Origin of the sequence: Amycolatopsis acidiphila, from assembly GCF_021391495.1 — a bacterium.
Lineage (GTDB): Bacteria > Actinomycetota > Actinomycetes > Mycobacteriales > Pseudonocardiaceae > Amycolatopsis_E > Amycolatopsis_E acidiphila.
Window position 1 is genome coordinate 5,858,516 of sequence record NZ_CP090063.1, and the last position, 57,671, is coordinate 5,916,186.

Annotated in this window: 52 protein-coding genes and 2 pseudogenes (2 of these 54 running past the window's edge); 28 read left to right on the plus strand and 26 right to left on the minus strand. The window is 69.1% G+C overall.

All coding sequences use genetic code 11. The features are described from left to right. The 3 genes in view from LWP59_RS28765 to LWP59_RS28775 are tightly spaced (each overlapping or abutting the next) and all read left to right on the plus strand, a layout consistent with a single transcriptional unit that may run on beyond the window. A protein-coding gene (locus LWP59_RS28765; protein WP_144643701.1) for a sodium:solute symporter crosses the window boundary here: on the plus strand, positions 1-199 show its final stretch. Its footprint begins 1,232 nt before the window's first position; 199 of the gene's 1,431 nt are visible here — the last part of the coding sequence; its start codon lies off the left edge, out of view; the stop codon is at positions 197-199. Continuing rightward, a complete protein-coding gene (speB, locus tag LWP59_RS28770) occupies positions 196-1,197 on the plus strand; it encodes an agmatinase (RefSeq protein ID WP_144643700.1) in 1,002 nt (333 codons plus the stop codon). The genes LWP59_RS28765 and speB overlap by 4 nt, the downstream gene beginning before the upstream one ends. After that, complete coding sequence (locus LWP59_RS28775; RefSeq protein WP_144643699.1) at positions 1,194-2,789, plus strand: thiamine pyrophosphate-binding protein; 1,596 nt, start codon at positions 1,194-1,196, stop codon at positions 2,787-2,789. The genes speB and LWP59_RS28775 overlap by 4 nt, the downstream gene beginning before the upstream one ends. A 5-nt stretch (positions 2,790-2,794) precedes the next feature. Here the strand turns inward: LWP59_RS28775 and LWP59_RS28780 are convergent, their stop codons facing one another. Beyond that, on the minus strand, positions 2,795-4,300 hold the full coding sequence (locus LWP59_RS28780; RefSeq protein ID WP_144643698.1) for a penicillin-binding transpeptidase domain-containing protein: 1,506 nt from the start codon (positions 4,298-4,300) through the stop codon (positions 2,795-2,797). Between the two features lie 128 nt (positions 4,301-4,428). Between LWP59_RS28780 and LWP59_RS28785 the strand changes: the two genes are divergently transcribed. Next, entirely contained in the window at positions 4,429-6,030 is a 1,602-nt protein-coding gene (locus LWP59_RS28785; protein WP_144643697.1) for a purine-cytosine permease family protein, read from the plus strand. 171 nt (positions 6,031-6,201) lie between these two features. Here the strand turns inward: LWP59_RS28785 and dxs are convergent, their stop codons facing one another. Next, complete coding sequence (dxs, locus tag LWP59_RS28790; protein ID WP_144643718.1) at positions 6,202-8,100, minus strand: 1-deoxy-D-xylulose-5-phosphate synthase; 1,899 nt, start codon at positions 8,098-8,100, stop codon at positions 6,202-6,204. Between the two features lie 279 nt (positions 8,101-8,379). Here dxs and LWP59_RS28795 point away from each other — a divergent pair, with 279 nt between their 5' ends. Next, positions 8,380-9,858 carry an aldehyde dehydrogenase family protein gene (locus tag LWP59_RS28795; protein WP_144643696.1) on the plus strand — a complete coding sequence of 493 codons (1,479 nt, stop codon included), beginning with the start codon at positions 8,380-8,382 and terminating at the stop codon, positions 9,856-9,858. 59 nt (positions 9,859-9,917) lie between these two features. Beyond that, positions 9,918-10,267: pseudogene (locus tag LWP59_RS40815) on the plus strand (choline oxidase); the annotation flags it as partial. Here the strand turns inward: LWP59_RS40815 and LWP59_RS28805 are convergent. Genes LWP59_RS28805 through LWP59_RS28815 form a run of 3 tightly spaced genes read right to left on the minus strand, consistent with a single transcriptional unit; the run spans position 10,228 to position 14,637 of the window. Next, a complete protein-coding gene (locus LWP59_RS28805; protein WP_144643717.1) occupies positions 10,228-11,406 on the minus strand; it encodes a DUF2786 domain-containing protein in 1,179 nt (392 codons plus the stop codon). The pseudogene LWP59_RS40815 and the gene LWP59_RS28805 overlap by 40 nt on opposite strands. After that, positions 11,384-12,616, minus strand: coding sequence for a class I SAM-dependent RNA methyltransferase (locus LWP59_RS28810; protein WP_191334818.1), 1,233 nt, complete (start codon positions 12,614-12,616; stop codon positions 11,384-11,386). The genes LWP59_RS28805 and LWP59_RS28810 overlap by 23 nt, the downstream gene beginning before the upstream one ends. Then, on the minus strand, positions 12,613-14,637 hold the full coding sequence (locus LWP59_RS28815; protein WP_144644951.1) for an APC family permease: 2,025 nt from the start codon (positions 14,635-14,637) through the stop codon (positions 12,613-12,615). The genes LWP59_RS28810 and LWP59_RS28815 overlap by 4 nt, the downstream gene beginning before the upstream one ends. Positions 14,638-14,875: 238 nt before the next feature. Between LWP59_RS28815 and LWP59_RS28820 the strand changes: the two genes are divergently transcribed. Together LWP59_RS28820 and LWP59_RS28825 are read left to right on the plus strand one after the other, a co-directional pair. Beyond that, a complete protein-coding gene (locus LWP59_RS28820) occupies positions 14,876-15,541 on the plus strand; it encodes a potassium channel family protein (protein ID WP_144644949.1) in 666 nt (221 codons plus the stop codon). Beyond that, a complete protein-coding gene (locus tag LWP59_RS28825; RefSeq protein ID WP_144644947.1) occupies positions 15,541-16,197 on the plus strand; it encodes a potassium channel family protein in 657 nt (218 codons plus the stop codon). The genes LWP59_RS28820 and LWP59_RS28825 overlap by 1 nt, the downstream gene beginning before the upstream one ends. 13 nt (positions 16,198-16,210) lie before the next feature. Here the strand turns inward: LWP59_RS28825 and LWP59_RS28830 are convergent, their stop codons facing one another. Further along, complete coding sequence (locus tag LWP59_RS28830; protein ID WP_144644945.1) at positions 16,211-16,930, minus strand: DUF3159 domain-containing protein; 720 nt, start codon at positions 16,928-16,930, stop codon at positions 16,211-16,213. A 15-nt stretch (positions 16,931-16,945) separates the two neighbouring features. Further along, positions 16,946-17,323 carry an OB-fold nucleic acid binding domain-containing protein gene (locus tag LWP59_RS28835; protein WP_144644943.1) on the minus strand — a complete coding sequence of 126 codons (378 nt, stop codon included), beginning with the start codon at positions 17,321-17,323 and terminating at the stop codon, positions 16,946-16,948. 114 nt (positions 17,324-17,437) lie between these two features. Here LWP59_RS28835 and LWP59_RS28840 point away from each other — a divergent pair, with 114 nt between their 5' ends. Next, positions 17,438-18,190 carry an alpha/beta fold hydrolase gene (locus LWP59_RS28840; protein ID WP_144644941.1) on the plus strand — a complete coding sequence of 251 codons (753 nt, stop codon included), beginning with the start codon at positions 17,438-17,440 and terminating at the stop codon, positions 18,188-18,190. On the opposite strand, the gene LWP59_RS28845 is transcribed toward LWP59_RS28840, so the two are convergent. Beyond that, positions 18,178-18,837, minus strand: a complete 660-nt coding sequence (locus LWP59_RS28845) for a DUF3710 domain-containing protein (RefSeq protein ID WP_144644939.1) — start codon at positions 18,835-18,837, stop codon at positions 18,178-18,180. The genes LWP59_RS28840 and LWP59_RS28845 overlap by 13 nt on opposite strands. Continuing rightward, positions 18,837-19,319: a dUTP diphosphatase gene (gene dut / locus LWP59_RS28850; protein ID WP_144644937.1), complete on the minus strand. Its 483-nt coding sequence runs from the start codon at positions 19,317-19,319 to the stop codon at positions 18,837-18,839. The genes LWP59_RS28845 and dut overlap by 1 nt, the downstream gene beginning before the upstream one ends. Before the next feature lie 24 nt (positions 19,320-19,343). Here dut and LWP59_RS28855 point away from each other — a divergent pair, with 24 nt between their 5' ends. Beyond that, complete coding sequence (locus LWP59_RS28855) at positions 19,344-19,841, plus strand: DUF3093 domain-containing protein (protein WP_144644934.1); 498 nt, start codon at positions 19,344-19,346, stop codon at positions 19,839-19,841. A 15-nt stretch (positions 19,842-19,856) separates the two neighbouring features. On the opposite strand, the gene LWP59_RS28860 is transcribed toward LWP59_RS28855, so the two are convergent. Further along, entirely contained in the window at positions 19,857-20,165 is a 309-nt protein-coding gene (locus LWP59_RS28860; RefSeq protein WP_144644933.1) for a DUF4193 domain-containing protein, read from the minus strand. Between the two features lie 396 nt (positions 20,166-20,561). Between LWP59_RS28860 and cei the strand changes: the two genes are divergently transcribed. Next, a complete protein-coding gene (gene cei, locus LWP59_RS28865) occupies positions 20,562-21,239 on the plus strand; it encodes an envelope integrity protein Cei (protein WP_144644931.1) in 678 nt (225 codons plus the stop codon). A 25-nt stretch (positions 21,240-21,264) separates the two neighbouring features. On the opposite strand, the gene LWP59_RS28870 is transcribed toward cei, so the two are convergent. Then, positions 21,265-22,086, minus strand: coding sequence for an inositol monophosphatase family protein (locus tag LWP59_RS28870; protein WP_186383592.1), 822 nt, complete (start codon positions 22,084-22,086; stop codon positions 21,265-21,267). Between the two features lie 72 nt (positions 22,087-22,158). Here LWP59_RS28870 and ppgK point away from each other — a divergent pair, with 72 nt between their 5' ends. From ppgK to LWP59_RS28885, 3 genes are all read left to right on the plus strand, one after another. Continuing rightward, positions 22,159-22,920 (plus strand): polyphosphate--glucose phosphotransferase, encoded by a 762-nt coding sequence (gene ppgK / locus LWP59_RS28875; protein ID WP_144644929.1) that lies wholly within the window; start codon positions 22,159-22,161, stop codon positions 22,918-22,920. Positions 22,921-23,108: 188 nt separating this feature from the next. Next, the gene (locus LWP59_RS28880) at positions 23,109-24,488 is read left to right on the plus strand and encodes an RNA polymerase sigma factor (RefSeq protein WP_144644927.1); all 1,380 of its coding nucleotides are present in this window, start codon (positions 23,109-23,111) and stop codon (positions 24,486-24,488) included. A 106-nt stretch (positions 24,489-24,594) separates the two neighbouring features. Then, positions 24,595-26,058, plus strand: a complete 1,464-nt coding sequence (locus LWP59_RS28885) for an amino acid permease (RefSeq protein ID WP_144644925.1) — start codon at positions 24,595-24,597, stop codon at positions 26,056-26,058. On the opposite strand, the gene LWP59_RS28890 is transcribed toward LWP59_RS28885, so the two are convergent. Both LWP59_RS28890 and LWP59_RS28895 read right to left on the minus strand, forming a co-directional pair. Then, a complete protein-coding gene (locus LWP59_RS28890; RefSeq protein ID WP_144644923.1) occupies positions 26,021-26,794 on the minus strand; it encodes a DUF6885 family protein in 774 nt (257 codons plus the stop codon). The two genes, LWP59_RS28885 and LWP59_RS28890, sit on opposite strands and share 38 nt — an antisense overlap. Beyond that, complete coding sequence (locus LWP59_RS28895) at positions 26,795-28,129, minus strand: type I glutamate--ammonia ligase (RefSeq protein ID WP_144644921.1); 1,335 nt, start codon at positions 28,127-28,129, stop codon at positions 26,795-26,797. Positions 28,130-28,536: 407 nt separating this feature from the next. Between LWP59_RS28895 and LWP59_RS28900 the strand changes: the two genes are divergently transcribed. Next, positions 28,537-28,716 carry a DUF7455 domain-containing protein gene (locus LWP59_RS28900; RefSeq protein ID WP_144644919.1) on the plus strand — a complete coding sequence of 60 codons (180 nt, stop codon included), beginning with the start codon at positions 28,537-28,539 and terminating at the stop codon, positions 28,714-28,716. 254 nt (positions 28,717-28,970) lie between these two features. Here the strand turns inward: LWP59_RS28900 and LWP59_RS28905 are convergent, their stop codons facing one another. Beyond that, positions 28,971-30,734, minus strand: a complete 1,764-nt coding sequence (locus LWP59_RS28905; RefSeq protein WP_144644917.1) for a DEAD/DEAH box helicase — start codon at positions 30,732-30,734, stop codon at positions 28,971-28,973. 206 nt (positions 30,735-30,940) lie between these two features. On the opposite strand from LWP59_RS28905, the gene LWP59_RS28910 reads away from it, so the two are divergent. Further along, positions 30,941-32,077: a YihY/virulence factor BrkB family protein gene (locus tag LWP59_RS28910; RefSeq protein ID WP_191334817.1), complete on the plus strand. Its 1,137-nt coding sequence runs from the start codon at positions 30,941-30,943 to the stop codon at positions 32,075-32,077. A gap of 49 nt (positions 32,078-32,126) precedes the next feature. Here LWP59_RS28910 and LWP59_RS28915 read toward each other — a convergent pair whose 3' ends face one another. Continuing rightward, on the minus strand, positions 32,127-32,381 hold the full coding sequence (locus LWP59_RS28915; RefSeq protein WP_144637749.1) for a DUF3039 domain-containing protein: 255 nt from the start codon (positions 32,379-32,381) through the stop codon (positions 32,127-32,129). A 77-nt stretch (positions 32,382-32,458) separates the two neighbouring features. Between LWP59_RS28915 and LWP59_RS28920 the strand changes: the two are divergent. The 4 genes and pseudogenes from LWP59_RS28920 to LWP59_RS28935 form a co-directional block, all read left to right on the plus strand. Beyond that, positions 32,459-32,542: pseudogene (locus LWP59_RS28920) on the plus strand (tautomerase family protein); the annotation flags it as partial. A 190-nt stretch (positions 32,543-32,732) separates the two neighbouring features. Continuing rightward, positions 32,733-32,843: a tautomerase family protein gene (locus LWP59_RS28925; RefSeq protein WP_233922005.1), complete on the plus strand. Its 111-nt coding sequence runs from the start codon at positions 32,733-32,735 to the stop codon at positions 32,841-32,843. A 44-nt stretch (positions 32,844-32,887) separates the two neighbouring features. Beyond that, on the plus strand, positions 32,888-33,790 hold the full coding sequence (locus tag LWP59_RS28930; protein ID WP_144637747.1) for a pseudouridine-5'-phosphate glycosidase: 903 nt from the start codon (positions 32,888-32,890) through the stop codon (positions 33,788-33,790). Then, entirely contained in the window at positions 33,787-34,668 is an 882-nt protein-coding gene (locus LWP59_RS28935; RefSeq protein ID WP_186383209.1) for a carbohydrate kinase family protein, read from the plus strand. The genes LWP59_RS28930 and LWP59_RS28935 overlap by 4 nt, the downstream gene beginning before the upstream one ends. On the opposite strand, the gene LWP59_RS28940 is transcribed toward LWP59_RS28935, so the two are convergent. From LWP59_RS28940 to LWP59_RS28955, 4 genes are read right to left on the minus strand one after another with little or no spacing between them, the layout of a single operon-like run. Beyond that, a complete protein-coding gene (locus LWP59_RS28940; protein ID WP_144637746.1) occupies positions 34,665-35,012 on the minus strand; it encodes a DUF3099 domain-containing protein in 348 nt (115 codons plus the stop codon). The two genes, LWP59_RS28935 and LWP59_RS28940, sit on opposite strands and share 4 nt — an antisense overlap. Before the next feature lie 41 nt (positions 35,013-35,053). Further along, a complete protein-coding gene (locus tag LWP59_RS28945; protein ID WP_144637744.1) occupies positions 35,054-36,163 on the minus strand; it encodes a M20 family metallopeptidase in 1,110 nt (369 codons plus the stop codon). Between the two features lie 48 nt (positions 36,164-36,211). After that, positions 36,212-36,721, minus strand: coding sequence for a DinB family protein (locus tag LWP59_RS28950; protein WP_144637742.1), 510 nt, complete (start codon positions 36,719-36,721; stop codon positions 36,212-36,214). Then, the gene (locus tag LWP59_RS28955) at positions 36,718-37,986 is read right to left on the minus strand and encodes an amidohydrolase (protein WP_144637740.1); all 1,269 of its coding nucleotides are present in this window, start codon (positions 37,984-37,986) and stop codon (positions 36,718-36,720) included. The genes LWP59_RS28950 and LWP59_RS28955 overlap by 4 nt, the downstream gene beginning before the upstream one ends. A gap of 38 nt (positions 37,987-38,024) precedes the next feature. Here LWP59_RS28955 and LWP59_RS28960 point away from each other — a divergent pair, with 38 nt between their 5' ends. The 4 genes from LWP59_RS28960 to LWP59_RS28975 all read left to right on the plus strand — a co-directional run bounded on the left by LWP59_RS28960 (position 38,025) and on the right by LWP59_RS28975 (position 43,303). Next, entirely contained in the window at positions 38,025-39,545 is a 1,521-nt protein-coding gene (locus LWP59_RS28960) for a DUF7782 domain-containing protein (RefSeq protein WP_144637738.1), read from the plus strand. 88 nt (positions 39,546-39,633) lie between these two features. Further along, positions 39,634-40,059 carry a D-aminoacyl-tRNA deacylase gene (gene dtd / locus LWP59_RS28965; RefSeq protein WP_144637736.1) on the plus strand — a complete coding sequence of 142 codons (426 nt, stop codon included), beginning with the start codon at positions 39,634-39,636 and terminating at the stop codon, positions 40,057-40,059. A gap of 221 nt (positions 40,060-40,280) precedes the next feature. Then, positions 40,281-41,324 (plus strand): sigma-70 family RNA polymerase sigma factor, encoded by a 1,044-nt coding sequence (locus LWP59_RS28970; protein ID WP_144637734.1) that lies wholly within the window; start codon positions 40,281-40,283, stop codon positions 41,322-41,324. A gap of 302 nt (positions 41,325-41,626) precedes the next feature. Next, positions 41,627-43,303 carry a fumarate hydratase gene (locus tag LWP59_RS28975; protein ID WP_144637732.1) on the plus strand — a complete coding sequence of 559 codons (1,677 nt, stop codon included), beginning with the start codon at positions 41,627-41,629 and terminating at the stop codon, positions 43,301-43,303. On the opposite strand, the gene LWP59_RS28980 is transcribed toward LWP59_RS28975, so the two are convergent. The 4 genes from LWP59_RS28980 to LWP59_RS28995 all read right to left on the minus strand — a co-directional run bounded on the left by LWP59_RS28980 (position 43,287) and on the right by LWP59_RS28995 (position 47,032). Next, complete coding sequence (locus LWP59_RS28980) at positions 43,287-43,733, minus strand: SRPBCC family protein (RefSeq protein ID WP_144637730.1); 447 nt, start codon at positions 43,731-43,733, stop codon at positions 43,287-43,289. The genes LWP59_RS28975 and LWP59_RS28980 overlap by 17 nt on opposite strands. Before the next feature lie 17 nt (positions 43,734-43,750). Then, a complete protein-coding gene (locus LWP59_RS28985; RefSeq protein ID WP_144637728.1) occupies positions 43,751-44,221 on the minus strand; it encodes a hypothetical protein in 471 nt (156 codons plus the stop codon). A gap of 106 nt (positions 44,222-44,327) precedes the next feature. Then, the gene (locus LWP59_RS28990) at positions 44,328-45,428 is read right to left on the minus strand and encodes an NAD(P)H-dependent flavin oxidoreductase (protein WP_144637726.1); all 1,101 of its coding nucleotides are present in this window, start codon (positions 45,426-45,428) and stop codon (positions 44,328-44,330) included. A gap of 8 nt (positions 45,429-45,436) precedes the next feature. Next, complete coding sequence (locus LWP59_RS28995; protein ID WP_144637724.1) at positions 45,437-47,032, minus strand: acyl-CoA synthetase; 1,596 nt, start codon at positions 47,030-47,032, stop codon at positions 45,437-45,439. 53 nt (positions 47,033-47,085) lie between these two features. Here LWP59_RS28995 and LWP59_RS29000 point away from each other — a divergent pair, with 53 nt between their 5' ends. Further along, a complete protein-coding gene (locus LWP59_RS29000) occupies positions 47,086-47,874 on the plus strand; it encodes a crotonase/enoyl-CoA hydratase family protein (RefSeq protein WP_144637722.1) in 789 nt (262 codons plus the stop codon). Between the two features lie 190 nt (positions 47,875-48,064). Here LWP59_RS29000 and LWP59_RS29005 read toward each other — a convergent pair whose 3' ends face one another. Then, complete coding sequence (locus LWP59_RS29005) at positions 48,065-49,282, minus strand: polysaccharide pyruvyl transferase family protein (protein WP_144637720.1); 1,218 nt, start codon at positions 49,280-49,282, stop codon at positions 48,065-48,067. 107 nt (positions 49,283-49,389) lie between these two features. Then, on the minus strand, positions 49,390-51,609 hold the full coding sequence (locus tag LWP59_RS29010; RefSeq protein ID WP_222425521.1) for an FAD-dependent oxidoreductase: 2,220 nt from the start codon (positions 51,607-51,609) through the stop codon (positions 49,390-49,392). Positions 51,610-52,757: 1,148 nt separating this feature from the next. On the opposite strand from LWP59_RS29010, the gene LWP59_RS29015 reads away from it, so the two are divergent. The 3 genes from LWP59_RS29015 (at position 52,758) to LWP59_RS29025 (ending at position 56,943) form a co-directional block, all read left to right on the plus strand. Beyond that, positions 52,758-53,090 (plus strand): hypothetical protein, encoded by a 333-nt coding sequence (locus LWP59_RS29015; protein WP_144637716.1) that lies wholly within the window; start codon positions 52,758-52,760, stop codon positions 53,088-53,090. Positions 53,091-53,646: 556 nt separating this feature from the next. Next, positions 53,647-54,942: a glycosyltransferase gene (locus tag LWP59_RS29020; protein WP_144637714.1), complete on the plus strand. Its 1,296-nt coding sequence runs from the start codon at positions 53,647-53,649 to the stop codon at positions 54,940-54,942. 162 nt (positions 54,943-55,104) lie between these two features. Next, complete coding sequence (locus LWP59_RS29025) at positions 55,105-56,943, plus strand: glycoside hydrolase family 2 protein (protein WP_222425520.1); 1,839 nt, start codon at positions 55,105-55,107, stop codon at positions 56,941-56,943. Positions 56,944-57,097: 154 nt separating this feature from the next. Here LWP59_RS29025 and LWP59_RS29030 read toward each other — a convergent pair whose 3' ends face one another. Next, positions 57,098-57,671, minus strand: the final stretch of a protein-coding gene (locus LWP59_RS29030; RefSeq protein ID WP_144637710.1) for an acyl-CoA synthetase. It continues 995 nt past the right edge of the window; only the last 574 of its 1,569 coding nucleotides appear in the window; its start codon lies off the right edge, out of view; its stop codon occupies positions 57,098-57,100.

Here is a 57,671-nt window from a genome sequence, read left to right on the forward strand (position 1 = left end):
CGCGGTCGTGGTGATCGTCTTCATGATCACCGACGGGCTCGAGGCCAACGAGCCCATCTACTACGGACTGGGCGCGAGCCTGGTCGTCTACGTCGGCGTCAGCCTGCTCACGCCCCGCACGTCCGCGGCGGTGCTGGCGCAGTGGACGGAACGGCTGAGCGGGAAGCAGGCCGTGGAACGCGAAGGAGTGCACGCATGACCAGCTCGAGGACCGGACGCGGCGAGGGCGATCCCGGGAGCAGGACCGACCCGGCGCGGGAGTCCCGCCCGGTACCGCCGGTCGATTCCTCGCAGGTCCCCCGTTTCGCCGGGTTCGCCACCTTCGCCCGGCTGCCGCGGCTGGACCAGGTCGAGCGCGCCGACGTCGCGGTGGTCGGCGTCCCCTTCGACGCCGGCGTGTCCTACCGCCCCGGCGCCCGCTTCGGACCGGCCGCGGTGCGCGAAGCCAGCCGTCTGCTGCGCCCCTACCATCCGGGGCTGGACGTGTCGCCGTTCGAAGCCGCGCAGGTGGCCGACGCCGGGGACATCGCGGTGAACCCGTTCGACATCGGGGCCGCCATCGAAACCCTGCAGGCGGACGCGGAAGCGCTTTCCGCCGGCGGCACGAAGCTGGTCACCGTCGGCGGGGACCACACCATCGCGCTGCCTCTGCTGCGGGCGGCGGCGAAGAAGCACGGACCGGTGGCGCTGCTGCACTTCGACGCGCACCTGGACACCTGGGACACCTACTTCGGCGAGCCCTACACGCACGGCACGCCGTTCCGCCGGGCGGTCGAGGAAGGCATCCTCGACACCAGCGCCCTGTGTCACGTCGGCACGCGCGGCCCGCTCTACGGCAAGGCGGATCTCGACGACGACCAGAAGCTGGGCTTCGGCATCATCACCTCGGCCGACGTGCTGCGGCGTGGGATCGACGAGACCATCGACGCACTACGCCAGCGGATCGGGAACCGGCCGCTGTACGTGTCGGTGGACATCGACGTGCTCGACCCCGCGCACGCGCCCGGCACGGGCACCCCGGAGGCCGGCGGCATGACCAGCCGCGAGCTGCTGGAGATCCTGCGCGGGCTGCGCACCTGCGACCTCGTCGGCGCGGACGTGGTCGAGCTGGCCCCGGCCTACGACCACGCCGAGATCACCGCGATCGCCGCGTCGCACGTGGCCTACGACCTCGTCAGCCTGTTGTGCCTGAGGTGACCCGCATCGGCGGCGACCTGGTCGTCGAAACGCTGCGCGCCCTGGGCGCGCACACCGTGTTCGGCCTGCCGGGACAGCACGCGCTGGGCCTGTTCGACGCGCTGCGGCGATCGGAGCTGCGGCTGGTGAGCGCGCGGGTGGAGAACAACCTCGCCTTCGCGGCCGACGGGCACGCGCGGGTGAGCGGCGAGGTCACCCCGTTCGTCTGCTCGACAGGGCCGGGCGCGCTGCTGACGCTGGCGTCGCTGCAGGAGGCGCGGGAGTCGTCGGTGCCGGTGCTCGGGATCTCCAGCCAGGTCCCGGTCGCCGGCCTCGGCGGCGGGCGGCACGGCTACCTGCACGAGCTGCCCGACCAGCAGGCGAGCTTCCGGGAGGTGGTGAAGTCGGTGCACGTCGCCCGCACGGCGAGCCAGATCCCGGGTGCGCTGCGGGACGCGTGGGTGTCGGCGTCCACCGTCCCTTGTGGACCAGTCTGGGTCGAGATCCCGCAGGACGTGTTGCTGGCTCCGGTGTCCCTGCCGCCGATCACCGCCCTGACCGTCCCGTCGCGGCCGCTGGAACCCCTGCCGGACCTGATCGCCGAAGCCTCGCGGCAGCTGGCGGACGCGTCGAACCCGGTGATCCTCGCGGGAGGTGGTGTGGTCCGTGCCGGCGCGCAGGAGGAGCTGCTGGCACTGGCGGAGTCGTTGCGTGCGCCGGTGTTGTCGACCTTCGGCGGCAAGGGCGCGTTCCCGTGGGAACACTCGCTGTCCGGGCAGTCGTGGCTGGAGGACTGGCACTGCACGGAGTTCCTCGCCGACGCCGACGTCCTGCTCGTCCTCGGGTCGGGGCTGGGTGAGCTGTCGAGCAACTACCACCGGTTCTGCCCGCGCGGGCGGGTCATCCAGATCGAGGCGGACGCCGGCAAGCTCGAAAGCAACCATGCGGCGCTGGGTATCCACGCCGACGTGAAGCTCGCGCTCGCCGCGCTGTCCGTGCCGCGGCGGGAGCCGGACGGCAGGGCGGAGACCGCGGTGGCCGGGCTCCTGTCGCGGGTCCGCGATCGCCTGGCCGGACAGGACCTCGGCCGAGAACAGCAGCTGCTGGCCAACGTCCGCGCCGCGGTGCCCGAAGACATGCCGACGTTCTGGGACATGACGATCCTGGGTTACTGGGCCTGGTCGGCCTGGCCCGGCGCGCTGCACAGCGCTCAGGGCGCCGGAGGCCTCGGCTTCGCCTTCCCGGCCGCCCTCGGCGCGTCGGTGCACGGCCCGGCGCTGGCGGTGTCCGGCGACGGCGGCGCGATGTACGGCCTCGCCGAACTGGCCACCGCGGTGCAGCACCGGCTGGACGTCACGTGGCTCATCGTCGACGACGGTGGTTACGGCATCCTGCGCGAATATCTGACCGGCGCATTCGGCGAGACCACCGCGACCGAGCTGGCACGGCCGGACTTCGTCGCACTGGCACACTCCTTCGGCGTCCCCGCCATCCGGTCCACAGTGGACGACATGCAGGCGGACCTGGCCAAAGCACTCGCCACCCCAGGCCCCGCTGTCGTCGTCCTGCCCACCACACTACGGATGTTCGCCCCGACGCACCTGGAGCACTGAGGACCTCACCCCACTGCGGCGTTGATCATCGCGCGGCCGACCGGGCCCGCCACCTGCGCGCCCACCGTCGCCAGGTCCAGATGGCCGCCCGAGGTCACCACGACCGCCACGGCGATCTGCGGGTTCGTCGCGGGCGCGAACGCCACGTACCAGCCGTACGGCTGCACGTTCTTCGGATCCGGGCCGTGCTCCGCGGTGCCCGTCTTCGAGGCGATCGTGATGGCCGGGTTCTTGCCCGCCATGCCGGAATGGCTCTCCGACGCCTCCATCATCTGCGTCAGCGTGGCAGCCACGTCCGGCGAGATCACTTCCGAGTTGAGCGTCTGCGGCGTGAACCCCTCGATGTCCGACAGATCGGGCGCCTGCAGCGCCTTCACCAGCTGCGGCCGCATCTCCTTGCCCCCGTTGGCGATCGTCGCCGCGATCATCGCGTCCTGCAGCGGCGTCTCCTGCACGTCGAGCTGCCCGATCCCGCTCTGGTACAGCCCGGCCGCCCCGTTCGGGATGTTCAGGCAGTTCCCGCCGGAGCTCGGCCCGACACACGAGGAGACGACCCCGAGCGGCACCGTGAGATCGCTGCTGCCGAAGCCGAACTTCGCCGCCTGGGCCGAAAGCCCCGACGCGCCGACCTGACCCGCCAGCGTGGCGAACGCCGTGTTGCACGAGTAGGCCAGCGCGGTCTTCATCGACACCTGCCCGTCGACCGACTGCGGGCAGGTCTCCCCGTCGAAGTTCTCCAGGGTCGTGCTCGTGCCCGGCAACGTGATCCGCGGCGCGGCCGGCAGGTTGGGCGTGTTCTCGTCGTCCACGCCGGCCGACAAGGCGGCCGCCGACACCACCAGCTTGAACGTCGAACCCGGCGCATAGGCCTGCGAAACCGCCTGGTTGATCAACGGGCTGGTGACCGATTGGGGGTCGTAGCCGTTGTACGCGGACTGCGCCGCCGCGGTGTCGTGGGTCGCGAGCTTGTTCGGGTCGTAGGACGGCACGCTGACCATGCCGAGGATCTGGCCCGTGGACGGCTGGATGGCGACCGCCGCGCCCGTGAACCCGTCCCGCACCATCGTGTCGTACGCGGCGGCCTGCACCTTGGGATCGATGGTCAGCTGGACGTCGCCACCTGCCGTGGCACCGGAGGTGAGGTCGGTGAGCCGCCGCAGCTCCAGCCGGGGGTCGCTGCCGTTGAGGACCTCGTTCTCCGCGTACTCCAGCCCGTGCGCGCCGGAGGTCACCGAGTAGTAGCCGGTGACCGGCGCGTACAACGGTCCGTTCGCGTACGTGCGCAGGTACTTCAGCTTGTCGCTGGTCGGCGCCGAGGAGGCCAGGACCGTGCCGTCCGCCGCGGTGACCAGACCCCGCCGGACGGAATACTGGTCGTAGAGCCGGCGGAGGTTGAACGGGTTGTTCGCGTACCCGTCGGCGTTGATCCCCTGAATGTAGGAGTCGTTGGCGAGCAACAGAACCACGAGGGTCATCATCAGGATGCCGACTCGGCGGATCGCTCTGTTCACAATGGACCAGTATGCGCCCGCACGCGTGTGGTCCCGGTACACCGGGCAAGAAGGGCGTAATACGGCGAAACCTCCCCGTCACACAATGGCACGTGCGCGGAAACACGGTCACCCTATGGTCGCTCCCCGTGACGGTCGAAGAAGCTCCCGCGAAAGCTCGTCAGGCCAAGGAAACCCTCGAGGACTACACCCTCCGGTTCGCGCCCCGCGGCTACCGCCGGTGGACCCCCGCCGTGGTCGGCGCCTCCGCGCTCGGCGGGATCGCCTACATGGCGGACTTCTCCATCGGCGCCGGGATCGGGCTCACGCACGGGACGGTGAACGCGCTGCTGGCGATCGTGGTGGCCGCGGTCATCATCTTCGTCAGCGGGTTCCCGCTCGCCTACTACGGCGCCCGGTACAACATCGATCTCGACCTGATCACCCGCGGCTCCGGGTTCGGCTACTACGGGTCGGTGGTCACCAGCGTCATCTTCGCGAGCTTCACGTTCATCTTCTTCGCCACCGAGGGCTCGATCATGGCGCAGGGGCTGAGGTACGCGCTGAACCTGCCGCTGTGGCTGGGCTACCTGCTGTCCACTTTGGTCATCATCCCGCTGGTGGTGTACGGGATGAAAGCGCTGGCGAAGCTGCAGAGCTGGACGAACCCGCTGTGGATCGTGCTGATGGTCGCGCCGTTGGTGTTCCTGATCGTCAAGGACCCGGGCTCGGTGCGGCGGTGGCTGTCCTACGGCTCGGAATCGGGCGTGAGCACGGCGGCGGTGATGCTCGGCGCGGGCGTGTGCCTGTCGCTGATGGGGCAGATCGGCGAGCAGATCGACTACCTGCGCTTCATGCCGCCCCGCACGGCCGGGAACCGGCGCGCCTGGTGGACCTCGGTGGTGCTCGCCGGCCCGGGCTGGGTGTTCTTCGGCGCGGTCAAGCAGGCGATCGGCGTGTTCATGGCGGTCTACATCCTCGGCGCGGTCGGCTCGGCCGCCGCCGCCGAGCCGATCGAGCAGTTCACCGGGGTGTTCACGCAGCTCATGCCCGGCTGGCTCGTGGTGCCGCTCGCGCTGGTGCTGGTCGTGCTGAGCCAGGTGAAGATCAACGTCACCAATGCCTACTCCGGCTCGCTGGCCTGGACGAACTCCTTCACCCGGGTGACGAAGCGCTATCCCGGCCGGCTGGTTTTCGTCCTGGTCAACCTCTCGTTCTCGCTGATCCTGATGGAAGCGAACATGTTCAGCTTCCTCAACAACGTGCTGAGCTTCTACTCCAACTGCGCGATCGCGTGGGTGGTCACGGTGGCCACCGACATCGCGGTGAACAAGTACCTGCTCAAGCTCTCGCCCAAGCTGCCCGAGTTCCGGCGCGGCATGCTGTACGCGGTGAACCCGGTCGGCGTGGTGTCGTTCCTGGCTTCGTCGCTGCTGTCCATCGGCGTCTACTTCGGACTGTTCGGGGCCGCGCTGAAGCCGTACTCGCCGCTGGTCGCCGTGGGCGTCGCCGTGGTGGCGACCCCGCTGATGGCGATCGCCACCCGCGGCCGGTTCTACCTGCGCCGCACCGACGACGGCGTACCCGAGCCGCGCCTGGACGCCGAGGGCAACCCGAGCGCGACGTTGTACGACTGCGTGGCCTGCGGTGAACCGTTCGAACGCCCCGACGTGCTGGCGAGCGCGACCGGCGGGACGATCTGCTCGCTGTGCGTGGCCACCGACCGCCCGGCGACGCACGTCCTGCCCTGACGCTTGCGGCGCTGCGCGTCAGGAACGCGGCCTCCTGACGCCGTGCCGCCCGGTCTCGGCGAACGCGTCCGGCATCGCCCGGCCCATCGGGTCCAGCCGGGTACCGCCGCACGTACTCGCCGGCGACGGCGTCACAGGAGTCGCGGATCGCGGCCAGCTACGCCGGTTCGGTCACTCCGCGGGTTCGGGCTGCGGGTCGAGCACCAGGTTCGCGGCCCACTCGGTGACCCGCCGGGCCACGTCCTGCGCCGTCAGGCCAACCCTGGCCAGCACCTCCTCGCGCGAGCCGTGCTCGTGGAACTGTTGCGGCACAGCCAGGTCACGCAGCGGGACGTCGCACTCGGCGTCCCGCAGCACGGCCGCCAGCGCCGAGCCGAAGCCGCCGTGGCGGCCGCTGTCCTCGACCGTCACCACGAGCCGGTGCGTCTTGGCCAGCGCCACCAGGTCCCCCGGCACCGGCACGACCCACCGCGGGTCCACGACCGTCACGCCGATGCCCTGGTCCGCGAGCCGCTCCGCGGCCTGCAGGCCCAGCTGCGCGAACGCGCCGACGGCGACCAGCAGCACGTCCGCACCGTCCGCCGGCTTGCGCAGCACGTCCACCGTGCCCACGCGCTCGACCGCCGGGACCGAGTCGGGCACGCTGCCCTTGGAGAACCGCAGCGCGGTCGGCCCGTCGGACACCGCGACGGCCTCGCGCAGCTCCTCGCGCACCGACCGGGCGTCACGCGGGGCGGCGACCCGGATGCCCGGCACCATGCCCAGCAGCGACAGGTCCCACATACCGTGATGGCTCGGGCCGTCCGGCCCGGTGATGCCGGCGCGGTCGAGCACGAGGGTGACCGGCTGGCGGTGCAGCGCCACGTCCATCAGCAACTGGTCGAACGCGCGGTTGAGGAACGTCGAATAGACCGCGACCACCGGGTGCAGCCCGCCCATCGCCAGGCCCGCGGCCGAGGTCACCGCGTGCTGCTCGGCGATGCCGACGTCGTACCACCGGTCTGGGAAGCGCTCGGCGAACTTGTCCAGACCGGTCGAGCGCAGCATCGCCGCGGTGATCGCGACGACGTCCTCGCGCTCGTCGCCGATCTTCGCCAGCTCGTCGGCGAACACCGAGGTCCAGCTGCGGCCCTTGGGCTTGGGCAGGCCGGTCTCCGGGTCGATCGGGTCGGTCTGGTGCATCTGGTCGGCCTCGTGGTTCACCGCGGGCGGGTAGCCATGCCCCTTCTCGGTGACCGCGTGCACGACGACGGGGCCGCCGAACGCCTTCGCCGCCTGGAACGCCTTCTCCAGCGCCACCAGGTCGTGCCCGTCCACCGGGCCCAGGTACTTCAGGCCGAGGTCGGAGAACATCATCTGGGGGCTCAGCGCGTCCTTGATACCGGCCTTCGCCGCGTGCAGCGCCGCGTAGATCGGGCGGCCCACGACCGGCGTGTGCAGCAGCAGCTCCTTGCCGCCGTCGAGCATGCGCTCGTAGCCCGGCTGCAGCCGCAGCGACGCGAGGTGCTCGGCGAATCCGCCGATGGTCGGCGAGTAGGACCGGCCGTTGTCGTTGACCACGATCACCACGGGGCGGCCCGGCTCGGCGGCGATGTTGTTGAGCGCCTCCCAGCACATCCCGCCGGTCAGCGCGCCGTCACCGACCACGGCCACGGTGTGCCTGCCGCCGCCGGCCAGCTCGAACGCCTTCGACAGACCGTCCACATAGGACAGGGCCGTCGAGGCGTGGCTGTTCTCGACGAAGTCGTGCTCGCTCTCGGCGCGGATCGGGTAGCCCGCGACGCCCCCGGTCTGCCGCAGCAGGTCGAAGCCCTCGTGCCGGCCCGTGACGATCTTGTGGACATAGCTCTGGTGCCCGACGTCGAACACGATCGCGTCCCGCGGCGAGTCGAACACGCGGTGCAGCGCCATCGTCAGCTCGACCACGCCCAGATTCGGGCCGAGGTGCCCGCCGGCACGGCGGACCCGGTCGATCAGGAAGTCGCGGATCTCGCTGGCCAGCTGCTCCAACTGGCCCTGCCCCATGCGCTTGAGGTCGGCCGGACCATGCACGGACTCCAGCAACGTCACTTTCCACCTCACGTTTCGATCCCTCGACCGTCCGCCCAGTCTACGGAGGAACAAGCTCCCCGCCGCGCCGCGCGCCCGGCGTCACACCAACTGCACGTCCGAACCAGCTACGAGGTTGGCCCGTCCGTGCGCCGGGTCTCACTTGGTCTTGCCACCCTACTCTCCTCGTCCGACCACGGACGGTGAGAACGTGGTCCGGGTTACCAGCCGGCCGGCCGCCCGGGATGCCCCGCGTAGGATCCGAACCGGTCAAGAAGGGCGCCTCACCCGGGAGGGTCGATGAAAGACTTTTTCCTCGCCGGCGAATGGGTCGCCCCGGGCAAGGGCGGTACCAGGGAGATCCGCTGCCCGGCCGACGGCTCGCTGGTGGGCGTGGTCGGCGAGGGCAGCCGGGAGGACACCGAAGCCGCCATCGCCGCCGCTCGCCGGGCCTTCGACAGCGGGGCGTGGCCGTCCACACCGGCCGGGCAGCGCGGCGACTTCCTGTTGCGCGTGGCGGAACTGCTCGAGCGTGACAAGGACGCCTACGCCCGCGCGGAGTCGCTGGACACGGGCAAACGCCTGGTGGAGAGCGAATACGACATGGCCGACATAGCGGCCTGCTTCCGCTATTTCGGCAAGCTCGCCGGGCAGGACGCGGGCCGTGTGGTCGATGCCGGCAGCCCCGACGCGTTCAGCCGGATCGTCCACGAGCCCGTCGGCGTCTGCGGGCTGATCACGCCGTGGAACTACCCGCTGTTGCAGACGGCGTGGAAGGTGGCGCCCGCGCTCGCGGCCGGGAACACGTTCGTGCTCAAGCCCAGCGAGCTGACCCCGCACACCGCGATCCTGCTGATGCGCACGCTCACCGAGGCCGGGTTGCCCGCCGGGGTGGCGAACCTCGTGCTCGGCGCGGGCCCGGCGGTGGGCGCGCCGCTGTCCGAGCATCCGGACGTGGACCTGGTGTCGTTCACCGGCGGCCTGGCCACCGGCCGGGTCGTCGCGGCGAACGCGGCGGCCGCGGTGAAGAAGGTGGCGCTCGAGCTGGGTGGCAAGAACCCGAACGTGATCTTCGCCGACGCGGACTTCGAGACCGCCGTGGACTACACGCTCACCGCGGTGTTCCTGCACTCCGGGCAGGTGTGCTCGGCGGGGGCGCGCCTGGTTGTCCAGGAGGAGCTGCACGACCGGCTCGTCGACGAGGTCGTGCGCCGCGCCGAGGGGATCCGGCTCGGCGGCCCGTTCGACCCCGACGCCGAGACGGGCCCGCTGATCTCGGCGGCGCACCTGGCGAAGGTCGAGAAGTACGTGGAGACCGCGCTCGCCGAGGGTGCCGTGCTGCGCACCGGCGGCAGGCGGCCCGACGACGAGAAGCTCGCCGGCGGCCACTTCTACCTGCCGACCGTGCTCGACGACGTCCGGCAGGGGAGCTTCGCGGTGACCGAGGAGTCGTTCGGGCCGGTGCTGACCGTGGAGACCTTCACCGACGAGGACGACGCGATCCGCATCGCCAACGACACGCACTACGGCCTCGCGGGCGCGGTGTTCACCTCGGACGCGTCCCGGGCGCAGCGCGTGGCGAACAGGCTGCGGCACGGGACGGTGTGGATCAACGACTACCACCCGTACCTGCCGCAGGCCGAGTGGGGCGGGTTCAAGCAGTCCGGCTTCGGCCGCGAGCTCGGCCCGACCGGCCTCGGCGAGTACCAGGAGGCGAAGCACATCTACCAGAACCTGCGGCCCGCGCCGTCGGGCTGGTTCGGCGGCGGGGGGGCGTGACCGGCGGGTGCTGATCGGCGGCGGGCACGGCGGTGGCCGGCGGCGGAACCGCAGGCACGGTGGTCGCCGCACGGCGGTCCGCGGCGGGCACGGCGGGCGCGGTGGTGGCCGCACGGTTGTCGGAGGACCCATCGGTCTCGGTGTGCGTGCTCGAAGCCGGTCCGTCCGATGTGGACGATCCCGCGATACTGGAGCTGGTGCTCGTCACACAACTCGTGCATCGCGTTCTGGCCCGGCGGAGGATCTGGACGAGTGGGCGTCGCTCGGCCTGCCCGGCTGGTCGGACGCCGGGCAGGACCCAGCGCCATCAGACAGGCCGCCGACCAACCACAGAGCGGGCCTCACTTCACGACAAGCCCCCGGAAGAACTCAAACCGGCAACCGCCTCCTCTCAACGGTCAGCTTGGCCTGGTCCGCCGCCGCGCGGCCGGCCTGCCAGCCATCGCCGTTGGTGATCGAGTGGGTGCGGCGGCCCACCTTCGGGAAGAGGTCGGCGAACAGGACGTCCACCTCCCGGCTGCGCCGGGCCAGCACCGGCAGCAGACGCTCGTCACCCACCTCCGCCGACACGGCCGAATCCGCCGACGCCAGCCGCTCGCCGATGCGGCCCGCGTACGCGAGCAGGAAAGCGTGCCGGAACGAGCGGGTGCGCGACTGCCCACCCCGGCCGACCCGCCGCCCGGCCGCGAGCATCGCCTCGGTGGCCTGGACCAGCAACGAGGTCGCGAGCAGCTCGACGATGTCCAGGTCCACCTCGTGCCCCACCACGGCCAGGAAACCCAGCTTCTCGTACGACACGGCCCGGCACCGGTTCGCCGAAGCCACCGCCGTCACCAGCGCCGACTTCGCCCCGACATACGGCTCGTCCAGCCAGAACCGCCGCGCCGCCCCGCCCGGCCGCGCGGGCGAGACCAGCGCCTGCTCGAACGAGTACCTGCTCATCAGCTCCTGCGCCTTCGCCGACAGCGCCTCGGCCTCCTCCGGGAACTGCGTCGACTCCGCCTTCGCCAGCAACGCCCGCACCCGCGCCAGCATCTTCTCGTCCACACCTTCACGCGACGGCGACGGCAACGGCAGCTCCGGCAACGCGGGCAACGTCGCGAGCACCGCCAGCGCCCCCACCGCCCGCGAAAGCGCATGCGCCGGCGCGCAACCACGCCGCCGCGCCCACTGGCTCAGCCGCGGCTCCCCGCCCTGCCACCACACCGCCGCGCCGATCTGGTCGAGCTGGTCGATCCAGCGCGGATGGACCGTCGCAGCCGGTCTGCGGTCCAGCTCGGCCGCGATCGCATCCGCCGCCAGCGTCGCCGCCTCGGCGTCGGCACGCCGCGTCGTGATGCGATGGACGTCGTAGGGCTGCCACCCCTGGCGCAACAACCGCGCGACGACCTCCAGCAGCACGAGATCCGCCGCCGTGTCGACGAGCCGGCCCCGCCCGGCGAACGCCGGACCCGTCAGCTCACGCACCACCGGGTCGCGCACGCGCACCGACGTCGCGGCCCGCAGCAGCAGCCCGGTGATCTGTTCAAGTTCGTCCACGGTCGGCATCATGCCCCGACCCACCGACATTTTCCGGCACGACGAGAGCCACGCACTCCACGTGATGCGTCATCGGGAACGCGTCGAACGCCCGCAGCTCCGCGAGCCGGTAACCCGATCCGGCGAACGTGGCGAGGTCCCGTGCCAGCGCCGCCGGGTCACACGCCACGTACACGACCCGCGCGGGCGCACGCTCCACAATGGACTCGACAACCTCGCGCCCCGCGCCGGAACGCGGCGGGTCCAGCACGACCACCTCGGGCCGCCCGGGCAGTCCGGGCAGCACCTGCTCCGCCCGCCCGCCCCGCCAGCGCACCTGCGGCAGGTCGGCCAGCGCGGCCTCGCCGTCGGCGACCGCCCGCCGCCCGGACTCGACCGCCACGACCTCACCGCGGGGACCGACCTGCGACGCCAGCACCGACGCGAACAGCCCGGCCCCGGAATAGAGGTCCCAGACCAGCGCGTCCTGCGGCGCCTTGGCCCACTCGCCGACGACGGCGGCCAGCGTGTCCGCCGCGGCCGGGTGCACCTGCCAGAACCCGTGCGCGTCGAGCTTCCAGTCGCGGCCTGCCGCGTGCTGCACCGCGATTCCGCCGCTGAGCTGCTTGGCGCGGCGCTTGCCCCGCACCACGCTCAGCTCCCGCAGATGCGTCCGCCCGTCGCCGTCACTGGTCACCTCGAGCTCCGTGCCCGGCCGCCAGCGCCGCGCCAGCACGGGATCCAGCGCGCCCGGTACCGCGATCGGGCAGTCGTCCAGCGCCACCACCTGGTGGCTGCGGTGCGCCCGCAGGCCCGCGCGGCCGTCCCGGCCCGCGACGAGCCGGACCCGGCTGCGCCAGTCCAGCGGACCGCCGGGCAACGCCTCGACCTCGACCGGCCATTCGATGCCCGCGAGCCGCGAAAGCTGTTCGGCGACCACCCGCGCCTTGAGCTCGCGCTGGAACTCCGGCGTCGCGTGCTGCCAGTCGCAGCCGCCGCACAGCCCGGGCGCGGCGAGCGGGCACGGCGGCTCGACCCGTTCCTCCGCCGCCTCGAGCACCCGCACCGCGTCGGCGCGGCAATACGAGCCGCCCTTGTCCTCGGTGACCTCGACGAGCACGACCTCGCCGGGCAGCGCGTGCCGGACGAACACCACGCGACCCTCCACGCGGGACACGCAGTGCCCGCCGTGCGCGACCGGGCCGACCTCGGCCTCGAACGTGCGGCCAACCCAGTTCAACGCACGTTGTCCTTGTCCTTGCGTTCCGCCGTCTGGTACAGACCACGCCGCACGTCACCGGCAGCCGGCCGGGCACGCGTCAGCCGGCGCACGGCGGCTTCCGACGACGCCAGCTGCCACGGCACGCTCGCCACGATCACGCCCGGCTGGAACAGCAGCCTGCCCTTGAGCCGCAGCGCGCTCTGGTTGTGCAGCAACTGCTCCCACCACCGGCCGACCACGTACTCGGGGATGAACACGGTGACCACGTTGCGTGGATTGTCCCCGCGCACCCGCTTCACGTAGTCCACGACGGGCTTGGTGATCTCGCGGTACGGCGACTCCAGCACCTTCAACGGCACCTTGAACCCGCGCTTCTCCCACTCCGCGGTCAGCTTGCGGGTCTCGTCGTCGTCGACGTTGACGGTCACCGCTTCGAGCACGTCGGGGCGCACCGCCTTGGCGTAGGACAGCGCCCGCAGCGTCGGCAGGTGCAGCTTCGACACCAGCACGATCGCGTGGTTGCGCGAGGGCAGCACCGTCGGCTGGTAACCGTCCACTTCGGCCAGCTCGGTCGAGACCCGGTCGTAGTGCCGCCGGATCGCGCTCATCAGCAGGAAGATCGCCACCATCGCGGCGATCGCGATCCAGGCGCCGAGTAGGAACTTGGTGATCAGCACGATCACCAGCACCGTGCCGGTGCAGATCAGGCCGATCGCGTTGACCGTCTGCGAGCGGCGCATCCGGCGCCGCACCGCGGGGTCCTTCTCCCGCGACAGCAGCCGGTTCCAGTGCCGGATCATGCCCGCCTGGCTGACGGTGAACGACACGAACACGCCCACGATGTAGAGCTGGATCAGCCGGGTCACCTCGGCGTCGAACGCGATGATCAGCACCAGTGCGAAGGCCGCGAGGAACAGGATGCCGTTGGAGAACGCGAGCCGGTCGCCGCGGGTGTGCAGCTGCCGCGGCAGGAAACGGTCCTGCGCGAGGATCGAGCCCAGCACCGGGAAGCCGTTGAACGCGGTGTTCGCCGCCAACAGCAGGATGATCCCGGTGACGAAGGAGATGTAGTAGAAGCCCGGCGGGAAGTTCTGGAACACCGCCTGCGCGATCTGCGTGACGATGGTCTTCTGCTGGTACCCCGCGGGTGCGCCGATGAGCTGGCGCTGGGGCTCGTCGGCGAACTTGACGCCGGTGATGATCGCCAGCGCGATGATGCCGATCAGCATGGTCACCGCGAGCACGCCCATCATCAGCAGCGTGGTGGCGGCGTTCTTCGACTTCGGCTTGCGGAAGGCCGGGACGCCGTTGCTGATCGCCTCGACGCCGGTCAGCGCCGCGGCGCCGGAGGAGAACGAGCGCAGGATCAGGAAGACGAAGGCGAACCCGGTGAGCGAGGACTCCTCGTGCAGCTGGAACCCGGAGCTCTCGGCGTGCAGCGGCGTGCCGCGCACCGCCTCGAACAGGCCCCACAGCACCATGAGCAGAATGCCCGCGATGAAGCCGTATGTCGGAATCGCGAAGGCTTTTCCGGACTCGCGGACGCCCCGCAGGTTCAGCGCGGTGAGGGTGCACACGATCAGCACCGAGAAGAGGACCTTGTGCTCGGCGATGAACGGGATGGCCGAGCCGATGTTCGCCACGCCCGAGGACGTCGACACCGCCACGGTGAGCACGTAGTCCACCAGCAGCGCGCTGGCGACGGTCAGGCCGAACTTGCGGCCGAGGTTGGTGGTCGCGACCTCGTAGTCACCGCCGCCGCTGGGATAGGCGTGCACGTTCTGCCGGTAGGAGGCGACCACGACGAGCATGACCAGCGCGACCGCGACCCCGATCCACGGCGCCAGCGTGTACGCGGACAGCCCCGCCACGCTCAGCGTCAGGAAGATCTCCTCGGGCGCGTACGCCACGCTGGAGAGGGCATCCGAGGCGAAGATGGGCAGCGCGATGCGCTTGGGCAGCAGGGTGTGGGACAGCCGGTCGCTGCGGAACGGACGGCCAAGGAGCAGCCTTTTGGCCACGGTCGCAAACTTCGGCACCTCCAAAGCGTATGCCGCGACGCGAAGCGTCTCCGCTGAGGGCGGCGCTGGGAGACGGGTGGGAGACGGCCGCGACGCGCAGCGCCTCCGTTGAGGACGGTGGCGCGGGACGGGCGCGCGGATGCGGGCGGTCGTGGCGTAGGCGACGGGCGGGTGTAAGGCGCGGCACGACAAGGTAGGTTCTGCGCGGGCGTAACGCGGGTAACCGCCGTTCGGGTGACGCACAGGAGGCAAGCGAGTGCACGTGGTGATCATGGGATGCGGCCGGGTGGGCGCGTCCCTGGCCGCGGCGCTGGAGCGCCTAGGTCACGAGGTCGCGGTGATCGACAAGGCGCAGGACGCGTTCCGGCGACTGGGCAGCGAGTTCCACGGCAGGCAGATCGTCGGGGTCGGGTTCGACCGCGAGGTGCTGATCGAAGCCGGCATCGAGAACGCGGGCGCCTTCGCGGCGGTCTCCAGCGGCGACAACTCCAACATCATCTCCGCCCGGGTGGCGCGCGAGACGTTCGGCGTCGAGCACGTCGTGGCCCGTATCTACGACCCCAAGCGGGCCGCGGTCTACGAACGTCTCGGCATCCCGACGGTCGCCACCGTCCCGTGGACCACCGACCGTTTCCTGCGTACGCTGCTGCCTGACGGCGTGGGGTCGGCGTGGCGGGACCCGACGGGCAACGTGGCCGTGCTCCAGCTGCCCCTGCACGAGGGCTGGGTCGGGCGCAGCGTCCACGAGCTGCAGGAGGCCACCGCCACGCGGGTGGCGTTCATCATGCGGTTCGGCACCCCGGTGCTGCCGGACTCCAAGACGGTGCTGCAGGCCGACGACCTCGTCTACGTGGCCGCGCGTTCGGGGACGGTCGGGGACGCCAGCAGCGTTGCCGCCAGGGCCCCTGAGGAGGAGAGCTGATGCGGGTCGCGATCGCCGGGGCGGGTGCCGTGGGGCGCTCGATCGCCCACGAGCTCATCGACGGTGGCCACCAGGTCATGTTGATCGAACGGCAGGCCAACCAGTTCGAGCCCGAGACCGTCGAGCAGGCCGACTGGGTGCTCGGCGACGCGTGCGAGGTCTCGACGCTGGAGGAGTCCGGGGTCGAGCGCTGTGACGTGGTGATCGCGGCGACCGGGGACGACAAGGTCAACGTCGTGGTCTCGTTGCTGGCGAAGACGGAGTTCGCGGTGCGGCGCGTCGTGGCGCGGGTGAACAATCCCGCGAACGAGTGGCTGTTCACCGACGCGTGGGGCGTGGACGTGGCCGTCTCGACGCCGCGGATGCTCGCCGCGATGGTCGAGGAGGCCGTGAGCGTCGGTGACCTCGTCCGGCTGATGACGTTCCGCCAGGGGCAGGCGAACCTGGTGGAGCTGACCCTGCCCGCGGAGACCCCGCTGGCAGGCAAGCCGGTGAGCGAGATCGCGCTGCCGCGGGACTCCACGCTGGTGACGATCCTGCGCGGGGAACGGGTGATCGTGCCGCAGCCGGAGGACCCGCTGGAGCCCGGCGACGAGCTGCTGTTCGTGGCGAACGCCGAAGTCGAGGGCGACGTCCGCAAGGCGCTGGGCTACTAGTGGCGGGTGCTCACTAGGCCTCGTTCGGGCGCCGGTCGTACTTGAGGCGGAGGGCGGCCTCGGTGTCCGCCTCCTCGGCGGCCCGGGCCTCCCGCAGCGTCTTGAGGCGCTTGTCGGAGCGGCGCACCGCCCACACGACCACCAGCAGCGCCAGCGCGTACAGCGGGTAGCCCATCGCGATCTTCGCGAAGGCCAGCCAGCCGGTGTGGTCGGAGTCGTAGAGCCAGCGCTGGACGACGAACCGGGCGGCGAACACGGCCGCCAGCGCCAGCGTCGCCAGGTCGTAGCCGAGGCGCGACGGCTTGTCGCGGCGCCAGTCGGTGCCGGTGCCGTTGACCGCGTTCCAGATGACGCCGACCAGCGGCCAGCGGACCAGGATGGACAGCACGAACACGGACCCGTAGACGAGGCTCGTCCAGATGCCGAACAGGAAGAAGCCCTTGGCGGACCCGGTGCGGTAGGCGATGAAGGCGGCGATGGCGACGCCGAACAGACCCGAGATCGCCGGCTGGACCGGCTCCTTGCGCACGAGCCGCACGACCAGGATCACCACGGCGCTCCCCAGCGCGCTCCAGATCCCGGCCTGCAGCCCGAACAGGGCGTTGCACACGATGAACACCGCGATCGGCACCGACGAGTAGATCAGGCCGGAAACTCCGCCCATCTGCTCGAGCGCGGTAGGCCTGCGCTCTTCCTGGGTGGTCTTCTCGTCGATGCCGGCGGGTTCAGTCACAGTGTGGATACCAACTCAGGAGGTCGTCTGCAGTTCGTAGAACGGGTTGTACAGCACCTTCTGGCCGTCGCGCTCGGCCATCCGGCCGCGCACCTTGATCGTCCTCCCCGGCTCGATGCCCGGGATCCGGCGCCGTCCGAGCCAGACTAGCGTCACGCCTTCAGTTCCGTCGAACAACTCAGCCCGTAGGGTGGCGGCCTTGTCCTCCGGGCAGAGCTCCACGCTGCGCAGTCTGCCCAGCACCGTCACCTCGTCACCCGAGCGGCAGTCACAGGCACGCTGTGCCCCGACTGCCTCGGACTTTTCAGAGAGATCGTCGGCGTCGAGCTCCTCGACGTCGGTGGTCAACTTGCGAACCAACCGGCTGAAATAGCCGCCGTCTTTGGCGGACATAGGCGGTGCTCCTGTTGTTCGGGGCCCCCGACTTGAACGGCCCGTACCTACTAAACGTTAACGTTGGCGTCCTCGTTCCACGCAAGGGAAACCGGTTTGCAGCAAGATCGCAACGTGACGTCCGCTATCCCGGGGACCCGGGCCGTGCTGCTGCCCGGCACGGGCTCGGACGAGGTCTTCGTCCGGTCCGTTTTCGCAGGTCCGCTGGCCGCGATCGGCCTCGGGACGGTGACGCCGCGCCCGCCGGCGGGTGAAAAACTCGCCGTGGGCTTCCTCACCACGCTCGACGAGCTGGCCGTCGCGGGCCCCCTGCTCGTCGGCGGCATCTCCTTCGGCGCCCATCTCGCGGCGGAATGGGCGGTGCGCAACCCCGGCCGGTGCACGGGACTGCTGCTCGCGCTGCCTGCCTGGCACGGCGAGCCGGGCGAGGCCCCGGCCTCGCTCGCGGCGAAGGCCTCCGCGGACCTGGTGGAGCGGGAAGGCCTCGAAACGGCGTTACGGCTTTCCGTGGCGGGCGTCGCGCCGTGGCTCGCGGACGAGCTGACCCGGGCGTGGCGACGGCACGGGGACGGCCTCGCGGCCGGGCTGCGCGTGGCGGCCGGTCATCCGGCGCCGGGCCTGGAAGAACTGCGTGAACTGGACATTCCCACCGGTATCGCCGGCTGTACGGACGATCCCGTGCATCCCGTCGCGGTGGCCCGGACCTGGGCCGCCGCGATGCCGCGTGCGGAGGTCGCAGAGACCACGCTGACGGCCCTGGGCGCCGACCGCGAGTCCTTGGGCCGGGCCGCGGTCAGCGCCTGGCTCAGCGCGGCTCAGGCCCGCCCGTCGCCCACCCGCGACGGACGCAACGGTCAGGCCTGCTGAGCCTGCTGCTCCGCGACGTGCTGGGCGACGGCGTCGGGCAGCGTGATGGGCAGCGGCGAGCGCACCGGCATCGGCGAGTCCCCGCGGACGACGATCGTGTCGCGGACGATGTCACGCAGCACCCCGGGCGCCTCGGCGGCCAGCGACTGCGGGCCCGCGATGACCCCGCGCAGCATCCAGCGCGGCCCGTCGACGCCGACGAACCGCAGCGCGACGTCGCCGATCAGCGCGGACAGCTCGAAGCCCCACTCGCCCTGGCCGGGCTGCACCCGCGCGCCGTCCTTGCGCAGCTGCTCGGTCAGCTCCTCGCCGACCTCTTCCCACAGCCCGCCCGAGCGCGGCGCGGCGTAGGCGCTCACCGTGATCTGGCCCTGCGGGGTGACCACGTGCACCGCGCGCACCCCGCCAGCCGCCGGGTCCATCTCCACCTGGACCTGCGAGCCGTCGGGCACCGGCACCCGCACCGAGCCGAGGTCGATCCGCGGGATCTCGTCCTCGGGCGCGTCCGCGACGTCGAACGGGCCGTCGGTGAAGACCGGCTGCGGGTCCTCGTAGTCCTCGCCGAGGTCCTCCGGCTCCGGCGCGGCGTGCCGTCCACGCCGCTGCTCCGGTTCCGCCGGCCGCCGCTTGCGTCCGAAAATGCCCACTACTTCCTCGCTCCTTCCCCAGTCACGCCGTCCAGCGTGGCATGCCCACCGGTCGATCCGTAACCACCGGCCCCCCGCTCGGAGGCGGCCAGCTCGGCGACCTCCACGAACTCGGCGGTCTCCACCCGCTGCACCACCAGCTGCGCGATCCGGTCGCCGCGCGCCAGCGTGATCGCCGCGCGCGGGTCGTGGTTGATCAGGCAGACCCGGATCTCGCCCCGGTAACCCGCGTCGATCGTGCCCGGCGTGTTGACCACCGAGAGCCCGGCGCGCGCCGCGAGCCCCGACCGGGGATGCACGAAACCGGCGTAGCCGACGGGCAGCGCGATCGCGATGCCGGTACCCACGACCACCCGTTCGCCGGGCCGGAGCACGACGTCCTCGGTGGTCACGAGATCGGCCCCGGCATCGCCGGGCCGCGCGTAGCTGGGGAGGGGCACTCCCGGATCGAGCCGGGTGAGCAGGACCTGCACGGTGGACACGGGCGGCGAGACTACCCTGAGGGCGTGGGTGACAGCGCAAGCGCGGCCGGTGCACGAGTGGACCGCACCGGGCAGACAGATCGGAAACGGCACAGCGAACGGCTCTACCTGGCGTGGTGGGGCTGGCCGCTGCCGCTCATCGCGGCGGGCCTGCTGGCCGCGGAGATTCACATGGGCTACCCGGGAGTCCGGGCGTGGCTGCCCTATCTGATCCTGATCCCGCTGATGGCAGGCTGGCTGTTGCTGCTCGGGCGGTCGAAGGTGGAGATCACCGGGGAGGAGCTGCTGGTCGGCAACGCTCGGCTGCCGTTGCGGTTCGTCGGCGAGGTCGAGGTCATCGCCAAGGACCGCAAGCGCAAGGCGCTGGGGCCCGAGCTCGACCCGGCGGCGTTCGTGCTGCACCGCGGCTGGGTCGGCCCGATCGTCCGGGTCCGGTTGACCGATCCCGACGATCCCACGCCCTACTGGGTCTTCAGTACCCGTAAGCCGGCGGCAGTGGCCGAGCTATTGCGTCAGCAGTAGCCCGGCCCAACCTGGTCACGCACAGTCGCGGCAGATCATCTGGCCGTTGTGTTCCTCGGCCAGCCGGCTGCGGTGGTGCACCAGGAAGCACACCGAGCAGGTGAACTCGTCGGCCTGCTTCGGCACCACCTTGACGGTCAGGTCCTCACCCGAAAGCCCCGAGAGGTCCGCGCCCGGAAGTTCGAAGTTCTCCGCGGTCGCGTCCTCGTCGACGTCGACGACGCCGGACTGGTTTTCGTTGCGCCGTGCCTTCAGCTCCTCCAACGAGTCTTCGGCCAGCTCGTCGGCTTCGCTGCGGCGCGGAGCGTCGTAGTCGGTCGCCATTGTCCCTCACCCCTGCGATCAGCTTGTCGTTTCTGAGGACCCCACGATGCGCGTCGTGAGCCCCTCGTGCCGCTGGACAACGTTCCAGCGCCCCTGTTTGTGCCCGGCGTGGCAGTGAGGCAGGTCTCTCTTCGGCGGATGGTCCCGAGACCCTCGGCTACGGCCGGAGCCCGCAGAGGGTAGCTCACCAGGTACCCGTGCCTGCAACGTGTTAGACGAAGGTCTCCATACGTCACCCAACAGGGGGAAGGAGTTACCTCGGAAACCGAGGTCGGCGACACGCGGACCCACTCGAACGGAGGTGTCGGCCGTGGTGCACTGTAACGCTTAGGCTGATCAGGAACGAAGGTCCTGGCAGGGGGACGGTCGGCGGTTTCGGGGAAGGGACTCGGGCAGGTGGCGTCGGGGATCGGTTTCGGCAACCGCGGAAAGCGGGGCTACCGCAAACACCGTCCGCTTCCCGCACTCATCTTCATCGCGGTGCTGGGGCTCGTCGCGATGGTCGTCTGGGTCCGCGCGATCACGACCAAGGCCGACCTCGACGAGGTGCTGCGGTGCACGCCGCCGCCGACCCCGGCCGAGGGGCTGACTTTCACCAGCCTCACCCACACCGCGCTCGACGACACCGCACCCCTGCCGCCGGACAAGGTCGCGGCCCAGGTGCTCAACGCGAGCCAGGCGCGCGGCCAGGGCGCGATCACCACCGAGACCCTGCGCGATCTGGGCTTCACCCAGATCGCCGAGCCGGCCAACGACCCGTCCTACCCCCAGCAGCAGGCCAAGTGCCACGGGCAGCTGCGGTTCGGGGACAACGGCCGGGCCGCGGCCCGCACGCTCAGCCTCGTCGTGCCGTGCGTCGAGCTGGTCAAGGACACCCGCGCGGACGCGTCGGTGGACCTGTCGATCGGCGACGCGTTCGGCGACGTGCAGCCCACCCAGCAGGCCCGCCAGATCCTCCAGCAGCTGCGGACGTGGTCTGCGCAGCACCCCGACGGCGGCAACGAGCAGTCCGCCGCGACGGGCCCGGTCCTCGACCCGGCGCTGCTCGCGGCCGCCCGCGACGTCTCCTGCTAGGGCTGTCCCGTCACGGACGCGGCACTCAGGCCTCCGGCAACCCCAGCTCGATCAGCAGCGCCCGCAGCGGCTCGGCGATCGACGGCGCGGCGGCGAAGGTCACGTCCTCGCCCAGCTCGGGATCCTCACCCGGCAGGGTCACCAGCGCGCCCGCCTCGGCGGCGATCAGCGCGCCCGCGGCCCAGTCCCACCGGTGCAGCCCGTGCTCGGCGTAGGCGTCCAGCCAGCCCGCCGCGACCGCGCACAGGTCCAGCGACGCCGCACCCGCCCGCCTGATGTCCCGCACCCGCGGCACCAGCTCCGCGACCACCTTCGCCTGCCGCGCGCGGCGCGCGGGGTCGTAGGAGAACCCGGTGCCGACCAGGGTCAGGTCCAGCCGCGGCGGCGCGGAGACGTGCAGCCGCCGCCCGTCGAGCCAGGCGCCCTGCCCGCGAACGGCCGTCCAGCAGCGCCCGCTCGCGGGCTCAACCACCGCGCCGGCGACCGAGGCACCATCGACCTGCGCGGCCACCGAGACGGCGAAACCCGGTAGCCCGTAAAGGAAGTTGACCGTCCCATCGATCGGGTCGACCACCCACGTCACACCGTCGCCGCCCGCGGGCCCGCCCTCCTCCTCGCCGAGGACGCCGTCGCCGGGACGCAGCTCGGCCAGCCGCCGGCGGATCAGCCGTTCCGAGGCGCGGTCGACGGCGGTCACCACGTCGGTCTCGGTGGACTTGGTGTCGACCTGCACCGGCTCGCCTGTCAACATGGCCTCACGGGCTTGGCGCACCAGGTCGGCCGCCTCTTCGGCCACTCGGACGGCGATGGCTTGCAGCTGTGTCGGTTCGGACTCGAAGACTCCCACGCCACCATGGGACCACACCCGGTTAAAGTCTCGTGGACAGGCTTCTGAATCGAGAAGGAAGGGATCACGCCAATGACGGCGACCCGAGGTTTCGGAATCGACATCGGTGGCAGCGGTATCAAGGGCGCCCTTGTCGACCTGGAAAAGGGCGCGCTCATCGGCGATCGCCTCCGGATCGATACCCCGCGCCCCGCCACCCCCGAAAGCATCGCCGAGGTGGTGGCGAAGGTGGTGCGGCACTTCGACTGGGACGGCCCGGTCGGCATCACGCTGCCCGCGGTCATCAAGAAGGGCGTCGCGCACACCGCGGCGAACATCGATCCCAAGTGGATCGGCACCGACGCCGACGCCCTGTTCGCCGACGTCCTCGGCCGCCCGGTGGACGACATCGCGATGCTCAACGACGCGGACGCGGCCGGCATGGCCGAGATCCGCTTCGGCGACCCGCTCGCCCGCCACGGCGTGACGACCCTGCTCACCTTCGGCACCGGCATCGGCAGCGCGCTCTTCCAGGACGGCAAGCTCGTGCCCAACACCGAGTTCGGCCACGTCGAGGTCGACGGGCACGACGCGGAGAAGAAGGCGGCCGCCTCGGTCAAGGACAACGAGGGGCTGTCCTACCCGCACTGGGCCAAGCGGGTCAGCCGTTACCTGACTGTGCTCGAAAACCTCATCTGGCCGGATCTGTTCATCGTGGGCGGCGGGGTGAGCAAGAAGTCCGAGAAGTGGGTTCCGCTGCTCGACATCCGGACCACGGTCGCGGTCGCATCACTGCAGAACAACGCGGGGATCGTGGGGGCAGCCGCCGCCGCGGTCGAGGGCATCGAACACTGACCTCCGCCGCGCCGCACATCCGGTGCAACGATGATCGGCCGCAACCTTTGCGCGTATCGTCGTTACAATGGAACACGGCCCACGGTCGCGGAGGACAAAACCGCAGGCCGAGGGACGTTCCCCGAATCTGAGGCAGCCGGGACTCCCCGTTTCGGCTCGCCGTGATCGACCGCTGCGAAAGGGCGTACGTGGCAGCCGCAAAAACCGCTACTCGAAGCGGCACGAAGACAACCAGCGCGGAACCCGACGCAGGCGACGAGGCCGCCGCCACCGAGCAGAACGGCACCGCCGCCAAGAAGCCGGCCGCACGCAAGACCGGGGCGAAGAAGGGCCCGGCCAAGACCCGCACGCGCAAGCCCGGCACCAAGGGCGAGGACGCTGGCGAGCCCGACGGCCCCGGGGGTGACGAGGAGCTGGAGGACGTCGACCTCGAGGCCGACCTCGCCGATCTCGAAGAGGTCGAGGTGGACGTCGTGGACGCGACCGTCACCGAGGAGGACAGCGAGTCCGACGACGACGAGGCCGCCGTCCCGCGCGCGGAGCGTACGAAGCACGCCGGTCCCAAGTCCTCGAACGACCCGGACTTCGTCTGGGACGAGGAGGAGTCCGAGGCGCTGCGGCAGGCCCGCAAGGACGCCGAGCTCACCGCCTCGGCCGACTCGGTGCGTGCCTACCTCAAGCAGATCGGCAAGGTCGCGCTGCTCAACGCCGAGGAGGAGGTGGAGCTGGCCAAGCGGATCGAGGCCGGGCTCTACGCCGCCGAGCGCGTCCGCGTGGCCGAGGAGGAGGGCGAGAAGCTCGCCACCCAGATGCGCCGCGATCTCAAGTGGATCGTCCGCGACGGCGAGCGGGCCAAGAACCACCTGCTGGAGGCCAACCTCCGGCTGGTCGTCTCGCTGGCCAAGCGCTACACCGGCCGTGGCATGGCGTTCCTGGACCTCATCCAGGAGGGCAACCTGGGCCTGATCCGCGCGGTCGAGAAGTTCGACTACACCAAGGGCTACAAGTTCTCCACCTATGCCACGTGGTGGATCCGCCAGGCGATCACCCGCGCCATGGCCGACCAGGCCCGCACCATCCGGATCCCGGTGCACATGGTCGAGGTGATCAACAAGCTCGGCCGGATCCAGCGCGAGCTGCTCCAGGACCTGGGCCGCGAGCCCACCCCGGAGGAGCTGGCCAAGGAGATGGACATCTCGCCGGAGAAGGTGCTGGAGATCCAGCAGTACGCCCGGGAGCCCATCTCGCTGGACCAGACCATCGGCGACGAGGGCGACTCGCAGCTCGGTGACTTCATCGAGGACTCCGAGGCGGTCGTCGCGGTCGACGCGGTGTCGTTCACGCTGCTGCAGGACCAGCTGCAGTCGGTGCTGCAGACGCTGTCCGAGCGCGAGGCGGGTGTGGTGCGGCTGCGGTTCGGCCTCACCGACGGCCAGCCGCGCACGCTCGACGAGATCGGCCAGGTCTACGGTGTGACCCGCGAGCGGATCCGCCAGATCGAGTCGAAGACGATGTCCAAGCTGCGGCACCCGTCGCGGTCGCAGGTCCTGCGCGACTACCTGGACTGAGTTCTTTCCCGACCAGACGAGAGGGCCGCCACGGGTTCGTGGCGGCCCTCTCGTTTCGGTTCACTCCGTCGTGCGACCTGTGCCGTGATCTCCTAACCTCATCGGAATGGGCATCACGCGCACGCTCGACGTCGACGAAATCCTTGCCCGGCAGGACTCCGGTGAGCTCAAGCGGCATCTTCGCGGCCGCGACCTCGTCGGGTTCGGGGTCGGGATCATCATCGGGACCGGCATCTTCACGCTCGCCGGGGTCGAGGCGAAGACGCACGCCGGCCCCGCGGTCACGCTGTCGTTCGTGATCGGCGCGGTCGTCGCCGGGCTCGCGGCGCTGTGCTACGCCGAGCTCGCCTCGAGCGTGCCGACCGCGGGAAGCGCTTACACCTACGCGTTCGCGACGCTCGGCGAGGTGTTCGCCTGGATCATCGGCTGGGATCTGCTGCTGGAGTTCGCCCTCGGCGCCGCCGTGGTCTCCCGTGGCTGGTCGGGCTACCTGGCCAACCTGCTCGGCCTGCCCGCGCAGTGGTTCGGCGAGGAGGCGACGGTCAACGTCGGCGCCGTGCTGATCATCGCGATCCTCACCGTGGTCGCGGTGCTGGGCATCCGCGAGTCCGCGTGGGCGACGAACGTGCTGGTGCTCGTGAAGGTCGCGGTGTGCGTGCTGATCCTGGTGGTGGGCGTGTTCTACGTCAAGAGCGCGAACCTGACCCCGTTCGTCCCGCCCGCGCAGCCCTCGTCGGGCGACTCCGGCGTACTGCACCAGCCGGTCGTGCAGGCCGGGCTCGGACTGTCCCAGTCGGTCTACGGGCTCGCCGGCGTCGTGAGCGCGGCGGCCATCGTGTTCTTCGCCTACACCGGGTTCGAGGCGCTGGCCAACCTCGGCGAGGAGACCCGTAACCCGCGCAAGGATTTGCGGGTGGGCATTCTCGGCGCCCTGGGCATCTGCGCGCTGCTCTACATCGGCGTGTCCATCGTGCTGACGGGCATGGTGCCGTTCACCGACATCGACACCGGCGCCCCGCTGGCCGCGGCCTTCGACACGGTGGGCCAGCACTGGGTCAGCGCGCTGATCTCCCTCGGCGCGGTCACCGGGCTGACCTCGGTGATGATGGTCGAGCTGGTCACGATCGGCCGCATCGGCTTCGCGATGGGCCGCGACGGGCTACTGCCGAAGGCGCTGGGCCGCGCCCACCCGAAGTGGGGCACGCCGCACCGCATGACGATCGGTGGCGCCGTCCTGATCGCCGCGCTCGCCGCGTTCGTGCCGATCACCGAACTGTCCGACATGGTCAGCATCGGCGCGCTGTCGGCGATGATCATCGTGGCGGTCGCGGTGCCGGTGCTGCGCAAGCGCCGCCCGGACCTCGACCGGCCGTTCACGGTGCCGTTCTCGCCGGTGGTCCCGATCATCGCCGCGGTGGCCTGCTTCTACCTGATGCTGAACCTGGACGTGCTCACCTGGATCCGGTTCGCCGTCTGGCTCGCGCTCGGCCTGCTGATCTACTTCGGCTACGGACGCAAGCACTCCCGGCTCGCTACGGCCAAAGACACGGATCCAGCCCCGAGCTCCTGACGAGCTCCTCGGCGGCCTGCTGCTCGGCCGCGTCGACGACGAGCAGCAGGCCGCCGGGGCCGGCCATGCCATCGCGGCGCAGCGCCGCCACCAGCCGGTCGAGCAGCTGCAGGTGTACGCCGCGGTCGCCGAGTGACGGATAACTATCCACTATGGACACCACGGTACCACCGGGGCCCGAAAGAGTACCGCCCAGCAGGGCGAAATGCCCTACCCGCCAACGGGAAGACCAGAACGGCGGCAGCCCGCCCTCGAGGTAGTCCAGCAACGCGCGGTCCGGCGTGTCGTGGGCGCCGAACTCGCCGGTGTCCACATTGGCCACCGGCGCGACCCAGCCCAACCCGTGCAGCCCCGCCAGTAGCGTGCCGAGTGCCGCGGAAGTCCAGTCCCCACTGGCCGGAACTGCGCGCATTCGGCCGGCCGAAAGGGTTTCGACGGCGTGCGCGACCCCGCGCGCGGACGCCCCGGTCTCCGCGGGATCGGACGCCCGCGGCAACGCGAGCCGGTAGTCGTCGCGGCTCTTCTCCCCCGGGGGCCACGTCGGGGTCGCGTCCGGGCCGAGCCGGACCCCGGCCGCGAGCGCCGCCTCGTCCTGGTCGCGAACAGAAATTCCGTTGGCTCGCAAGGAAACCAGCGTCACGAACGCGCCGCACAGCTCGTTCTTCTGCGGCATCTCCGCGCGCGCCTGCGTGACCAGCTCCCGCGCGCCGGGAAACCACCGCACCCCGTCCAGCACTCAGTACCGCCACAGGTGGCCGGCGACGATCTCCTCGGTGCTGCGCTCGGCCGCCCACTTCAGGTCCGACTCGCGGACCGCACGGAACGCGCCGAGCAACTCCTCCCCGAGCGCGCCGCACACCCGCGGCGAGGACATCAGCGCGGCGTCCTGCTCCGCGGGCGTGCTCGGCAGCCGGACCACCCCGGCCGCGGCCCGGCGTTCCTCGGTCCAGGTGCCCGGGTCCTCCGCCACCGGATCCGGCGGGGTGAGGCCTTCCTCCGCCCCGGCCACCCCGGCCGCGAGCACCGCGGCGAGCGCGAGATACGGGTTCGCCGAAGCGTCGGACGGCTTGAGCTCGACGTTCGCGTGGTCGGCGCCGAGCAACTCGGTGCCGGGCACGAACCGCAGCGGCGCCTCCCGGTTCTCGACGCCCCAGAAGGCGTACGCACTGGCGAAGTAGCCCGGCCTCAGGCGCAGGGTCGAGGGCACGCTCGGCGCGGTGACGGCGGTCAGCGCGGGCAGGTCCCGCAGCAGGCCCGCGAGGTAGCCGCCGCCCCCGTTGGCGAGCAGGTTGCGCCCCTTGCGCCACAACGACGTGTGCAGGTGCCAGCCGTTGCCCACGGCGTCGGGGCTGACGATCGGCGCGAAGCTGGCCCGCAGGCCGTGCGCGTACGCGGCGGCGTGGATGGTCTGACGGGCCAGCAGCTGGTCGTCGGCGGCCGAGACCGGGTCGGTGGCCTGCAGGGACAGTTCGAGCTGGGCGAGGCCGTACTCGGCGTGCAGCTGGTTGAGCAGCAGGCCGTTCGCGTCGAAGTCGTGCAGCAGGGCCGCGACGAACGCGTCCAGCTCGAGCAGGGCGTGCGGGCTGTACGCGGGCCCGTGGTGTCCGGGCACCGAAGCGATGTCCGGGCTGCCTGCCGGGGCGACGGCGAACTCCAGCTCGTACCCGGCGCGCAGCTCGTAGCCCTGCTTGGCCGCGGCGGCGACCTGGCGTTCCAGCACGCTGCGCTGGCAGTACGGCCACGGCGAGCCGTCCGCGGCGACCTGGCGGATCGGCGCCCAGGCGAGCGCGGGCTGGCCCGCGAGGCGGCGCAGACGCTCGATGACCGGCACCAGCCGGATGTCTCCCGAGGGGGTCGCGAGCCCGGAGTGGGCGAAGGTGATCCCGTCGTGGGAATCGAAGACGGCGAACAGGGCGGTGGCGCCGACGCCGCGCACGGCCGCGTCGCCGAGACCCTTGATCGGCACGACACGGGACCGCGGGATGCCGTTGTTGTCGGCCCAGGCGAGCTGTGCCCCGGTGACCCCGGCCACCGCCAGGTCCTTCGCCGCAGCCGATGCTGCCTTCGTCATGGAGTGAAGTGTCTCACGCCCGCAAGGGGCCGAACGGGTGTTCGCCCCACCCTCGCGGGGCAGCTGGAGTTTCGCCGAGAACGAACACGCGGCGGGAAAAAGACACCCTCAGCGGGGATTGCCAAACCTGGCCGTGATCCGTCTGCAATCGTTTGACCTGGATGAATCCCGTGGTCTGGACGTTTCGCCGTCCTGAATGGCGGGACTACTTCTACGGCATCCGGGGTAATTCGGCGTGACGCAAGTCCCACACAGCCGGGAACACTTGCGACATGCTCAGCGTCTGCAAGAGTGGAAGCTACGAACACTTCAGGAGCCGGGGCGACCCCGCATCGGCAGCAGTGCCGAAGTGATCGTGCTGGATCGATGGCATCGGGCAACCGGTGCCGGGACGGAGGGAGACTCCCATGACATCACCCACGCTCGCCCGCCCCGAATTGACCGCTGCCGACCGTTGCGACCGGTGCGGCGCCGCAGCACAGGTACGAGCGATCCTCGCCTCCGGGGGTGAACTGCTCTTCTGCGGTCACCACGCCCGGGAGTACGAGGGCAAGCTCAAGGAGATCGCGGCGGAGATCCAGCGGTAACGGACTCCACAAGCTGGGAGGCGAGCGCTCGCGCAGAGCGCTCGCCTCTTCTTGTTTCGTCATCGCTCCTGGGGGCAGAGCCCCCAACCCCACCGCACAAGCTGGGAGGCGAGCGCTCGCGCAGAGCGCTCGCCTCTTCTTGTTTCGTCATCGCTCCTGGGGACGGAGCCCCCAGACCCCACCCCGGGTGCGAGCCCACGGACCCCCGGCGGTGGTGCCGTCGGGTGGTCAGGTGCGGGTTCCGCGGGAGTGGGTCACCAGGAGCGGAGGGTGACGATCCGCTCCTCCAGCTGCTCCACCGACGCCATCGCGGTGGGCGGCCCGCCACAGGCACGGCGCAGCTCGCTGTGGATCGCGCCGTGCGGCTTGTTCGTGCGGTGGTGGTACATCCCCACCAGGGTGTTCAGCTCCTTGCGCAAGGCGGCGATCCGCTCGGACACCGACTGCGACCGCGCGGGCGCCGCCGCCGGCGTCTCCGCCGGCGGCTTCCGCCGCTTCCCATCGGCCAGCTGCTCCTCCTGCCGCTTCCGCAGCAGCGCACGCACCTGGTCCGGCTCCAGCAACCCGGGCAGCCCGAGGTACTCCTGCTCCTCCTCGCTGCCGGCGAACACCGCGGTGCCGAACGAGTTGCCGTCGTAGATGACCTGGTCCAGCTCGGCCGAGGCGCCCAGCGACGTGAACGCCTTCTCCTCCTCGCCGGGCTCGTCCTCGGTGCGGTTCGCCTGCGCGAGCAGCTCGTCGTCCCAGCCGTCCTTCTCCCGGTGCGGCTTGCCGAGCACGTGGTCCCGCTCCGCCTCCAGCTCGCTCGCCAGCTCCAGCAGCACCGGCACGCTCGGCAGGAACACGCTCGCCGTCTCGCCCTTGCGCCGCGCCCGCACGAACCGGCCGATGGCCTGCGCGAAAAACAGCGGCGTCGACGCGCTCGTCGCGTAGACCCCGACGGCCAGCCGCGGCACGTCGACGCCCTCGGACACCATCCGCACCGCGACCAGCCACCGGTCGTCGGAGTCGGAGAACTCGCCGATCCGCTTGGTCGCCTTCGGGTCGTCCGACAGCACCACCACCGGGTTCGCCCCGGTGAGCCGCGCCAGAATCGTCGCGTACGCCCGCGCCGACTCCTGGTCGGTCGCGATGACCAGCCCGCCGGCGTCCGGGATGCCGCCGCTGCGCAACTGCTGCAGGCGCGTGTCCGCGGCCTGCAGGACCGAGGGCACCCACTCCCCGCCCGGGTCGAGCGCCGTGCGCCACGCACGGGCCGTCTGCTCGGCCGTCAGGGGCTCGCCCAGACGCGCCGTGAACTCCTCACCCGCGCTGGTACGCCAGGACGCCTCGCCCGAGTAGGCGAGGAACACGACCGGCCGCACGACGCCGTCCGCGAGCGCGTCGGCGTAGCCGTAGGAGTGGTCGGCCTTGCTGCGCAGCGAGCCGTCAGCGTCGGGCTCGTAGCTGATGAACGGGATCGGCGAGTCGTCGCTGCGGAACGGCGTCCCGGTCAGCGACAGGCGGCGTACGGCGGGCGTGAACGCCTCGCGCACCGCGTCGCCCCAGGACTTCGCGTCGCCGCCGTGGTGGATCTCGTCGAGGATGACCAGCGTCTTGTAGTTCTCCGTGCGCACCCTGTGCAGCGTCGGATGGGCCGCGACCTGCGCGTAGGTCAGCGCCACGCCGTGGTAGTCGCGGGAGGTGGCGCCCTGGCCGTTGCGGTAGTTGGAGTCGATCGCGATGCCCGCCGCGGCCGCGGCGATCGCCCACTGGTGCTTCAGGTGCTCGGTGGGGGTGACGATCGTGACCCGCTCGACCGTCCGGTCGGACAGCAGCTCGGCCGCGATCCGCAGGCCGAACACGGTCTTCCCGGCGCCGGGGGTCGCGACCGCGAGGAAGTCCTGCGGCTTCGTGGTGAGGTACTTGGTCAGGGCGCGCCGCTGCCACGCGCGCAGCGGGCGGGGTGTCACGTCCTGTTCGGGCTCGGGCGCGACGAAGCCTCCTGTTGTCCCGTTACGCTGGGCCGTGTCCGACAAGGATGGTCCCCCTCCTCTCGCCGATCCCGGATGCCACATGCGAAAACCCTCACGAAATGGGCCGGCCGCGATGCCGGGCGGGAGTGAGGGCGCCCGGAAGAGACTACCCGTCGCGGCCGCCGCGGGCCGTCATCGGCACGGCCGAGTGGAACACGCCACACCGCCGACGCGCCAAATGCGCCCGGATGGACCATGCTGGACACGAGATGAGTGACACGACCACGCCCCCGCCCCCGAAGAAGGGCGCCCGGCGGCTGATCTCGCGCACGTTCAGCAAGGCGTGGGGCGGCAACATCTTCTCCGAGTCGGCCGAGGCCGCGTTCTGGCAGACCCTCTCGCTGCCGCCGCTGCTGCTCGGCCTGCTCGGCAGCCTGGGTTTCATGGGCGACTGGTTCGGCCAGGGCTTCGTGACCACGGTGCACGACAAGATCATCAAGTTCTGCGACCGGGTGTTCACCGGGAACGTGGTCAACCAGATCATCGAGCCCACGGTCGACGACATCCTGACCATCGGCAAGGGCGAGATCGTCTCGGTCGGCTTCGTGATCTCGCTCTGGGCAGGCTCGTCCGCGATGTCCTCGTTCGTCGACGCGATCACGGTCGCGCACGACCAGTACGGCGTGCGGAACGAGGTGTGGCAGCGGATCTTCGCGCTGCTGCTGTACCTGTGCGGGCTCGTCCTGCTGGTGATCGGGCTGCCGGTGATCGCGATCGGGCCGGACGTCCTGACCGACCTCTTCCCCGACTCGTGGCGCCCGACGCTGTCGACCTGGATCGGCATCGGGTACTACCCGGTGCTGGCGGTGGGCCTGATCCTCGCGCTCGCGACGTTGTACAAGCTGGCCCTGCCGCGCCGGCTGCCATGGCACCGGGGGCTGCCGGGCGCGGCGCTGGCGATGGTGATCTTCCTGCTGGCCAGTGTCGGGCTGCGGCTCTACCTGGCCTGGATCACCCGCACCGGCTACACCTACGGCGCGCTCGCGACGCCGATCGCATGGCTGCTGTTCACGTACTTCATCGGGATGGCCGTGGTCGGCGGCGCGTACTTCAACAGCGCCATCCAGGAACTGTGGCCGGCCAAGATGACCCGCCGCCGGCGGCGCAAGTGGCGGCGGCTGGAGCTGGAGCGGCTGGAGCACGGGAACGAGCAGGGCGCCACCGCGGCCACGCCTCCCGGCGAGCAGGAGGCCGGGCCGCCGGAGAAGCACCCGCGGCAGGAGGCCGGGCCGCCGGAGAAGCAGGAGACCGCGCCGTCAGAGGAGCACCCGCATCCGCGACAGGAGGCCGGCTCCCTGGAGGAGCACACGCCCCAGGACACCCGCGCGGGGCAGCCGCCCGCCTGAGGCTCCGGCGGGCGGCTGCCCCCGTAGAACAACCCGACTTCGCGGGCGGTCAGTCCTTCGGGCCGGGGCGGAGGCCTTCGAAGATCTCCTTGCACGCCGGGCAGACCGGCGAGCCGGGCTTGGGCGACCGCGTCACGGGAAAGACCTCGCCGCACAACGCCACCACGTGCGTGCCCATGACCGCGCTCTCGGCGATCTTGTTCTTCCGCACGTAGTGGAACATCTTCGGCCGGTCGGAATCGGTGTCTTCGTCTTCGGTGCTCTCGGGCCGGGTGTCGACCTCGGGCAAAGTCGTGGTGCTCATGTCTCCATGATGCCGCAGCGACGGCCGGACGCGAAGACTGCCTTTGCCCTGTACCTACTAGTAGGTACACTCGCGTCATGCCTCTCGTACGGATCGACTCCTCCCCCGCCCACGAGGACGAGACCCTGGCCGCCTTCGGCGACGTCGTGCACCAGGCCCTCGTCGACACGATCGGCGTTCCGGAGGACGACTTCTTCCAGGTCATCACCCGCCACGAAGCCGGACAGCTGCGATACGACCCCGGCTACCTCGGCGTCTCGCGCGACGACGGGGTCGTGTTCGTCGGCATCACGCTGCGCGGCGGGGCGCCTGTACGAGCAGAAGAAGGCGCTCTACGCCAGGATCGCGGAGCTGGCGAAGGAGCGCACGAGCATCGAGCCGCGCAACATCCTGATCGCCCTCACCGAGAACCAGCAGGTCGACTGGTCCTTCGGCGAGGGCGTGGCGCAGTACCTGGGCTGACCCGCCGCGAGCCGCGCGGACCACGTGTCTGAAGATGGTCCGTCGTGACCCAGATTTCCCTTTCCGGCGAGGTCGCCGACGCCGTCAACAGCGGCAGGGCCATCGTCGCGCTCGAAAGCACCATCCTGTCCCATGGCCTGCCGCCCGGCCGGAACCTCGACGTGGCCCGGCGGCTGGAGGAGACCGTCCGGGCGGCGGGCGCGGTCCCCGCGACCATCGCCGTCCTCGACGGGACACCGGTGGTGGGGCTGTCCGCGGCACAGCTCGACCGGGTGTGCGCCCCCGACGCCGACCTGGACAAGCTTTCGCTGCGCGACCTGGGCCCGGCGATCGGGCTGGGCCGCTCGGGCGCGACCACGGTCGCGAGCACCTCGGCACTGGCCCACGAGGCCGGGATCGGCGTGTTCGCGACCGGCGGCCTCGGCGGGGTGCACGTCGGCGCGAACGAGTCCTGGGACATCTCCGCCGACCTGGGCGTGCTGGCGCGGGTGCGCACGCTGGTGGTCTGCTCCGGGGTCAAGTCGGTGCTCGACATCGCCGCGACGCTGGAGGTCCTGGAGACCAACTCGGTGCCGGTGCTCGGGTACCGCACCGACGACTTCCCGGCGTTCTACCTGCGCTCGTCACGGTTCGCAGTGCCGTGGCGGGTCGAAGACCCGGCGCAGGCGGCCGCCGTGGTCGCGGCCCACCGCCGGTACTCGGGATCCGGTGCCCTGCTGGCGAACCCGATCCCGGTCGAGTCCGAAATGGACGGAGCGCTGCACGACAGGTTGCTCGCCGAGGGACTGGACCTGTTGCGCAGCAAGGACGTACGCGGCAAGGACGTCACCCCGGTGCTGCTGGAGCACTTCCACACCGCGAGCGGTGGGGTGAGCCTGGACGCGAACGAGGCGCTAGTGCTGTCCAACGCGAAGCTCGCCGCCGAGATCGCCGTGGAGCTGGCGTGAAGGTGATCGTGGTCGGCGACGCCGGCCTGGACGTCGTGGCGCGGCACGACCAGGCGGTCGTGCACGGCGGGGACTCCCGCGCCACGATCCGGCTCGAGGGCGGCGGGGCGGGCGCGAACACCGCGTTGTGGCTCGCCTCGACCGGCACCGAAACCACGTTGCTCGCCAGAATCGGGGACGACGCGGGCGGCAGGCTCATCCGCTCGGAGCTGGCGGCCGGCGGCGTGGAGTGCGCGTTCGCCGTCGACGCCGAGGCCCCGACCTGCTGTGTCGTGGTGCTCGTCGACGGCGACGGCCAGCGCAGCATGCTGCCCGACCGCGGAGCGAACGCGCGGTTCCGCGCCGAGGATGTCGACAGCGCGGTGCTCGCGGGTGCGGCGCACCTGCACCTGTCCGGGTACGTGCTCCTCGACCCCTCGTCACGGCCGGGCGGGCTCGCGGCACTGGCGGCGGCGCGGGAGGCGGGGCTGACCACGTCGGTGGATCCGCAGGCGGCAGCGTTGCTGACCGATCCCGCGGCGTTCCTCGACGACGTGCGCGGGGTCGATCTGCTGTTGCCGAACACCGACGAGCTGGTCGCGCTCACCGGGTCCGCGGATCCGGCCGCGGCCGGCGCACTGCTGGAGATCGTCGGCGCCGTGGCTGTCACGACGGGACTGGCGGGCGCGAGCTGGGTGGACGCGGACGGCGTGGTGAGCGTGCCCGCGGAGGACGCCGAATGCATGGACTCGACCGGCGCAGGCGACGCTTTCGACGCCGGCGTCCTGTCCGCGTGGCTGGCCGGAAAGTCCACAATGGACGCTCTACGCGCGGGCGTCCACCTCGGCGCCCGCGCCGTCTCCAGGGTCGGCGCGCAGCCCCGGGGAGCGTCCTGCTAGCCGTCGATGACGCGGTGCTCGCGGTGCTCGATCTGCGTTGCCTCCCGCTGGTAGCGGCTGACCTCCTCCGCCTTGCGAGGCGGCCGGTCGTTGGCGATCAGCACCGCGATCCACGGCAGCGGGATCGAGATCACGACGAACAGCAGCGCGAGCCACCAGGTGTGGTAGAACACCCCGGCCAGGATCAGGCACGGAAACCGCATGCCCATCATCACCATGTACTTACGCTTGCGGGCGGCGTGTTCTTCTTCGTAGGAGGGTGCGGCCTCGGTGATGAGAACCGGGTCGGCGCCGTCGTGCGAGTCCCGGGACGAATTGTTCACGGTGAGCACCTCCTGCACCATCGTCCCACTCGAAGGGCCGGGGCGATACCTCGGGCGACGGTTCAGATGCCGCACCACCGAACGCAGAGCCGCTCGAAGATCTCCACCGACTGCGCGAGCCGCGTCACCGAACACCATTCGTCGGTCACGTGGGCCTGCTCCGCTTCGCCGGGCCCGCAGATGATCGTCGGGACCCCGCCGAACGCCGGGGTGAGCACCGATGCGTCGGTGAAGTACGTCGCCGCGCGCGGCTCGTTCCGCTCACCCGTCACGGCAAGGACGATTTCCTCGGCCGCGCGGGCCCATTCGTCGTCCGGGTCGGTCCAGACGGGCGGCAGGTCGACCAGCGGGCGCAGCTCGACCTCCTGGCCGGCGACGTGCGCGAGCTCCGCGAGCACGGCGGCGTGGTCCTGGCCCGCGACCGTGCGGACGTCGACGGTCGCGACGGCCCGGTCGGGGACCGAGTTGGTGTTGAGCCCGCCCTCGATCGTGCCCACGTTGAAGGTCGGCGGCCCCATGATCGGATGCGGCCGGGCGTCGAAGCCGTGGTCCGCGAGCCGCGACACCGCCCTGGCCAGCTTGTAGACCGCATTGTCGCCCAGCTGCGGCATGGAGCCGTGCGCGGTGACCCCGGTGGCCACCGCCTCCAGCCAGAACGCCCCTTTGTGGCCGTGCACCACGGCGTTCGACGTGGGCTCCGCGATGACCAGCGGCCCGCTCGGCTCGTCGAGGACGGTTTCGGCGGCGTGCCGAGCGCCGAGCGAGCCGGTCTCCTCCGCCGAGGTCAGCACCAGCCGCAGCCCGGCGCGCTTCGGCGCGTGCGCGGCGATCTCGACCGCAGCGAGCACGATCGCCGCGACACCGCCCTTCATGTCGCTGGAGCCACGGCCGTACAGCCGGTCGCCGTCGAGCTCGCCGAACGGCTCGTGCTGCCAGGTGACCGCGCCCAGTGGGACGGTGTCGACGTGACCGGACAGGCACAGCGGCGGCGTGGCGAGGTCGGTGTGCCACTCCGCCACGAGCGTGCCGCGCCCCGGCTCGTGCTCCGCGACCGCGACGACGAAACCGACTCCCTCCAGCAGTGGCGCGAGCACCTTGAGCGCCGCCGTCTCGTCATGGCCGATCGTGTCCAGTCCGACCAGGGAACGGGTGAGGGCGACTACGTCGGTCATCGTGCCTCCGTCGTGGGATCGCGGGCGTGCCTCCCGATCATCCCCCACTCACAGCCCGGTGGCGCCGTCGATCCGTTCGCGCAGCAGGTCCGCATGGCCGTCGTGCCGGGCGTACTCCGCGATCATGTGCACCAGGATGTAGCGCAGTGACACCGGCTCCCCCGTGCCGAACACCCTGCCCGTGTCGTCGAGGGACGAGCGCGCCACGATTTCGCGCGCCCTCTCGCATTCCGCGCGCCACACCGCGAACGCGTCCTCGACATCCCCGTCGAGGCGGACGAAGTCCTGGTCCGGCTCGTCCTCGGAGGAGTACAGGTGCGCCACGTCCTCCCCGGCGAACCGCGTCCGGAACCACCACCGCTCGGTGCCCGCCAGATGCCGCACGAGCCCGTGCAGACTGAGCGCGGACGGCGGAACTGTCTTCTCCGACAACCGTTCCGATGGCACGCCGGTGCATTTCAGCTCGAAGGTCTGGCGGTGCCAGTCCAGCGTCGAGCACAGGATCTCGCGTTCGGTGCCGTTGCGCGGCAGCTTCGGCCGCGCGAGTGGCTCAGTCACGCGACGACCATGTCAGAAGGCACCGACAAAAACGCGAGCGCGCCGGTGACCAGGGTCTCCACCCCGGCCCGCACGGTCGGTTCGAGCACCGGGGCGAACAGCGAGGAGTGGTTCGACGGCACGTCCCGCTCGAACCGGCCCGCCGCGATCGCGGTCAGCACCTGCTCCGGGTCCAGGCCGCCGACCAGCCAGAACACCGACGGCACCCCGGCCGCGCGACCGAACTCGCTGAAGTCCTCGCTGCCGGTCACGAGCGGCGCCTCCAAGACCCGCTCGGCGCCGAAGTGCTCCCGGAACACCGACGTCAGTCTGGTGTTCGTGCCCTCGTCGTTCGCGGTCACGGGGAAGCTCGCGATCGGGGTGATCTCCGGCGGCTCGGGCGCGCCGGCGGCGACGGCCTCGGCCCGCACGATCCGCTCGACCGCGGCCAGCACCTTCTCGCGCACCTGCTCGTCGAAGCTGCGCACGTTGACCTCGAGCACCGCGTCGTCGGCGATGATGTTGTTCGCCGTGCCGACGTGCAGCTGCCCGACGGTGACCACGGCCGACTCGGTCGCGGAGATCTCCCGGGAGACGATGGTCTGCAGCCGCATGACCACCGACGCCGCCATCACGGCCGGGTCAATGGTCGTCTCCGGCCGGGAACCGTGCCCGCCCCTGCCGTGCAGCACGATCCGCAGCGCGTCGGTGGCCGCCATGATCACGCCCGGCCGGGTCAGCACCCAGCCCGCGGGCCCCGGCACGACATGCTGGCCCAGCACCACCGAAGGCAGCCCCGCGAGGTCGAACAACCCGTCCCGCAGCATCGCCTTCGCACCCGAACCCCGTTCCTCCCCGGGCTGGAAGACGACCAGCAGCGTGCCCCGCCAGGACTCGCGTGCCCGCGCGAGCACGTCCGCCGCGCCGGAGAGCCAGGTCGCGTGCATGTCGTGCCCGCACGCGTGCATGACCGGTACGTCCTTGCCGTCCTCGTCCGTCCCGTGCGCCCGGCTCGCGTAGTCGAGTCCCGTCTTCTCCTCCACCGGCAGTGCGTCGATGTCCGCGCGCAGCATCACCACCGGGCCCGGCCCGTTGTGCAGCACCCCGGCCACCCCGGTGCCGCCGATCCCCGTGCGCACCTCGTACCCGGCTTCGGTGAGCCGCCGGGCCAGCTCTGCCGCCGTCCGATACTCCGCGAAGGACAGCTCGGGATTGCGGTGCAGGTCGACGTACAGCTCCCGCAAGGAGGGCAGCAGGCCCTCCAGCGGCGCAAGGACACTGGTCATCCCGCCATCCCAGCACACGCGTGCGAGGATCAGTCCTCGTGAATCCCGAGTTCTCCGACGATCTGCTCGCCCGGCTGCGCGAGGCCTTCCAGCGGACCCGCTACGACACCGACGGCGTGCTCGCGGCGCTCGGCGGGGCGGCGCACGCCGCACTGGGCCGGGGCGAGCCGGAGCTCGCGTTCCGCGCGAGCCAGGACGCCGGGGAACTGGGCACGCTGATCCGCCTCCTCCTACTCGGCAGCGCCGAACCGGCCGCCGAGGTCGAGGCCGCGCTCGCGCCCGTCCCGGTCGCGGACGCGCTCTCGGCCGGGCTCCTGACGCCTGCGGGCGAGTCGCTGCGAGCCGGGCTCGACGTGCGCCCGCACGGCACTGGGGATACCCCCGCCAATGCGGGCGTAGCCGGCCGGGGAGAGCAGGGCGAGTGGTGGGTCATCTCGGATCTGGACTCCGACCTGCTGGGCGGCGAGGTGCCCCCGGAGCACGTGCTCGGCGTCGGGCACGCGTCGCTGAGCCTCGTCCGCGCCACGATCCGGCGCCCGGTGGGCACGCTGCTGGACCTCGGCACCGGCTGCGGGGTGCAGGCCCTGCACGGGGCGCGGCACGCACAGCGGGTGACCGCGACCGACGTCTCCTCGCGCGCGCTGGCGCTGGCCGACGCGACCTTCCGGCTCAACGAGGTCGATGTGGAGCTCCTGCGTGGCGAGTGGTTCTCCCCCGTCGCGCGGCGGCGGTTCGACCAGGTCGTGTGCAACCCGCCGTTCGTCGTCGGCCCGCCGCGGGTCGACTACACCTACCGCGACTCCGGCCTGGCCGGGGACGACGCGTCCGCGCTCGTCGTCCGGCAGCTCCCGGCGTTCCTCACCGACGGCGGGATCGGGCAGCTGCTCGCGTCCTGGCTGCACGTCGAGGGCGAGGACTGGGCCGACCGGGTGACGCGCTGGCTGCCCGCGGAGACCGACGCGTGGTTCGTGCAACGCGACGTGGCCGACCCTGGGCTGTACGTGGGTACCTGGCTGCGGGACGCGGGCATCGACCCGAGCTCTCCCGAGGGACGCGCGAAGGCCGGGGCCTGGCTGGACTGGTTCGCCGACAACAAGGTCCAGGGCGTCGGGTTCGGCTTCGTGACGCTGCGCCGCGCGGAGGTCGCGCACCCCACGATCGTGTGCGAGGACCTGCGCCAGGCCTTCGACGATCCGCTGGGCCCGGAGGCGGCCGGCTGGCTGGATCGGGTCGCGTGGCTGCAAGAGCACGGTGACGAGCTGCTCGAGACGCGGTTCCGGGTGCCGTCCACGGTCCTGCTGGAGAGCGTCGCCGGACCCGGCGACGAGGGCTGGGAGACCACGATCCGGCGCCTGCACCGGACGGACGGGCCGGGCTGGCAGCACGAGGTCGACGAGCCGGCCGCGGCGCTGCTCGCCGGTTGCCGGGGCGCGCTGCCGTTGTCGGACCTGCTGGAGCTGCTGTCCTTCGCACACGGGGGCAGCGCGGAGGAGCTGCGGGAGGCGGCGTTGCCGATGATCCGCGAGCTGGTGCGGCACGGCATGGTCGAGCCGGCATGAGGACTGCTTGCAGGTCCGAATCATCGGACACCACGCCGGCCTACGCGAAGACACTGCCGCGGCTTGCCGCGTCCGACGAGGAGGCTGCGTGAGGGCTGTCGTCGCGCGCGTCAGCGAGGCGAGCGTCACGGTCGGCGACGAGGTCGTGGGCGCGATCGCCGAACCCGGGCTACTGGTGCTACTCGGCGTGCACAAAGACGACAGGCCGGACAAAGCGGTCGTGATGGCGCGGAAGCTGCACGAGCTGCGCATCCTCGGCGACGAGGAGTCGGCGGCCGAGACGGGTGCACCCCTGCTCGTAGTGAGCCAATTCACCCTCTACGGAGACACCCGCAAAGGACGGCGTCCATCGTGGAGCGCCGCGGCGCGGCCCGAGGCGGCGCGACCGATCTTCGACGCGGTCGTGGCTGAACTTTCCCGGCGCGGCGCCCGTGTCACCACTGGAAGATTCGGCGCGAAGATGGCGGTGGCGAGCGTGAACGACGGCCCCTTCACGGTCCTCGTAGAGGTCTAGACCAGTCGCTCTCTCAGGGGAACCTCAGGTTTGGTCGAGCAACCGGACCGGGCGCAACCCCGTCCGTCGTTCGAGAAGCCGGGAACGTTTTGGGGACCGAGGGCGTTGACGCAGATGTACGGCTGAGAGGCCGGGTTCGTGCGCCGGGTTCCACAGGCGCGGCGCACGACGCACAACCGGTGTGACGCACCACGTGTCAGCCCGTGACCGGGGAGGCAAACATGTCAGTACAGACTCTCGAGCGGAAGACTCGGCGGCCCCGCGAGCGGGCCGTCCGCGAGCCCGCCTCCGAGCCGGCTCTCGAGTCCAGCGTACGCGTTCCGCCGAACCTCGACGCGGACCTCGACGCACAGGGTCCCGCGGCCGACCTCGTCCGCGTGTACCTCAACGGCATCGGCAAGACCGCGCTGCTCTCGGCCGCCGACGAGGTCGAGCTGGCCAAGCGCATCGAAGCCGGCGTGTTCGCCCAGCACATGCTGGAGACCGCGCCGAAGCTGTCCGACGAGCGGCGCGCCGAGCTCAGGGCCCTCATCCGTGACGGGCACCGGGCCAAGAACCACCTGCTGGAGGCCAACCTGCGGCTGGTCGTGTCGCTGGCCAAGCGCTACACGGGCCGCGGCATGCCGCTGCTGGACTTGATCCAGGAGGGGAACCTGGGTCTCATCCGCGCGGTGGAGAAGTTCGACTACTCCAAGGGGTTCAAGTTCTCCACCTACGCGACCTGGTGGATCCGGCAGGCGATCACCCGCGGCATGGCCGACCAGGGCCGCACCATCCGCCTTCCCGTGCACCTCGTCGAGCAGGTGAACAAGCTCGCCCGGATCAAGCGCGACCTGCACCAGCAGCTCGGCCGTGAGGCCACCCACGAGGAGCTGGCCGCGGAGTCGGGCATCCCGGCCGAAAAGATCGGCGACCTGCTCGACCACGCGCGCGACCCGGTGAGCCTGGACATGCCCGTGGGCACCGAGGAGGACGCCCCGCTGGGCGACTTCATCGAGGACTCCGAGGCGACCGACGCCGAGAGCGCGGTCATCTCCGGCCTGCTGCAGGACGACCTGCGCCGGGTGCTGGGCACCCTCGACGACCGCGAGCAGTCGGTGATCCGGCTGCGCTACGGCCTCGACGACGGGCAGCCGCGCACGCTGGACCAGATCGGCAAGCACTTCGGCCTCTCCCGGGAGCGGGTCCGGCAGATCGAGCGCGAGGTCATGGCGAAGCTGCGCCAGGGCGAGCGTGCCGAGCGGTTGCGCGCCTACGCCAGCTGATCACCCTGTGAAACTGTCGCTTTACCCAAACGGCAGCGTTGACATATGACGTAGGTCACGAGACGGTCGAAGCAACGCACTCGGCGGACGCACGTCCTTCCCTGTGCGAGCTTCGCGAGGGGCGCTCCGGCGCCCACTCGCTTTCCCCGGAAGGTCGGGTCCGTCGGGGTGGGCCCGGCCTTCCGACTATTTCCCGGGTCCTCCGCGCACCGGAGTAGTTCTTCCCCACACCGCACGGTCAGCGCCAGGTTTCGCGTTGTAACGTCGGTTCCCACCCGAACCGCCGCGCAAGGGAGCCGTGCGTGACCGCCACCACCACCTCGTTCCAGTACACCGACGTGCTGCCGCTCGCCCCGGACAACCACACCGAGTACCGGCTCGTCACGCCGGACGGCGTCCGGGTCGTGGAAGCCGGCGGGCGCAAGTTCCTCGAAGTGCAGCCCGAAGCGCTGACCCAGCTGGCGCGCACGGCCATCACCGACATCCAGCACCTGCTGCGCTCCTCGCACCTGGCGCAGCTGCGCGCGATCGTCGACGACCCCGAAGCCAGCGGCAACGACCGGTTCGTCGCGATGGACCTGCTGCGCAACGCCGCCATCTCCGCGGGCGGGGTGCTGCCGATGTGCCAGGACACCGGTACCGCGATCGTCATCGGCAAGCGCAGCGAAGGCGTGCTCACCGGCGGCGACGACGAGCGGGCGCTCGCCAGGGGCGTCTTCGACGCCTACCAGGAGCTGAACCTGCGCTACTCGCAGATGGCGCCGGTGAACTTCTGGGAGGAGCGCAACACCGGGACGAACCTGCCGGCGCAGATCGAGCTGTACCACAAGGACAACACGGCCGGCCAGTCCGCGCCGTCGTACGAGTTCCTGTTCATGGCCAAGGGCGGCGGCAGCGCGAACAAGACGTTCCTGTACCAGGAGACCAAGGCCGTGCTGAACCCGAAGCGGCTGGCCCGGTTCCTGGACGAGAAGCTGCGCGGCCTCGGCACCGCCGCCTGCCCACCCTACCACCTGGCGATCGTCGTCGGCGGCATGTCGGCCGAGTTCAATCTCAAGACCGCCAAGCTCGCCTCCGCGCGCTACCTGGACGACCTGCCGCAGGAGGGCTCCGAGCTGGGCCACGGGTTCCGGGACGTGGACCTCGAACAGCAGGTGCTGGAGATGACCCGGCAGTTCGGCATCGGCGCCCAGTTCGGCGGCAAGTACTTCTGCCACGACGTGCGCGTCATCCGGCTGCCCCGGCACGGCGCCTCCTGCCCGGTCGGGATCGCCGTGTCCTGCTCGGCGGACCGCCAGGCCAAGGCGAAGATCACCGCCGACGGCGTGTTCATCGAGCAGCTCGAACGCGACCCGGCCCGGTTCCTGCCGGAGGTCACCGAGGGCCAGCTGTCGGAGGAGGTCGTCAGCGTCGACCTGAACCGGCCGATGAGCGAGATCCGCGCGCAGCTGTCCGCGCTGCCGGTGAAGACGCGGCTGTCGCTGACCGGTCCGCTGGTCGTGGCGCGCGACATCGCGCACGCGAAGATCGCCGAGCGGCTCGACGCGGGCGAGGAGATGCCGCAGTACCTGAAGGACCACCCCGTCTACTACGCCGGCCCGGCGAAGACCCCGGAGGGCTACGCCTCGGGCTCGTTCGGCCCGACCACCGCCGGGCGGATGGACTCCTACGTCGCGCAGTTCCAGGCGGCGGGCGGCTCGCTGGTGATGCTCGCGAAGGGCAACCGGTCCAAGCAGGTCACCGCCGCGTGCCGCGAGCACGGCGGGTTCTACCTGGGCTCGATCGGTGGTCCCGCCGCGCGTCTCGCCCAGGACTGCATCAAGCAGGTCGACGTGCTGGAGTACCCCGAGCTGGGCATGGAAGCCGTGTGGAAGATCGAGGTGGAGGACTTCCCGGCCTTCATCGTGATCGACGACAAGGGCAACGACTTCTTCGCCGAGACGGCGGAGCCGGTGCTGCAGATCAGCTTCCGGAGCTGACCGGGAACATCCCGGCGAGCCGGTCGAGGGTCCGCTCGATCCCCTCCTTGTTCTTCCTGGGAAAGAAGCTCAGGCTGATCAGGACGGGGATCCGGGCGCTCGCCCAGTCGAAGGTCTCGGTGACCTCTGTGCCGCCCTCGACCGGCGTCAGCTGCCAGCGCCAGCGGTGGCCGTTGAAGTGGCGCCACGCGATGAGCCGGTTCTCCTCGTACTCCACGACGGTGTTGAGGATCTTGTAGGACGCCCCCATCTTCATGTCCATGCCGAACTTCGTGCCCAGCTCGAGCTTCGCGGGCCCACCCGGCTGAGCGGCCCGGACGGTGCCCGACCCGTCGAGCACCGGGTGCTTCGACGGGTCGGTGAGCAGCGCGAAGATCTCCTCGGGGGTGGCCGCGACGACGCGGGTGCCCGAGACCTGGCGGTTTCCCATGTGCGCAGCTTAGCTACTCATCGGTTCTGCTTCAGGCTGACGAGCAGCACCTTGCGCTGGCCGAGCGGGTCGCTCAGCGGCACCGACACCAGGGGGTAGCGGATGTCCATCGTGCACATCTGCCCCTGCACGGTGGACTGCGTCTCCCGCAGGTTGATCACGATCTGCTGCGCGGTCTCCTGCTGCACCTCGGCGGTGGCGCGGCCGCAGCCGCCCTCCTCGGCGCGGAAGTAGAGCGCCTTGCCGTCCGCGGTGACGAACACCTCCCGCGGGTAGTCAGCCGGCAGTTTGCTCGAGTCCACCTGCGTGGCGGGCACGACGGTGCTCCCCACCGGCGGGGTCTGCGAGCTGCCCGGACGTACCGGCAGCGCGGGCGACGGGGACACCGAGGTCGGCGGCGCGGGCGCGGCGGCACCAGGGCTGACGCTGTCCGGCCGCTGGCCGCAGGCCGTCGCGGTGACCAGGACGATTCCGATTCCGGCGAGCATTCCTTTCCACCTCATGACCGGAAGACGGAACTTCCCCGGCGCGGGGTTGCACGAAGGTTGGATGTGGATGTGGCAGAGCGGTCCGGCACCGCCGGTCCGCGCTCGCCTACCTCGTCTTCTCCAGACGCGCCAGCGCTTCCTCGTAACCCGCCACCAGTTCGGCCACGATCTCGGCGACCGGGCGGATCTTGTCCACCCGCCCGATGATCTGCCCCGCGGGCATCGACACCAGTCCCGGGTCGTTCGCCTCGTGCAACCGGTTGTGCGCGGGCGAGACGAGCAGGTTCTGCAACGGCATGGGCAGCGGTTCCGGCGCGTCCGGGGCCGCCCACGCATCGGTCCACCGGGTCTTGAGCAGGCGCGCGGGCTTGCCCGTGTAGATGCGGGTGCGGACGGTGTCGGAGGAGGTGGCCCGCACGAGTGCCGTCTGCATCGCCGCCGAGCTCGGCATCGTCTGCAGGTACTCCTCGGTGGCGAGCCACACCGACCCCATCCACACGCCCGACGCGCCCAGCGCGAGCGCGGCGGCCATCTGCCGCCCCGAGCCGATCCCGCCCGCGGCGAGCACCGGCGCGTCCACCGCGTCGACGATTTCGGGCAGCAGCACCATGGAGCCGATCTCGCCGGTGTGACCACCGGCCTCATACCCTTGTGCAACAACGAAATCCACGCCGTTGTGCACGTGACGGCGGGCGTGCTCGGCCTTGCCGGCGAGCGCCGCGACAGGCACGCCGTGCGCGTGCGCCTGCTCGATCACGTCGACCGGCGGCGAGCCGAGCGCGTTGGCGATCAGCTTGATCGGGTGCTTGAGCGCCACCTCGACGTGTGACCGCGCGACCGAGTGCAGCCAGCCGAGGACGCCTGCCCGCTCGGCGGTGTCCTCGGGCAGCTCGGGCACGCCCAGCTCGCGCAGCGTCCGCTCGACGAAGGTCTTGTGCTCGTCGGGGATCAGCTTGGTCAGGTCGACCTGGGTGCCCTCGGTGGGGATCTTCGCGGGCATCACGATGTCCACGCCGTAGGGCTTGCCGCCGGTGTTCGCGTCCATCCAGTCGAGCACGGCGTCGAGCTCGCCGGCCTCGTTGAACCGGACGCAGCCGAGCACCCCGAGCCCGCCTGCCCTGCTGATCGCGGCGGCCACGTGCTCCGAGGGGGTGAAGCCGACGATGGGGTGCTCGATGCCGAGCGTGTCGCACAGCGCGGTGCGCATGAAGCCTCCTACTGGACGGGCTGGTGTTCGGCCGCGTAACGCTGCGCCCATGGATAGTCCGGTTTACCACTGGGCAGCCGCCCGATTTGTTCGGCGATCCAGATCGTGCGCGGCACTTTGTAGCCGGCGATCTCGGTGCGGACGTGCGCCTCGATCGCGGCGAGGTCGGGCCGCTGACCCGGCCGGGTCTCGATGATCGCGGCGACCCGCTGCCCGAGCCGCTCGTCCGGGACGCCGATGACGAGCGCGTCGAACACGTCGGGATGCGACTTCAGCGCGCCCTCGACCTCCTCCGGGAAGACCTTCTCGCCGCCGGTGTTGACGCACTGCGAGCCGCGGCCCAGCAGGGTGACCGTGCCGTCCTCCTCGTAGCGCGCGTAGTCGCCGGGCACGACGTAGCGGGCCCCATCGGCCTCCACGAAGATCGCCTCGGTCTTCTCGGGGTCACGGTAGTAGCCCAGCGGCACGTGCCCGCTACGGGCGATGCGCCCGGTGACACCGGGTTCCCTTGGCAGCACCCGGTTTTCGTCGTCGAGCAGGACCGCGTCCTTGCCGAAGTTGACCCGCGGGCCCGCCGAGTGGTCGGCGTCCTTGGCGACCATGCCCATGCCGGTGAAGCCGCTCTCCGACGAGCCGATCGCGTCGGTCAGCACGACGTTCGGGAACGTCCTGAGGTACTCCTGCTTGACCGACTGGGAGAACAGCGCGGCGTGGCTGGACACCGCGACGAGCGACGATGCGTCGTAGCCGCCGCGGTGGTAGGCCTCGATGAGCGGGCGGGCCATCGCGTCGCCCACGATGGTGAGCACGTGCACCTTGTGCTCGGCCACCTGGCGCCAGATCTCGTCCGCGTCGAACTGCGGCACGAACACGACCGTCCCGCCGCCGAAGAGCGCGCCGAATGCGGCCCACTGCGCGGCACCGTGGATCAGCGGCGCGGCGGGAAGCCGGACGAGCGCGCCGTTCTTGCCGTTCTCCGCGAGCGTCCACTCGTCCGGGACGTACTCGCCGGTGACGAAGTCGATGCCGCCGCCCAGCGCGCGCCAGACGTCCTCGTGCCGCCAGACCACACCCTTCGGGTAGCCCGTGGTGCCGCCGGTGTAGAGCATGTAGATGTCGTCGGAGCTGCGCTCGCCGAAGTCGCGCTCGTCGGAGCTCTGCGCGAGCGCGGTCTCGTAGGCGACGCCGTCGAAGGGCATCCCGCTGTCGTCCTCGATGACTACAACGTGTTTCAGTTTCGGCACGTCCGGCAGGACGTCCGCCACCTTGTCGGCATAACGCTGCTCGTGCACCAGCGCGACGAGGTCCGCGTTGGTGAACAAGTACTTCAGCTCGCCCTGCACGTAGCGGTAGTTGACGTTGATCGCGATGGCGCGCAACTTGTACGCCGCGTACATCACCTCGGTCATTTCGATCGAGTTTCGCGAGTACACGCCGATGTGATCCCCCTTGCCGACCCCCGAGGCGGCGAGGTGGTGGGCGAGCCGGTTGGCACGGCGGTCCAGTTCCGCGTAGGTGACCTGACGACCGCCGCACACGACCGCGGGGCGATCCGGCACGGCGTCGACGGCGTGCTCGAGGAGATCCGCGATGTTGTAAGCCACTCAGCCAAAGTAGAACATGTTATTGTTTTGGGCAATGGCCCGTGGAGGTACGGATGGCTGAACCGCACGCACTGGTGGAACAACGCGGACACACGCTCGTGGTGACGATGAACCGGCCGGAGGCCCGCAACGCGATCACCGGCGAGATGATGGCGATCATGGTCGAGGCGTGGGACCGGGTCGACGAGGACCCGTCCGTGCGGTCCTGCGTGCTGACCGGCGCCGGTGGCGCGTTCTGCGCCGGCGCGGACCTCAAGTCCATGGCGCGGCACTCCCCCGCCGACTCCTACGAGCAGGGCACGTTCGACCCGGGCCGGATCGAGGGCCTGCTCAAGGGGCGGCGGCTGACCAAACCGCTCATCGCCGCGGTCGAGGGCCCGGCGATCGCGGGCGGGACGGAGATCCTGCAGGGCACGGACATCCGGATCGCCGGGGAGAGCGCGAAGTTCGGGGTGTCGGAGGCACGCTGGGGCCTGTTCCCGATGGGCGGTTCGGCGGTGCGGCTGCCGCGGCAGATCCCGTACACGGTGGCCGCGGAGATCCTGCTGACCGGACGGCACGTCACCGCCGCGGAGGCGAAGGAGATCGGGCTCATCGGACACGTGGTGCCCGACGGGACTGCGCTGTCGAAGGCGCTGGAGATCGCCGACCGGATCGCGGAGAACGGGCCGCTGGCCGTCCAGGCGATCCTGCGCACGATCCGGGACACCGAGGGCCTGCACGAGGTGGAGGCCTTCAAGCTGGAGGCACAGTACGGGCTGAAGGTCTTCCAGTCCGCCGACGCGAAGGAAGGCCCGCGCGCCTTCGCGGAGAAGCGCAAGCCGCGGTTCGAGGGCAAGTAAACCACGCACACGTACGTCCGCCGGAGCAGCATGCCCCCGAGGGGATCTGGCGGCTCTGGTTCCGCAACAACAAATGGGTGGGTTCTTTCGGCAGGACGGGCGGGTGTGGCGGTCGGGGACCATTGCAGCCGGGACAGGACGGCTACCACCAGCAGTGCTGTCATAGCCGGGTTGTCGGCAAACTGAACGGTCACGAGGAAGTCAGGATGCTGTTCTTCAACCCATCGACCTGGCAAAGTTCAAAGTCATCCCGCGGATCCTCGTACACTCTCTTCGCGATACCGATTTTAGCGAGGTGGCATTGTTCCACCAATTCGGTATCAAATCCACCAGAGTCCGGCATCGCAGGAACCTGCGACAGATCTTCCAGAACAGTCCATCCCGAACCGAGGTCAGCCAGGGAACGATGCTTCACCGAATAGTAGCCGGGGAGCACTGAGAGTGCGACGCCGCGCGCACCTGCTATTGCTCCAAGCAGATGAATATGAAACCGACTGGAGAGCCAGACCTGTGATTGCGAGGCCGGCAGTCCTCGCTGCCAGATTTCGTGGAACGAATAGAACCGTGCACCAGGAAACTCGTGGCGAAGCAGCGCATACACCTGCCGGTCTTGCCCAGGAATCGCCTCGACAAAACCTATGTTATCCGGGGATATGTTCCAAGCCTGCATCGTCGCGAGCGCGACGGCTGCCAATTTACCGATGCCAGCGTCCACAAGGTCGGCCTGCAGACACAGCATGACCTCCGGTACATCCTCCATGCCGCAGAGCGCGGACCGGGGGTCGAGAAAAACGTCATCCACGCCGCCCGCAATCCCCAGAACGGCAGCCGACATTTCGTCGCGGACGTCAACCACGTCGAAGTCCGCCACCAACCCCCGGACCAAGGCGATGCAGTCGGCATCGACCGGCGCCAGCCCTTGCCCGGTCATCACTGCACGGGCACCAGTAAGCCGCGCCGCCGCCGCAACCCCTGCAACCAACCCGAGATGCCTCGGCCACATGGTGTTGATGTAGCCCCCGCCGATCAAATGGAGCACGTCAGCATTTGTGAGCAGGTGGATGCCGAGCCGGTAACGCGGCGCCATCTCGGGGTCGGCCACCGTGTCCTGCAGCCAGGAGGCCACTTGCCAGGGATCGTCAGAGGGAGCCGCTTGACAGAGGCGCCAGAGCGTGTCGGTAAACCGCACTCGGGGATGGAGACCGGCTAGCAGCACGGCTGCCGGACCTGGCGTGTTCGTGTCCACCCAGACATCGGCTTCCGGAGCTATGTTCGCCAGGTAGCGGAGCCAGCCAGCAGCGATAAGTTCGTCACCGAGGTTCGGGTGTCCCGCCGCAGCGACAAGGTAGTACAGCGGCCGTCCCTCCCCGCTTTCCCCATGATCGGCTGAAGCAGTCTCATAAGACATCAAGCTATCCCTCGCTGTTGCCGGCAACATCCGCGCACACAGTGAACCCCGCCGCGCCTGGGGACACGACGGGGCGGGATCCACCGCAGAAACGCTGAGCCGTCAGCTCACTCGTAACAATGGAATTCGAAAATTGCTCCGGGGCCGGCGCCGTTGGTAGCTAGGATATCGACAGCCATTTCAGTCGCTTCCAGGGGCGGATCGAAGACATGGACTGCCCGGGTCTGATGATTATCTGTAACCTCGGCAACGACGCGGTCGTCGGCACGAAGACGGTAGTGGCGCACGCAATGCGGAATCGCTCGTTCATCCTGTTCCACCAACACTGTGAGCATCGGACGGTCGAAATCCGTGTCGAAGCGGAGGTCAACCGATCCAATGCGCTGAGACCCGGCCCAGCTCAAAGTCAGTGTCGGGTCTTCGTCATCAGAAGCACTCAGCCAGGCGTTCGGTTGCGACGTCGGGCGAGCGAAGCCATTGCAGATATTGGCGGCGGAGAACGGCCGGAGGGGAGGGTTCACTGTAACGGCGAGGTTCCGCCCATGCGGCTGCTTCTCGGGGCACCACAGCTCGATGTAAGGACTACCGATCGCCTCATCGAACTTCTGCGTGTGCTCGTGAAAGGCTGCCGTCATGCCAGTCAGCCTGGTCTCGCTCGAGACCACAGCTACATGCTCGTTCTCCATCAAGCAGAAAAAAACGTAGCGATCTTTATCGATCGACGCCTCTATGTCGACCTTGACATGCTGGTCCGCTCCGGCGGCGAGTCGAAGCTCGCACACACCGAGCACCTCGCTCGGCGTATGGTTGTCGACCCGATCGGATATGCGTGCTTCCACTCGCAATGTGGTCTGGGCGTCGACGTTGAGCGTGAACCCCACCTGCGGCAGACGCCCAGCCGGCAACGGCAGCAGCTGAGCGCGAGAAGCGTCGAGCCGCAATGCAGGGCCATCTCCTGGCAGCTCCGACAACACGTATTCACTGGAAGCAGCCACGCGTGCGTATGTCGCCAGGTCCTGCGAGTCTCGCAATGGCACTCCGGGCACATGCTGCCCGGTCTTCAGGAGTTCCCGGCGTAGTTCCCCGATGCGGGGGACGGACAGTAATTCCACTGGCTCCAGGCCATCCCGCGCGCAGAGCGCGGCAGCCATACCGACCGCTTGCCCCCCGTGAGCACAGGTGGCCATGACACGCGTCGCAGCGAACGCGACGTGCGAGGCACTGATCAGCCGCCCGGCCAGGAACAGGTTCGAAACGCTTCGGCTAATCAGGCAGCGGTACGGAATCTGAAAGATCCCTGGAGGGAAGATGAGTTTGGCACCGGGATGTTCACTGAACACGCCATCAGCAGGATGTAAGTCAATCGGGTGACCACCGAACGCTACCGCGTCCTCGTGCTCAACCTGCTCAACGATGTCCTTCTGCCGGAGCATGTAGTGCCCCTCAAACCTACGACTTTCCCGTTTTCCGGGAATGAGACCCACCCATTCCAGAGTCAGATTCTCAGCCTCGGGAAATTTGCCCGAATTTTTCAAGTGGTTCCAAACACCGTAGACTACCTTCCATAGCTCCCATTTGATCTCTTCGGTATCGTGTACTGTGTCGAGACGGCCCCCGTACTCGATCCACCACAGTTGACAACCATTCTCACTGGTACTGAAACTCCGGTGTTGCGATATTGTCGTGACGTCGTCCAGAGCAAAGCTCGGCGCCAAAAATTTGACCGGGCGCCCCACGTCCTTCGTGTAGAAGTAGATGGAGTGGCCCAGCAACGCCCCGTACTCCTCTGAGGGCGCGAAGCCTTCCCCGAATTCGTCAGCCGCCTCGGCCCCCATGCGGAAAGCGGCACCGGCCAAGGTGGCGAGAATACCGTCGCCGGAAGAATCACAGAACAATGGCGCGCTGATCTGATATTGCATCTGATTCTGACTACAGAACGCCTCGACCGAGAGTATCCTCGAGCCCTCCTTATTCACCCCATGAACGATCGTGTTCAGCAGTAGCGTGATATTCGGTTCATCGACGACCTTTTCGAGAAGGATCGTGTCGAATATTACTGGATTACCTTCAGGATTTCGAAAGGTGTTCTCTACAAGTATTTCGTCGATAACACCCCCCTCGCGCGACCATCTGTTATTTCCGTGCCCCAGATAGGTCGCACCACACACGTATAATCGAACTTCGCTACTTGCATTACCCCCCAGCACTGGACGATCTTGGACTAGCACCACCTTCGCGCCCGCGCGCGCCGCAGTTATCGCACAGCAAGTCCCGGCCATTCCACCACCGACGACGACGAGGTCCGCATGTAAGAGCGCAATGGGCACACTCCGGCGGTCTGTGTCGGATACTGTCCGTATCTGGCTCATACCAGGTCATCTCCTGTTCGATGGTGCACACTGTTCAAGTGAACGCGCTAATGCTTCGCGAACCCGCGCTCGCCAGGTACCCGGGTCGCAGACGGGGTGGAATGATCACGAAAGAGGTCTCAGTCGCACACGAGCGTTACATCACCGGCTTAGCCGACGATCGCGCCGCTCACCCGGGCCCGCGAGGGCGCAGCGCCCTGAGACACAGCAATTACAGCCAGCGTCGCGCTAGCATCCGGTTGAATCGTCGTGTCAGTTGTGCGGCCGCTTCCGAAACAACAGATCCAGCGGATCGGGTTCTTCAAGATCACTCGATCGTCGCGGGAGACGGAGTTTGCCGACCTTCGAACGTGTTCGCGGAATGCCAGAACATAATTCCGTCATCTTGGAGGACGCCGCGCAGTAACTCTCGACCGATCCCTGCAAGGACGCTCCAGCTCTGGCGAACAGGTGGAGAACAGCCAGCTCGGCACAGGAACGCACACGCACCGGTCGCACAAACTCTGGTCGCTGCAGCGGCTTCGAAACACCCCCGATCCGTCGTCGGTCCAACACGGCAAACCCCGTCTCGCTGACCTGCGGGCCATCTGTCGCACCTAGCGCGCAGCGCTGCGGTACCCGGTTCGAGTCAGCGACGTCGGACAACGACAGACCCTCGAAGGATGCCGACATGACCATCGGCCGTCGTGTCGTACCGCACCACAGGCGCACAGACTCTTCCGGTGGTCGAGCCAATACGTTCGAACCAGGATGGAACCATCAATCACAAATTCATCACCGCACCACACAGCATCGACGATGCACTGCCCGTACAGAACGAGCCGCAGAATAGTGAAACCTAGATTTCATTGTAGGGATAGAGCGGCCTCTGTCAACCGGCCAGCGACCGCCGCCTGGCTGAAGTCGCCGCCCCTGACCCGGGACACTTCACGCTCGCCGCCGACCCTTCGACCGGCCCCATGCCGCACATCCGGTCCAGCCTGATCTCGGTAGCGCACGAGGGGGAGGCGAGGGACTTTCGCGCCTGAAGTGACTGTGAGTGACGCTGTGAGACGCCCCACCCTGACGACAATAGACGGGGTTAGGTTGTACCTGTCCTGCCGATAATGCTCGTGCTACCCGGCATCAGCATCGTCTACCTGGCGCAGCCCTACCTCAACGCCGGCCTGGCTGCCAGCAGCGTTCAGCGGCTCCAGATCGTGGACATATACTCCTGCATCGTCGCCGGATTCCTCATTCGCACGGGAACGCTGGCCGCACGGATCGAGCGCCGCCGTCTGCTGCACGCCGGGACAGGGACTTTCACGGTGGTCCCCGTACAGGCAGTGTTCTCGACCAGTGCGGAGATGTTGATCGCCTTTCGCGCGATCGCAGGGCGTCGAGGTTCGGGCCCTAACCCGCCGGGTACTCGGCTTGATCAGCAAGATGTTCATCGTTAGGCGCCAGTCGGCAATGGTGGTCGTCGTCTGCACACGGTGTCTCGTGATCGCTGGACCATTACTGCTACCTGAATATCACGATCGTACCTAGCCTCGCGGGACTAGCCCGACCGCCTGGAGACCCTGATAAGCATCAACCAAGCCCTCTGCATGCAAGGCCGCGGCAAACAGCGCTACGAATTGGCCATGCCCGCTACTGAAAACGTGATCTTATCATCGGCGCCAAACGGCACTCCAACGATCGGCACGATTGCTCCACCCGCTATCTACCGCTCGTGCGCCTCGGCGCCGGGCCGCAGGGCCGAACGGAGCCTGCCAGTCACGCTACTGCCATTCTATGGCGAAATCGAGTGCACGAAAATGCATTAGGCGCCCAAAATGCGACGGGCTTAAAATATCAGCGTTGCTGGTATCGGTTCGATCACACGTGCTTGACCTTTGACCTGCCGGACGTTCGTCGAATAGCTTCTTCCCCGCCTACTGCTTGCGCGACCGGTACCCAGCCGGCTGAACTTACCTCCGTGGCATATTCAGAAAATTATTCCTACCATGGGTTATGAAAGTTCTCATTCTCACACACGGGAGCCGAGGAGACGTACAACCTTTTGCGGCCCTCGCCACAGCTTTGCAGGCAGCAGGACATAAGGCGATCGTCGGACTGCCAGCCTCGATGGCTTCCCTAGTCGAACCATACGGGGTCGATCTCATTCGATACAGGGACGTGGCGTCCAAGTTAGTTAACTACCCCGAATTTCAAGAAATGGCAGATAACAATTTCCGCGGACTGCGCGGCAAGAAGACTGCCGTCCAGCTTCGGCCAAAATACAACGACGTCATCGCCGAACTGCTCGAAGATATGGCCGAGACTGCAGCTCAAGGCGCCGATGCGGACCTCGTGGTTCACAACGTCGCACTTGCCGGACATGAGGTCGCCGAACTGCTTGGGATACCGGCTGTGCCAGTCGGGCTCCAACCCTTCTGGGTGCCGACAAAAGCCTTTCCGGAACCTCGGTTTCCTTTCCCGTTGCCACCTCAGCTAAATAAGGCATCCTATTGGTGGGCACGATTTATGCTCGAATACTACGAAGGTTCCTCAGTGCGAAAATGGCGAAAGGAGACACTCCGGCTACCTCGTCGATGGCAGCACCGAGACTATCTTCGCAACCCTAAGGGCGGTCCTGTGACCATGCTGCAGGGCTTCACCCGGTACGTCCTGCCAGAAGGAACGAATTACCCAGGCTGGGTGCACACGACAGGTTTCTGGAACCTCCCAACCACGTCGGAATGGGCTCCCCCTCAAGACTTATCGGACTTTCTCGCCGCCGGGGAACCGCCTGTGTACATAGGATTCGGCAGCAACATCGGCCGAAACGCCGCCCGAACTGGCCACATCGTCGCCGAGGCCGTTCGCTTAGCCAAAGTCCGCGCCGTCGTCGCGACCGGGTGGGGATCGATTCGCCCGGCTGCCGAAAATGAACAGGTGCTTTACGTCGACCAGGTACCCCATGACTGGCTCCTGCCAAAAATGGCAGCAGTCGTTCATCACTGCGGTGGCACGATCAGCGCTGCGGTGGTCGCCGGCCGGCCGCAGGTAGTCTGCCCCTTCGGTTTCAGTGACATGCCGTACTACGCAGACCGCATGCACGTGCTTGGCGTAGCTCCGCCACCGTTGCCTCAGCGTGCCCTCACCGCCGAGAATCTGAGTGAGGCCCTCCGCCAGGCGGTCTCCAGCCGCAGTATGGCCACTCGGGCACACGAGCTAGGCCGCCTGACGCGAGCCGAAGGAGGTGCCGCGGCAGCCGTCGAGATCCTGGAGTCCTTGACCGGAGATTCTCCGACACCACGAGAGTGATAACTGGCCAGGTCAGCGCCGGTACTGCCCGCGAGGGCGGTACCGGCGCTTCTTTGTGGGTGCGCGGCTGCTCGTCATCGACGTTGTGCTCGCCACCTCGGTTTGATAACTTGACGGGAGTTCAATCTACGGTATGAGGATTTCATTGGGAGAAACATGTCAGTGCCCAGAGCAGAGCATCCTCGTCCCCAGTTCGCCCGAAACGACTGGCTGTGCCTCAACGGGAAATGGCAGTTCGAGGTGGACCGTGCAGACTCGGGCTTCGAGCGTGGCCTAGTCGATCGAGAATTAGCCGACGAGATCCTCGTGCCATTCTGCCCGGAATCCACGCTGTCGGGTATCGGCGACGTGGACTTCATGAAGTCAGTATGGTACCGACGCACTGTCCACATACCGGACGAATGGTCTGGCCGGAAGGTGCTGCTGCACTTCCAGGCGGTCGACCACGACACGACGGTCTGGGTGAACGGTTCCGAAATGGCGCGACACCGAGGAGGATGGACGCCGTTCTCGGTGGATTTGAGCAGCGTCGCCAAGGCCGGCGAGCGGGCCACCATCGTAGTGCGTTCACGTGACCCCCACACCGGACCTCAGGCCAGAGGGAAACAGTCAGGCCGTTATGAGAACTATACTGCGTTTTATACTCGAACGACGGGAATTTGGCAGACAGTCTGGCTTGAGCCCGTTGCCGAGAGTCATCTACTCCGTCCACGTATAACACCAGATGTGGCGCGAGGGGTCATTGAAATTGACGTCGGTATCAGGGGAGCCCGCCGCGGGCTGTCAGTACGCGCAAGGTTGTCCGATGCGTCGGGAGAGGTCACGACCGCGCAGCGGCGGGCGGACATCGACTTCGGAACCAAGCTAGAACTGTACGTCCCAAAGGACCGGCGCCGACTCTGGTGCCCCGAGGATCCAGCGCTGTACGATATCTCGCTCCAACTTGTGGACGGTCGGGGGCGCGTCCTCGACGAGGCCCAGAGTTACGGCGGACTGCGTTCGATCGCCATCGACGGCAGAACGGTGCTACTCAACGGCAAGCCGGTGTTCCAACGCCTCGTGCTGGACCAGGGTTACTACCCCGACGGCATCATGACGGCGCCGTCCGACGAAGATCTGGTCAGGGACATCAAACTGTCGATGACGGCAGGGTTCAACGGGGCACGGTTGCACCAAAAGGTGTTCGAGGAGCGCTTTCTGTTTCATTGTGACCGGCTCGGTTATCTCGTATGGGGTGAGTTCGGAGACTGGGGGGCAGACACCAGCGCCACGGTCGATAACCAGCAACCCACCGCGTCTTTCATCACACAGTGGCTCGAAGTCGTCGAACGAGACTATTCTCATCCCTCGATTGTCGGCTGGTGCCCACTCAACGAGACCCACCAGACCCTGCATGACCGAATCACAGTTCTTGACGACGTGACCCGTGGAATGTTCCTCGCCACGAAAGCAGCCGATCGATCGCGGCCGGTCATCGACGCATCCGGATACTCGCACCGAGTACCGGAAACCGACATTTACGATTCACACTACTACGAGCAGGATCCGGTTAAGTTCGCCGCAGCAATGGAAGGCCTTGATGTTGGCAAGCCGTTTGTCAACGGCGATTCAGATCGGCCTCTGCCTCGCCAGATGCCGGATGGGCTGTGGTCAATCCCTTACCGCGGTCAGCCTTACTTCTGCAGCGAGTTTGGGGGAATTTGGTGGAGCTCCGAAATTGATCCGAGCGAGGATTCCTGGGGTTACGGAGAGGCTCCCGTATCATTGGAAGAGTTCTATCGGCGCTTCGAGGAATTAGTCTCCGTGTTACTTGACAACAAGAACATGTTTGGCTACTGCTATACCCAATTGACCGATGTGTTCAAGGAACAGAATGGCTTGTTCTGTTTCAACCGGGAACCGAAGTTCGACCTCGGACGGATCAGGGCGGCGCAGACCAGGGTGGCCGCTATCGAGAAGACATGGTTAGCCCCGGAAGACCCGGCGGAACTTCAGCATTGAGATACACCGCGTAAGCCCACTGATCGTTGAAGTTGCAGGCGCCCCGCGGAACCGGCTCCGCCGGAACGGCCGCGCCAATTCCCGAAGGCTGACGTCGTCGGCGGCGGCACACAGAGGGGACAACGGCTGCGGTCAATCGGCGTTGTACCTATCGTCAGATCGCGCGTTCCCGGCCTTCCCAGTACGGGTCCCGCAGTTTCCGCTTGTACAGCTTGCCGTTCGGATCGCGCGGCAGCTCCGGCAGGTAGTCGACCGACTTGGGGAGCTTGAACTTCGCCAGCCTCGCGCGGGCGTAGTCGAGCAGCTCCGCGGTCAGCTCCTCACTGGGCTCCACGCCTTCCGCCGGCTGCACGACCGCCTTGATCTCCTCGCCCCAGTCCTCGTGGGGCACGCCGAACACCGCGATGTCCGCGACCTTCGGATGCATGATCAGCTCGTTCTCGATCTCCGCGGGATAGATGTTCACCCCGCCCGAGATGATCATGTCGTTCTTGCGGTCGTGCAGGAACAGGTAGCCGTCCTCGTCGAGGTAACCGACGTCGCCGAGGGTGAACAGGTCGCCGTGACGCGCTTTCTCCGTCTTCGCCTTGTCCTTGTGGTACTCGAAGGTGGACGTGCCCATCTTCATGTACACCGCGCCCGGCTGCCCCGGCGGCAGCTCGGCGCCCTCGTCGTCGAGGATCTTGATCGTCGAGCCGGGCCACGGCAGGCCGACGGAACCCGGTTTG

Bases quoted from the DNA above. Each gene is read 5' to 3' on its own strand.
- speB (WP_144643700.1), top strand. From the start codon at position 196: ATGACCAGCTCGAGGACCGGACGCGGCGAGGGCGATCCCGGGAGCAGG.
- LWP59_RS28795 (WP_144643696.1), top strand. From the start codon at position 8,380: ATGAAAGACTTTTTCCTCGCCGGCGAATGGGTCGCCCCGGGCAAGGGC.
- LWP59_RS28805 (WP_144643717.1), bottom strand. From the start codon at position 11,406: ATGCCGACCGTGGACGAACTTGAACAGATCACCGGGCTGCTGCTGCGG.
- LWP59_RS28825 (WP_144644947.1), top strand. From the start codon at position 15,541: ATGCGGGTCGCGATCGCCGGGGCGGGTGCCGTGGGGCGCTCGATCGCC.
- LWP59_RS28835 (WP_144644943.1), bottom strand. From the start codon at position 17,323: ATGTCCGCCAAAGACGGCGGCTATTTCAGCCGGTTGGTTCGCAAGTTG.
- LWP59_RS28860 (WP_144644933.1), bottom strand. From the start codon at position 20,165: ATGGCGACCGACTACGACGCTCCGCGCCGCAGCGAAGCCGACGAGCTG.
- ppgK (WP_144644929.1), top strand. From the start codon at position 22,159: ATGACGGCGACCCGAGGTTTCGGAATCGACATCGGTGGCAGCGGTATC.
- LWP59_RS28885 (WP_144644925.1), top strand. From the start codon at position 24,595: ATGGGCATCACGCGCACGCTCGACGTCGACGAAATCCTTGCCCGGCAG.
- LWP59_RS28895 (WP_144644921.1), bottom strand. From the start codon at position 28,129: ATGACGAAGGCAGCATCGGCTGCGGCGAAGGACCTGGCGGTGGCCGGG.
- LWP59_RS28900 (WP_144644919.1), top strand. From the start codon at position 28,537: ATGACATCACCCACGCTCGCCCGCCCCGAATTGACCGCTGCCGACCGT.
- LWP59_RS28910 (WP_191334817.1), top strand. From the start codon at position 30,941: ATGAGTGACACGACCACGCCCCCGCCCCCGAAGAAGGGCGCCCGGCGG.
- LWP59_RS28915 (WP_144637749.1), bottom strand. From the start codon at position 32,381: ATGAGCACCACGACTTTGCCCGAGGTCGACACCCGGCCCGAGAGCACC.
- LWP59_RS28940 (WP_144637746.1), bottom strand. From the start codon at position 35,012: ATGGTGCAGGAGGTGCTCACCGTGAACAATTCGTCCCGGGACTCGCAC.
- LWP59_RS28945 (WP_144637744.1), bottom strand. From the start codon at position 36,163: ATGACCGACGTAGTCGCCCTCACCCGTTCCCTGGTCGGACTGGACACG.
- LWP59_RS28955 (WP_144637740.1), bottom strand. From the start codon at position 37,986: ATGACCAGTGTCCTTGCGCCGCTGGAGGGCCTGCTGCCCTCCTTGCGG.
- LWP59_RS28970 (WP_144637734.1), top strand. From the start codon at position 40,281: ATGTCAGTACAGACTCTCGAGCGGAAGACTCGGCGGCCCCGCGAGCGG.
- LWP59_RS28980 (WP_144637730.1), bottom strand. From the start codon at position 43,733: ATGGGAAACCGCCAGGTCTCGGGCACCCGCGTCGTCGCGGCCACCCCC.
- LWP59_RS28985 (WP_144637728.1), bottom strand. From the start codon at position 44,221: ATGCTCGCCGGAATCGGAATCGTCCTGGTCACCGCGACGGCCTGCGGC.
- LWP59_RS28990 (WP_144637726.1), bottom strand. From the start codon at position 45,428: ATGCGCACCGCGCTGTGCGACACGCTCGGCATCGAGCACCCCATCGTC.
- LWP59_RS29000 (WP_144637722.1), top strand. From the start codon at position 47,086: ATGGCTGAACCGCACGCACTGGTGGAACAACGCGGACACACGCTCGTG.
- LWP59_RS29005 (WP_144637720.1), bottom strand. From the start codon at position 49,282: ATGTCTTATGAGACTGCTTCAGCCGATCATGGGGAAAGCGGGGAGGGA.
- LWP59_RS29015 (WP_144637716.1), top strand. From the start codon at position 52,758: ATGCTCGTGCTACCCGGCATCAGCATCGTCTACCTGGCGCAGCCCTAC.
- LWP59_RS29020 (WP_144637714.1), top strand. From the start codon at position 53,647: ATGAAAGTTCTCATTCTCACACACGGGAGCCGAGGAGACGTACAACCT.